The sequence below is a fragment of the Sphingomonas tagetis genome (assembly GCF_024211275.1).
In the GTDB taxonomy this organism is placed as follows: domain Bacteria; phylum Pseudomonadota; class Alphaproteobacteria; order Sphingomonadales; family Sphingomonadaceae; genus Sphingomonas; species Sphingomonas tagetis.
In genome coordinates this window covers 1-55,289 of the sequence record NZ_JAMLDX010000017.1, presented here as the reverse complement: position 1 = coordinate 55,289, position 55,289 = coordinate 1, and the positions used below count along the sequence as shown (strand labels likewise).

Annotated in this window: 57 protein-coding genes (1 of these 57 running past the window's edge); 22 read left to right on the top strand and 35 right to left on the bottom strand. The window is 67.8% G+C overall.

What is annotated here, in order from left to right:
* A protein-coding gene (locus M9978_RS18150) for a phytoene/squalene synthase family protein (RefSeq protein WP_254295707.1) crosses the window boundary here: on the top strand, positions 1-503 show its 3' portion. Its footprint begins 445 nt before the window's first position; only the last 503 of its 948 coding nucleotides appear in the window; its start codon lies off the left edge, out of view; its stop codon occupies positions 501-503.
* Here M9978_RS18150 and M9978_RS18145 read toward each other — a convergent pair.
* The 6 genes from M9978_RS18145 to rpmI all read right to left on the bottom strand — a co-directional run bounded on the left by M9978_RS18145 (position 500) and on the right by rpmI (position 6,322).
* Positions 500-1,246, bottom strand: coding sequence for an SDR family NAD(P)-dependent oxidoreductase (locus M9978_RS18145; protein ID WP_254295706.1), 747 nt, complete (start codon positions 1,244-1,246; stop codon positions 500-502). The two genes, M9978_RS18150 and M9978_RS18145, sit on opposite strands and share 4 nt — an antisense overlap.
* 132 nt (positions 1,247-1,378) lie before the next feature.
* Complete coding sequence (pheT, locus tag M9978_RS18140; RefSeq protein WP_254295704.1) at positions 1,379-3,895, bottom strand: phenylalanine--tRNA ligase subunit beta; 2,517 nt, start codon at positions 3,893-3,895, stop codon at positions 1,379-1,381.
* Positions 3,892-4,980 (bottom strand): phenylalanine--tRNA ligase subunit alpha, encoded by a 1,089-nt coding sequence (gene pheS / locus M9978_RS18135; RefSeq protein WP_254295703.1) that lies wholly within the window; start codon positions 4,978-4,980, stop codon positions 3,892-3,894. The genes pheT and pheS overlap by 4 nt, the downstream gene beginning before the upstream one ends.
* A 58-nt stretch (positions 4,981-5,038) precedes the next feature.
* Positions 5,039-5,662, bottom strand: a complete 624-nt coding sequence (locus tag M9978_RS18130; RefSeq protein ID WP_254295700.1) for a LysE family translocator — start codon at positions 5,660-5,662, stop codon at positions 5,039-5,041.
* Between the two features lie 80 nt (positions 5,663-5,742).
* The gene (gene rplT / locus M9978_RS18125; protein ID WP_254295697.1) at positions 5,743-6,108 is read right to left on the bottom strand and encodes a 50S ribosomal protein L20; all 366 of its coding nucleotides are present in this window, start codon (positions 6,106-6,108) and stop codon (positions 5,743-5,745) included.
* A gap of 10 nt (positions 6,109-6,118) precedes the next feature.
* Positions 6,119-6,322: a 50S ribosomal protein L35 gene (gene rpmI, locus M9978_RS18120; protein WP_069322208.1), complete on the bottom strand. Its 204-nt coding sequence runs from the start codon at positions 6,320-6,322 to the stop codon at positions 6,119-6,121.
* Between the two features lie 270 nt (positions 6,323-6,592).
* Here rpmI and M9978_RS18115 point away from each other — a divergent pair, with 270 nt between their 5' ends.
* Positions 6,593-8,752, top strand: a complete 2,160-nt coding sequence (locus M9978_RS18115) for an AsmA family protein (RefSeq protein WP_254295694.1) — start codon at positions 6,593-6,595, stop codon at positions 8,750-8,752.
* 4 nt (positions 8,753-8,756) lie between these two features.
* On the opposite strand, the gene hisN is transcribed toward M9978_RS18115, so the two are convergent.
* The 5 genes from hisN to rpiB all read right to left on the bottom strand — a co-directional run bounded on the left by hisN (position 8,757) and on the right by rpiB (position 12,664).
* Positions 8,757-9,539: a histidinol-phosphatase gene (hisN, locus tag M9978_RS18110; protein WP_254295691.1), complete on the bottom strand. Its 783-nt coding sequence runs from the start codon at positions 9,537-9,539 to the stop codon at positions 8,757-8,759.
* A gap of 172 nt (positions 9,540-9,711) precedes the next feature.
* A complete protein-coding gene (locus M9978_RS18105; protein ID WP_367305131.1) occupies positions 9,712-10,446 on the bottom strand; it encodes an RNA methyltransferase in 735 nt (244 codons plus the stop codon).
* Complete coding sequence (gene nrdR, locus M9978_RS18100) at positions 10,443-10,904, bottom strand: transcriptional regulator NrdR (RefSeq protein WP_254295689.1); 462 nt, start codon at positions 10,902-10,904, stop codon at positions 10,443-10,445. Before nrdR ends, M9978_RS18105 begins: the two co-directional genes overlap by 4 nt.
* A gap of 3 nt (positions 10,905-10,907) precedes the next feature.
* A complete protein-coding gene (glyA, locus tag M9978_RS18095; protein WP_254295687.1) occupies positions 10,908-12,215 on the bottom strand; it encodes a serine hydroxymethyltransferase in 1,308 nt (435 codons plus the stop codon).
* A gap of 11 nt (positions 12,216-12,226) precedes the next feature.
* The gene (rpiB, locus tag M9978_RS18090) at positions 12,227-12,664 is read right to left on the bottom strand and encodes a ribose 5-phosphate isomerase B (RefSeq protein WP_254295685.1); all 438 of its coding nucleotides are present in this window, start codon (positions 12,662-12,664) and stop codon (positions 12,227-12,229) included.
* 104 nt (positions 12,665-12,768) lie between these two features.
* On the opposite strand from rpiB, the gene M9978_RS18085 reads away from it, so the two are divergent.
* The 3 genes from M9978_RS18085 (at position 12,769) to M9978_RS18075 (ending at position 15,194) form a co-directional block, all read left to right on the top strand.
* Complete coding sequence (locus tag M9978_RS18085) at positions 12,769-13,227, top strand: hypothetical protein (RefSeq protein WP_254295682.1); 459 nt, start codon at positions 12,769-12,771, stop codon at positions 13,225-13,227.
* A gap of 99 nt (positions 13,228-13,326) precedes the next feature.
* Positions 13,327-14,559, top strand: a complete 1,233-nt coding sequence (locus M9978_RS18080) for a BtaA family protein (protein WP_254295679.1) — start codon at positions 13,327-13,329, stop codon at positions 14,557-14,559.
* A gap of 14 nt (positions 14,560-14,573) precedes the next feature.
* Positions 14,574-15,194, top strand: a complete 621-nt coding sequence (locus tag M9978_RS18075) for a class I SAM-dependent methyltransferase (RefSeq protein WP_254295677.1) — start codon at positions 14,574-14,576, stop codon at positions 15,192-15,194.
* Here M9978_RS18075 and M9978_RS18070 read toward each other — a convergent pair whose 3' ends face one another.
* A complete protein-coding gene (locus M9978_RS18070) occupies positions 15,195-15,962 on the bottom strand; it encodes an SDR family oxidoreductase (RefSeq protein WP_254295675.1) in 768 nt (255 codons plus the stop codon).
* Between the two features lie 4 nt (positions 15,963-15,966).
* On the bottom strand, positions 15,967-16,257 hold the full coding sequence (locus M9978_RS18065) for a 4a-hydroxytetrahydrobiopterin dehydratase (RefSeq protein ID WP_254295672.1): 291 nt from the start codon (positions 16,255-16,257) through the stop codon (positions 15,967-15,969).
* A gap of 39 nt (positions 16,258-16,296) precedes the next feature.
* On the opposite strand from M9978_RS18065, the gene M9978_RS18060 reads away from it, so the two are divergent.
* The 3 genes from M9978_RS18060 to M9978_RS18050 are packed head-to-tail and all read left to right on the top strand — an operon-like array spanning position 16,297 to position 17,920.
* On the top strand, positions 16,297-16,701 hold the full coding sequence (locus tag M9978_RS18060; RefSeq protein ID WP_254295671.1) for a metallopeptidase family protein: 405 nt from the start codon (positions 16,297-16,299) through the stop codon (positions 16,699-16,701).
* Complete coding sequence (ccmA, locus tag M9978_RS18055) at positions 16,698-17,279, top strand: heme ABC exporter ATP-binding protein CcmA (RefSeq protein WP_254295669.1); 582 nt, start codon at positions 16,698-16,700, stop codon at positions 17,277-17,279. Before M9978_RS18060 ends, ccmA begins: the two co-directional genes overlap by 4 nt.
* Positions 17,276-17,920: a heme exporter protein CcmB gene (locus tag M9978_RS18050; protein ID WP_254295666.1), complete on the top strand. Its 645-nt coding sequence runs from the start codon at positions 17,276-17,278 to the stop codon at positions 17,918-17,920. Before ccmA ends, M9978_RS18050 begins: the two co-directional genes overlap by 4 nt.
* Before the next feature lie 296 nt (positions 17,921-18,216).
* Here M9978_RS18050 and M9978_RS18045 read toward each other — a convergent pair whose 3' ends face one another.
* The 10 genes from M9978_RS18045 to coxB all read right to left on the bottom strand — a co-directional run bounded on the left by M9978_RS18045 (position 18,217) and on the right by coxB (position 27,109).
* The gene (locus tag M9978_RS18045) at positions 18,217-19,086 is read right to left on the bottom strand and encodes a class I SAM-dependent methyltransferase (RefSeq protein ID WP_254295664.1); all 870 of its coding nucleotides are present in this window, start codon (positions 19,084-19,086) and stop codon (positions 18,217-18,219) included.
* A gap of 9 nt (positions 19,087-19,095) precedes the next feature.
* On the bottom strand, positions 19,096-20,493 hold the full coding sequence (gene thrC / locus M9978_RS18040) for a threonine synthase (RefSeq protein WP_254295662.1): 1,398 nt from the start codon (positions 20,491-20,493) through the stop codon (positions 19,096-19,098).
* A 49-nt stretch (positions 20,494-20,542) separates the two neighbouring features.
* Positions 20,543-21,184 (bottom strand): SURF1 family protein, encoded by a 642-nt coding sequence (locus tag M9978_RS18035; protein ID WP_254295659.1) that lies wholly within the window; start codon positions 21,182-21,184, stop codon positions 20,543-20,545.
* Positions 21,181-21,555: a DUF983 domain-containing protein gene (locus M9978_RS18030; RefSeq protein WP_254295656.1), complete on the bottom strand. Its 375-nt coding sequence runs from the start codon at positions 21,553-21,555 to the stop codon at positions 21,181-21,183. The genes M9978_RS18035 and M9978_RS18030 overlap by 4 nt, the downstream gene beginning before the upstream one ends.
* Before the next feature lie 7 nt (positions 21,556-21,562).
* Positions 21,563-22,468, bottom strand: a complete 906-nt coding sequence (locus M9978_RS18025) for a cytochrome c oxidase subunit 3 (protein WP_254295654.1) — start codon at positions 22,466-22,468, stop codon at positions 21,563-21,565.
* A 95-nt stretch (positions 22,469-22,563) separates the two neighbouring features.
* A complete protein-coding gene (locus M9978_RS18020; RefSeq protein ID WP_254295652.1) occupies positions 22,564-23,103 on the bottom strand; it encodes a cytochrome c oxidase assembly protein in 540 nt (179 codons plus the stop codon).
* 28 nt (positions 23,104-23,131) lie between these two features.
* Positions 23,132-23,278 carry a cytochrome c oxidase system small membrane protein gene (locus tag M9978_RS23585; RefSeq protein WP_496113654.1) on the bottom strand — a complete coding sequence of 49 codons (147 nt, stop codon included), beginning with the start codon at positions 23,276-23,278 and terminating at the stop codon, positions 23,132-23,134.
* Complete coding sequence (locus M9978_RS18015; RefSeq protein WP_254295648.1) at positions 23,275-24,183, bottom strand: heme o synthase; 909 nt, start codon at positions 24,181-24,183, stop codon at positions 23,275-23,277. The genes M9978_RS23585 and M9978_RS18015 overlap by 4 nt, the downstream gene beginning before the upstream one ends.
* A 108-nt stretch (positions 24,184-24,291) precedes the next feature.
* Entirely contained in the window at positions 24,292-25,968 is a 1,677-nt protein-coding gene (gene ctaD, locus M9978_RS18010; protein ID WP_254295646.1) for a cytochrome c oxidase subunit I, read from the bottom strand.
* A 1-nt stretch (position 25,969) separates the two neighbouring features.
* Positions 25,970-27,109 (bottom strand): cytochrome c oxidase subunit II, encoded by a 1,140-nt coding sequence (gene coxB, locus M9978_RS18005; protein ID WP_254295770.1) that lies wholly within the window; start codon positions 27,107-27,109, stop codon positions 25,970-25,972.
* Positions 27,110-27,436: 327 nt separating this feature from the next.
* On the opposite strand from coxB, the gene pyrE reads away from it, so the two are divergent.
* The 7 genes from pyrE to M9978_RS17970 are packed head-to-tail and all read left to right on the top strand — an operon-like array spanning position 27,437 to position 33,808.
* On the top strand, positions 27,437-28,021 hold the full coding sequence (gene pyrE / locus M9978_RS18000) for an orotate phosphoribosyltransferase (protein WP_254295643.1): 585 nt from the start codon (positions 27,437-27,439) through the stop codon (positions 28,019-28,021).
* Positions 28,018-28,746: a pyridoxine 5'-phosphate synthase gene (locus M9978_RS17995; RefSeq protein ID WP_254295641.1), complete on the top strand. Its 729-nt coding sequence runs from the start codon at positions 28,018-28,020 to the stop codon at positions 28,744-28,746. Before pyrE ends, M9978_RS17995 begins: the two co-directional genes overlap by 4 nt.
* Positions 28,743-29,153 (top strand): holo-ACP synthase, encoded by a 411-nt coding sequence (gene acpS / locus M9978_RS17990; protein WP_254295639.1) that lies wholly within the window; start codon positions 28,743-28,745, stop codon positions 29,151-29,153. Before M9978_RS17995 ends, acpS begins: the two co-directional genes overlap by 4 nt.
* A 24-nt stretch (positions 29,154-29,177) precedes the next feature.
* Complete coding sequence (lepB, locus tag M9978_RS17985) at positions 29,178-30,032, top strand: signal peptidase I (RefSeq protein WP_254295637.1); 855 nt, start codon at positions 29,178-29,180, stop codon at positions 30,030-30,032.
* 1 nt (position 30,033) lies between these two features.
* On the top strand, positions 30,034-31,158 hold the full coding sequence (locus M9978_RS17980) for an AI-2E family transporter (RefSeq protein WP_254295635.1): 1,125 nt from the start codon (positions 30,034-30,036) through the stop codon (positions 31,156-31,158).
* Positions 31,155-31,778 (top strand): maleylacetoacetate isomerase, encoded by a 624-nt coding sequence (gene maiA, locus M9978_RS17975; RefSeq protein ID WP_254295633.1) that lies wholly within the window; start codon positions 31,155-31,157, stop codon positions 31,776-31,778. Before M9978_RS17980 ends, maiA begins: the two co-directional genes overlap by 4 nt.
* Positions 31,775-33,808 (top strand): TonB-dependent receptor, encoded by a 2,034-nt coding sequence (locus M9978_RS17970; protein ID WP_254295631.1) that lies wholly within the window; start codon positions 31,775-31,777, stop codon positions 33,806-33,808. The genes maiA and M9978_RS17970 overlap by 4 nt, the downstream gene beginning before the upstream one ends.
* On the opposite strand, the gene M9978_RS17965 is transcribed toward M9978_RS17970, so the two are convergent.
* On the bottom strand, positions 33,793-34,896 hold the full coding sequence (locus M9978_RS17965) for a glycosyltransferase (RefSeq protein WP_302054095.1): 1,104 nt from the start codon (positions 34,894-34,896) through the stop codon (positions 33,793-33,795). The genes M9978_RS17970 and M9978_RS17965 overlap by 16 nt on opposite strands.
* A gap of 177 nt (positions 34,897-35,073) precedes the next feature.
* On the opposite strand from M9978_RS17965, the gene M9978_RS17960 reads away from it, so the two are divergent.
* Both M9978_RS17960 and M9978_RS17955 read left to right on the top strand, forming a co-directional pair.
* Positions 35,074-36,003 carry a hypothetical protein gene (locus M9978_RS17960; protein WP_254295627.1) on the top strand — a complete coding sequence of 310 codons (930 nt, stop codon included), beginning with the start codon at positions 35,074-35,076 and terminating at the stop codon, positions 36,001-36,003.
* A gap of 42 nt (positions 36,004-36,045) precedes the next feature.
* Positions 36,046-37,236, top strand: coding sequence for a glycosyltransferase (locus M9978_RS17955; protein WP_254295625.1), 1,191 nt, complete (start codon positions 36,046-36,048; stop codon positions 37,234-37,236).
* Here the strand turns inward: M9978_RS17955 and M9978_RS17950 are convergent.
* The 3 genes from M9978_RS17950 to pepN all read right to left on the bottom strand — a co-directional run bounded on the left by M9978_RS17950 (position 37,182) and on the right by pepN (position 43,106).
* Positions 37,182-38,642 (bottom strand): hypothetical protein, encoded by a 1,461-nt coding sequence (locus tag M9978_RS17950; protein ID WP_254295623.1) that lies wholly within the window; start codon positions 38,640-38,642, stop codon positions 37,182-37,184. The two genes, M9978_RS17955 and M9978_RS17950, sit on opposite strands and share 55 nt — an antisense overlap.
* Positions 38,643-38,780: 138 nt before the next feature.
* Entirely contained in the window at positions 38,781-40,454 is a 1,674-nt protein-coding gene (locus M9978_RS17945; protein WP_254295621.1) for a DUF8614 domain-containing protein, read from the bottom strand.
* A gap of 63 nt (positions 40,455-40,517) precedes the next feature.
* Positions 40,518-43,106: an aminopeptidase N gene (gene pepN / locus M9978_RS17940; protein ID WP_254295619.1), complete on the bottom strand. Its 2,589-nt coding sequence runs from the start codon at positions 43,104-43,106 to the stop codon at positions 40,518-40,520.
* Between the two features lie 113 nt (positions 43,107-43,219).
* On the opposite strand from pepN, the gene M9978_RS17935 reads away from it, so the two are divergent.
* The gene (locus tag M9978_RS17935; protein WP_254295617.1) at positions 43,220-44,896 is read left to right on the top strand and encodes a M28 family metallopeptidase; all 1,677 of its coding nucleotides are present in this window, start codon (positions 43,220-43,222) and stop codon (positions 44,894-44,896) included.
* Positions 44,896-45,720, top strand: a complete 825-nt coding sequence (locus M9978_RS17930; protein WP_254295615.1) for a Rossmann-fold NAD(P)-binding domain-containing protein — start codon at positions 44,896-44,898, stop codon at positions 45,718-45,720. The genes M9978_RS17935 and M9978_RS17930 overlap by 1 nt, the downstream gene beginning before the upstream one ends.
* Here M9978_RS17930 and M9978_RS17925 read toward each other — a convergent pair.
* From M9978_RS17925 to M9978_RS17915, 3 genes are all read right to left on the bottom strand, one after another.
* Positions 45,630-46,544, bottom strand: a complete 915-nt coding sequence (locus M9978_RS17925) for a DMT family transporter (protein WP_254295613.1) — start codon at positions 46,542-46,544, stop codon at positions 45,630-45,632. The two genes, M9978_RS17930 and M9978_RS17925, sit on opposite strands and share 91 nt — an antisense overlap.
* Positions 46,541-47,542: a threonine aldolase family protein gene (locus tag M9978_RS17920; protein WP_254295611.1), complete on the bottom strand. Its 1,002-nt coding sequence runs from the start codon at positions 47,540-47,542 to the stop codon at positions 46,541-46,543. The genes M9978_RS17925 and M9978_RS17920 overlap by 4 nt, the downstream gene beginning before the upstream one ends.
* A 227-nt stretch (positions 47,543-47,769) precedes the next feature.
* Positions 47,770-48,621 carry an SDR family oxidoreductase gene (locus M9978_RS17915; RefSeq protein WP_254295609.1) on the bottom strand — a complete coding sequence of 284 codons (852 nt, stop codon included), beginning with the start codon at positions 48,619-48,621 and terminating at the stop codon, positions 47,770-47,772.
* 94 nt (positions 48,622-48,715) lie between these two features.
* Between M9978_RS17915 and M9978_RS17910 the strand changes: the two genes are divergently transcribed.
* Both M9978_RS17910 and M9978_RS17905 read left to right on the top strand, forming a co-directional pair.
* The gene (locus tag M9978_RS17910) at positions 48,716-49,246 is read left to right on the top strand and encodes a hypothetical protein (RefSeq protein WP_254295608.1); all 531 of its coding nucleotides are present in this window, start codon (positions 48,716-48,718) and stop codon (positions 49,244-49,246) included.
* Between the two features lie 13 nt (positions 49,247-49,259).
* Entirely contained in the window at positions 49,260-49,742 is a 483-nt protein-coding gene (locus M9978_RS17905; RefSeq protein ID WP_254295607.1) for a DUF421 domain-containing protein, read from the top strand.
* Between the two features lie 17 nt (positions 49,743-49,759).
* On the opposite strand, the gene M9978_RS23200 is transcribed toward M9978_RS17905, so the two are convergent.
* The 5 genes from M9978_RS23200 to M9978_RS17885 form a co-directional block, all read right to left on the bottom strand.
* Positions 49,760-49,885: a hypothetical protein gene (locus M9978_RS23200; protein WP_302054089.1), complete on the bottom strand. Its 126-nt coding sequence runs from the start codon at positions 49,883-49,885 to the stop codon at positions 49,760-49,762.
* A gap of 272 nt (positions 49,886-50,157) precedes the next feature.
* Positions 50,158-51,186 (bottom strand): GGDEF domain-containing protein, encoded by a 1,029-nt coding sequence (locus tag M9978_RS17900; protein ID WP_254295606.1) that lies wholly within the window; start codon positions 51,184-51,186, stop codon positions 50,158-50,160.
* A gap of 160 nt (positions 51,187-51,346) precedes the next feature.
* Entirely contained in the window at positions 51,347-51,889 is a 543-nt protein-coding gene (locus tag M9978_RS17895) for a peroxiredoxin (RefSeq protein WP_254295605.1), read from the bottom strand.
* Between the two features lie 36 nt (positions 51,890-51,925).
* A complete protein-coding gene (locus M9978_RS17890; protein ID WP_254295604.1) occupies positions 51,926-53,026 on the bottom strand; it encodes a phospholipase A in 1,101 nt (366 codons plus the stop codon).
* Between the two features lie 139 nt (positions 53,027-53,165).
* Positions 53,166-54,758 carry a cisplatin damage response ATP-dependent DNA ligase gene (locus tag M9978_RS17885; RefSeq protein WP_254295603.1) on the bottom strand — a complete coding sequence of 531 codons (1,593 nt, stop codon included), beginning with the start codon at positions 54,756-54,758 and terminating at the stop codon, positions 53,166-53,168.
* 47 nt (positions 54,759-54,805) lie between these two features.
* On the opposite strand from M9978_RS17885, the gene M9978_RS17880 reads away from it, so the two are divergent.
* Positions 54,806-55,177, top strand: coding sequence for a metallophosphoesterase (locus M9978_RS17880; protein WP_254295602.1), 372 nt, complete (start codon positions 54,806-54,808; stop codon positions 55,175-55,177).
* The last annotated feature ends 112 nt before the right edge of the window (positions 55,178-55,289 follow it).

The following is a 55,289-nucleotide window of genomic DNA, read 5'->3' as shown; positions in this document are numbered from 1 at the left end:
CGGTGGTGATGGGGGTGTCGCCCGATGACGAGGCGACGCTGGATCGGGCGTGCGATCTGGGGCTGGCGTTCCAGCTGGCGAACATCGCGCGCGATATCGAGGCTGATGACCGGATCGGGCGCTGTTACCTGCCGGTCGAATGGCTGGTCGAGATGGACATTCCGCCCGGCCAGCACATGAAGCCGCCCTTCCGCCCGCGGCTGGTGGTGATCGCCAGATGGCTGGGCGAGATGGCCGAGGATTATGGCGCGAGCGCGCGGCGGGGCACGCCGGCGCTGGGCTTTCGCTCGGCCTGGGCGGTGCTGGCGGCGGCGGGCATCTATGGCGATATCGCGCGCGAAGTGGTGACGCGCGGCGCGCATGCCTGGGACCATCGCGCGAGGACGAGCGGGTGGCAGAAGGCGGGGTGGATCGCCGCGGCGGCGGGACAGGCGGCGCTGCGGCGCGCACTGTATCCGCCCAAACCGCGGCCCGAGGGGCTGTGGACGCGGCCGCGGGACTAGCCCGCGCGGTGGACCGCGAAGCCGGCGAAGCTCTGGTTGACCGGCATCATCTCCATCGTGTTGATGTTGAGGTGCGGCGGGAGCGACGCGACCCACAGGATCATGCCGGCGATGTCCTCGGCGGTCATCGGATCGGCGCCGCCATAGAGCTTGTCCGACGCGTCCTGGCTGCCGGTGCGGACGAGGGTGAATTCGGTCTCGGCCATGCCCGGCTCGATCGAGGTCACGCGCACGCCGGTGCCGGCGAGGTCTGAGCGCAGCGACAGGCTGAACTGATGCACGAACGCCTTGGTGCCGCCATACACATTGCCGCCGAGATAGGGGTAGGTCGCGGCGACCGACGAGAGGTTGATGACCGCGCCCTTGCGCTCGATCAGCAGCGGCAAGAGCTTGTGCGTGATCGAGACGAGCGCGGTGACATTGGTGTCGATCATCACCTTCCAGTTGCCGAGATCGGCGGTCTGGGCGGTGTGCGTGCCGAGCGCGAGGCCGGCATTGTTGACGAGCAGGTCGATGCCGCGAAACGCCTCGGGCAGATTGTCGAGCGCGGCGTCGCGCGCGGCTTCGTCGCGGATGTCGAAGACCGCCGGGTGGAATTTGTCGTCGCCGAGCTCCTTGGCCAGCGCTTCGAGCCGGTCGGCGCGGCGGCCGGTGCCGATGACGCGCCAGCCGGCGGCGGTGAACAGGCGCGACGCGGCCTCGCCGAAGCCCGAGGTCGCGCCGGTGATGAGGGCGGTGCGCATTCTTACTCACTCCTTCGTCACCCCGGCCTTGTGCCGGGGTCCGCGGTGCCGCGAGGGCGGGGATTGAACCTTGCGGGCATTGCTTGCCGCCCGGCGGACCCCGGCACAAGGCCGGGGTGACGGGTTTGGGGGTTAGCCCCTCAAGGTCGCGCCGAGCTTGCTTGCCGCCGCCACGATCTTGTCGGCGATCGCTTTCAGCTCTGCGTCGGTGAAGCTCTTGTCGCCGGGTTGCAGCGTGACTTCGATGGCGAGGCTCTTGTGTCCTTCCTCGACGCCAGCGCCGGTGAACAGGTCGAACAGGCGGGCATCGGTGATCGCCGCCTTGTCCGCGCCCCTGATTGCGCGGACGAGGTCGCCCGCGGCGAGCGCGTCGGGGACGAGGAAGGCGAAGTCGCGGGTGACGGCCTGCAATGCCGGGGGCGTGTAGGCGGGGCGCATGAAGCCCCCCCCTCTTTCATTGGCGCCGCCGCGCTTGGCGGGGATCGCGTCGAGGAAGATCTCGACCGCGGCGGCGGGACCGTCGAGGTCGAACGCCTTGAGCAAAGCCGGGTGGAGCATGCCGAAGCTCGCCAGCACGGTCTTGGGGCCGAGGCGCAGCGTGGCGGACTGGCCGGGGTGCCAGGCATCGCCGGCTTCGCCCATGACCTGCAGATTGCCGGCCGGGGCGCCGGCGGCTTCGAGCAACGCGAGCGCTTCGGCCTTGGCGTCATAGGCGGTGAAGGGTTGCGCCTTGCCGCTCGCCCAGCCGCGCGGCGTCCTGTCGCCGGTGAGCAGGGCGGTGAGCGTCAGGCGCTCGCCATCGGCGAGGTAGCGGCGGCCGAGTTCGAACAGGCGGACGCTGGTGGCGCCGCGCTTCAAGTTGCGTCCGGCGGCCATCAGCAGGCCGGGGAGCAGCGAGGGGCGCATGACCTTGAGGTCCTCGCTGATCGGATTGGCGAGGCTCCACGCGCCGCCGCCGACCGCTGCCGCTTCCTGCTCGGCGATGAAGCTCCACGTCACCGCTTCGTTGAGGCCGCGCGCGGCGGCGGTGCGGCGCAGGCGGCGTTCGAGCTTCTGCTCGGGCGTGGCAGTGGGTTTGGCGACGCCGGGCGCGCGCGGCAGCGGGGTCGAGGGGACGTTGTCGATGCCGGCGATGCGGATCACTTCCTCGACGATATCGGCGGGGCCGTCGATGTCGGGCCGCCAGCTGGGCACGCCGACAATCCAGGGCGCGTCCGGCGTGCCGTCATGCAGCCAGAACTGCTCGCCGGCGTCGTCGATCAGCCAGAAACCGAGCGAGTCGAGAATCTCGTGCTGTTGCTTGTCGGGCAGCGCGAGGCCGCCGAGCGTTTCCGCCAGCGACGGATCATAGGCGACCGGCTGCGGCAGCGCGATGTCGCGGGCCTCGGCCTCGATGATGCCGCTGGCGGTGCCGCCGCAGATGTCGTGCATCAGCCGCGTCGCCATGTAGAGGCCATCATACATGATGCACGGATCGACGCCGCGCTCGAAGCGCTGGCGCGCGTCGCTGGTGAGGTTGAGTTTCTGGCCGGTGCGCGCGATCGTGTCCGGCGCGAAATAGGCGCATTCGATCACCACGTCCGTGGTCGTCTCCGAAACGCCAGAATGCTCGCCGCCCATGATGCCGCCGATATCGTGGACCGCGACGTCGTCGGCGATCACGGTCATCGTCTCGTCGAGCGTGTAAGTCTTGCCGTTGAGTGCCAGCACGTTCTCGCCCGGCTTCGCCTTGCGCGCCACCAGCGAGCCGCTGAGCTTGGCTTCGTCATAGACGTGCAGCGGGCGCCCGACATCGACGGTGAAATAGTTGGTGACATCGACGAGCGCCGAGATCGGCTTCTGACCGATCGCACGCAGCCGGCGCTGAAGCCATTCGGGTGACTCGCGATTAGTGCAGCCGGTCAGGCGCTGGGCGTAGAAGCGTGGGCAGCCTTCGGCATCCTCGATCCGCACCTTGGGCGGCGCGGCATCGAGCTTGATGTGCGGGATCGGATCGCCCGCCTTTTCGCGCACATTGTACCACGGCCAGTACGCGTCCGGATGGAAGCTGATCGTGTATTCGACCAGCGTGCCCAGCCCGGCGGCCGCCAGATCGCGCGCAATGCCACGCACGCCCATGCAATCCGGGCGGTTGGGCGTGATCGAGACGTCGAACACCGGATCGTTGAGCCCGGCATAGTCGGCATAGGGTGTGCCCTGCACCGGCAGCGGGCTGTGATCGGGCAGCGAGATGATGCCGTCATGCTCGTCGCCCAGCCCCAGCTCGCGCGTCGAGCACATCATGCCGAAGCTCTCGACGCCGCGAATCGCCGATTCCCTGATCGTGATGCCGCTGCCTGGGACATAGGTGCCCGGCGGCGCGAACACGCCGTACATATACGCTTCTGCGTTCGGCGCGCCGCACACGACCTGCACCGGCTGGCCGCCATTATAGTCGGGGCCGGCATCGACCATCAGCACTTGCAGCTTATCGGCCTGCGGGTGGCGCTCGGCGCTGACCACACGCGCGATGCGGAATGGGGCGAGCGCGGCGCCGGCGTCGGTCACGCCCTCGACCTCGATGCCGATGCGGTTGAGCGTGGCGGCGATCGTCTCGACCGAGGCGTCGGTGTCGAGATGGTCCTTGAGCCAGGAGAGGGTGAACTTCATGCGCCGACTCCTCCGCTCAGCGTGGGCACATCGAGCGCCGAGAAGCCGTAATGTTTGAGCCAGCGCAGGTCGCCGTCGAAAAAGGCGCGCAGATCGTCCATTCCGTATTTGAGCATGGCGAGGCGATCGACGCCGGTGCCGAAGGCGAAGCCCTGCCATTCATTGGGATCGAGTCCGCACGCCTCGATCACCTTGCGGTGGACCATGCCGGAGCCGAGCACCTCCATCCAGCCGCCTGTCGCGGTGTCGCCGCCGCCGCCGATGACGCGCTTGCCCTTGATGAGCGTGTAGCCGACATCGACCTCGACCGAGGGTTCGGTGAACGGGAAATAGCTCGGGCGCAGGCGCAGGACGATGTCGTCGCGCTCGAAATAGGCCTTGAGGAAGGTCTCCAGCGTCCATTTGAGGTGGCCGAGCGTCAGCCCCTTGTCGATCACCAGCCCCTCGATCTGGTGGAACATCGGGGTGTGCGTGGCGTCGCTGTCGCTGCGATAGACGCGGCCGGGCGCGATGATGCGGATCGGCGGGGGCGTCGAGGTCATGGTGCGGATCTGCACGGGCGAGGTGTGCGTGCGCAGCACCATCGGCTGTTCGTGCTCGCCGGCGAGGTAGAAGGTGTCGTGCATCGCGCGCGCCGGATGCGTCTCCGGAATGTTGAGCGCGGTGAAATTATGCCAGTCGTCCTCGATCTCCGGCCCGGTGGCGACCGCGAAGCCTAAGTCGGCGAAGATTTCTGCGAGCTCGTCCATCACCTGACTGATCGGGTGGACGCTGCCCGCGGGAACGGCATCGGCGGGCAATGTGAGGTCGATCGTCTCGCTGGCGAGCTTCGCCTCGAGCGCCGACCCTTCGAGGCTTGCCTTACGCGCGGCGATGGCGTCGGTGACGGCTTCGCGCAGGCCGTGGATGCGCGGACCGGTTTCCTGACGCGCCTCGGGGCTCATCTGCCCGAGCGTCTTGAGCAGCCCGGTGACCGCGCCCTGCTTGCCGAGCGCCTGCACGCGCACCGCGTCGAGCGCGTCGAGGCCGGACGAGGCATCGATCGCGGCGAGCAGGTCGGCCTTGAGTTGGTCGAGATCGGTCATTTGCGTTCCGTTCGTTGTCGCAATGGCCCGAACCGCAGTCCGGGGCGAAGGTCAAGGCTTAGACGCGGCTCCCCAGCAACGCCGCGCCGAAGCCGACGAACATCGCGCCGGTCACGCGGTTGAAGATGCGCTGGCGGTTGGCCGGGGCGAGCCAGGCGGCGAGCGAGCGGCCGCCGAGCGCATAGGCCATGAACCAGAAGGTCTCGATCGCGGTGAAGCTGACGATCAGGACCGCGAGCTGCGGCGCGAAGGGCGCGCTGGTGTCGATGAACTGCGGGAACAGCGCGGCAGCGAAGACGATCAGCTTGGGGTTGGCGAAACCGGTGCCGAGCGCGGCGGCGAACATCGCGGGAAGCGATGGCGTGTGCGGGGGTCTGCCGGCGTCCTCGCCGCCGCCCACCGGCGCGCGCCACGCCTTGACGCCGAGCCAGACGAGATAGCCGACGCCGGCATAGCGCAGCACGTCGAACAGCAGCGGCGACGCCTTGAGCAGCGCGCCGAGGCCTGCGGCCGATGCGATCAGGCAGACGAGGTTTGCGGTCATCAGCCCGGCCATCGACGCGGTCGAACGGCGTGCGCCGTGATGGATGCTCTGCACCATGACGTGGAGCATGTTCGGTCCCGGCGTCGCGGAGATCAGGAACACGGCGGTGACGTAGAGCCACCAGGTCTGGAGCGTCATCGGGTCGTCCTTCCCGGGTCCAAGAAAAAGGGCGCCGGTGTTGCCACCGGCGCCCCATATTTCGGTCGCTACAGGTCGCTTCAGGCGGCCTGGGGCAGCGCCGCCTTCGCCTGTGCGATGATGGCGGTAAACGCTTCGCCCTCGTGCATCGCAATATCGGCCAGGACCTTCCGGTCCAGCTCGATGCCCGCCAACTTGAGGCCGTGCATGAACTGCGAGTAGCTCAGGCCCTCGGCGCGGACGCCGGCGTTGATGCGCTGGATCCAGAGCGCGCGGAAGCTGCGCTTCTTTACCTTGCGGTCGCGATAGGCGTACTGGCCGGCCTTTTCGACCGCCTGACGCGCGACGCGGATCGTGTTCTTGCGACGACCGCGATAGCCCTTGGCCTGCTCAAGAATATTCTTGTGCTTGGCGCGGGTGGTTACACCCCGTTTGACTCGTGCCATGGTCTATTCCTTACTTGAGGCCGTAGGGCGCCCAGAGGCGCACATGGCCGGCATCAGCTTCGGACAGGACCGACGTGCCGCGGTTGGTGCGAATATACTTCGCGTTATGGCTGGACAGCCGGTGACGCTTGCCGGCAACGCCGTGCTTCACCAGGCCGGTCGCGGTGAATTTGAATCGCTTCTTCACACCGCTCTTGGTCTTCATCTTGGGCATTTTCGTCTCCTTTTACGCGCGACGATTACAGACGGCCCCGGCAGCCCTTGATAGCCGGGCAGTCCCTGAAATCGCGGAAAGGCGGGCCATTAGTTTGTTTGGGACGGTTTTGCAACCGTCCGCCGCACCAGCCCGCTCCCCCACCCGGCCACCCACTTCAGGGTATCTTCGATGGGTGGCCGGGTGGGGGAGCGGGCTGGTGCGGCCCCCGGCTCGGTAACGAGCCGCACAAACAAGGAACCTGTTACGGTTACGAGTCTTTTCAACATCATGGCCGACCGGGATGCCCCGATCGTCGCGGCGGATGCGACGCCTGTCGATTCGCCAGAGACCACGCCGCCAGCCGCAGAAAAGCGCCGCTGGCCGCGCTGGCTTGTCATCACCTTGCGGGCGATCGGTGGCATCCTGCTGGCGATCTTCCTTGCCTGGGCGATCCTGTACATCACCAAGGGACGGTTTCTGAAGGGGACGTTCGAGCGGATCGTCAGCAAGACGAGCGGGCGCGAAGTGAGGGTCGCGGGCGATTTCCAGTTCTATTTCAACCCATTCAACCTCAAATATGTCTCGGAGGGGCTGACCGTCTCCAACCCCGCCTGGGTCGGGCCGGCGGCGTCACGCGGCAATTTCTTCGAGGCGAAGCGGATCGAGGCGAATGTCGCGACGCTGACCTTCATCTTCGGCAAAAGGCGCGTGAACATCCTCGACCTGCAGGGCGCCAATGTCGACCTGCGCTGGGATGCGGCGCGCGAGCGTAACAGCTGGACGTTCAGCGAGACGAAGGGCGAGCCGCTCGACCTGCCGCTGATCCGCCGCGCGGTCGTGGCGGGGACGCGGGTGCGCTATCGCGATCCGGCGATGCTGATCTTCGCCGACATCGGCATCGATACGGTCGAGGCGCGAGGCACGGAACTGACGACCGCGATCCGCTTTTCCGGACGCGGCGAGGCACGGCGGACGCCGTTCCGGATCGCGGGCGCGCTGTTCACGCCGAACGCGACCGTGCGCGGCGGCGAGAACCGGCTGGCGCTGCGCATCGACGCGGTGCGGACGCGGGCGGACATCACCGGCACCCTGCCCGGCGCGACCGAGATCGAGGGCGCCGACCTGCATGCCGATGTGCGCGGGAGCAACCTTGCCGATGCCTTTTCGATCGTCGGCATCGCGGTGCCCGACACGCGCGCCTATCGGCTGCGTTCGGCGTTGACCAAACAGGGCAATGAGTGGCGCTTCACCAGGCTGCGCGGGCGGTTCGGCGACAGCGATCTGGCCGGGCGGATGACGGTGCGGCTGGGTGAACCGCGGCTGTTCCTTGACGCCAGCCTGACGACGCGGACGCTCGACATTGTCGATGCCGGACCGTTCGTCGGCTATTCGCCGCGCGAGTCGGAGACGGGCGACATCGTGGTGACGGCGCAGGGGCGGCCGCGCATCCTGCCCGACGCGCCGCTGCGGGTAGAGGCGCTGAAGAATTTCGACGCACGCGTCGACTGGAAGGTCGCACGGGTGCGCGCGGACAAATTGCCGTTGAGCGATATCACGCTGGGGCTGCGGCTCGACGACCGGCTGCTGACGCTTTCGCCGCTCAACTTCGCGATGGCGCGCGGGACGGTGTCGTCGGACATCACGATCAACGCGCGCAACCCGGCGGTGTTCACCGATTACGACATCCGCCTGTCGCCGACGCCGATGGGGACGTTGCTCAGGGGCTTTGGCGTGGAGGAATCGGGGACCAGCGGCACGGTCAAGGCGCGGGTCAAGATGAGCGGGCTCGGCGACAGCGTGCGCAAGTCGCTGGCGAATTCGAACGGACGGATCGCGGTGATCATCCCGCGTGGGTCGATGTGGACACGCAACACCGAACTGTCCGAGCTCGATATCGGCGTGTTCATCCAGAAGATGTTCGAGAAGAAGCTGAAGGAGCCGGTGCAGATCAATTGCGGGCTGGTCGCCTTCACCGTGCGCGGCGGTGTGGCGGCGGCGGACCCGATCCTGATCGATACGCGCAAGAATGTGATGCTCGGGCGCGGCGGGTTCAGCTTCCGCAACGAGACGCTCGATCTGGCGTTCCGCGCGGATTCGAAGAAGTTCAGCCTGTTCTCGGGCCAGTCGCCGGTGGGGATTGGCGGCTATTTCGCGGAGCCGAACATCGATGTGATCTCGCCCGAACTGGTGACGCGGGCCGGCGTCGGACTGGGGCTGGGCGCGGTGGTCAATCCGCTGGCGGCGGTTCTGGCGTTCGTCGATGTCGGTGACGCCAAGGCGGCCGATTGCGGCCCGGTATTGGCAGGGGCGAGCGCGCGGGCGCAGCGGGACGTGAAGGGCCGGCCACGCGACGATGTCGGGCGCGGGACCACGGCGAAGTCGGAGGACGGCAAACGCTCCAAGGGCGAGCGTCAGGAGCAGCGCAAGAAGTTTCTGGGGATTTTCTAGCGGTTCAATGTCCGCGGCACGCCAGCGTTTCGACGATCTCCTCGATCCGCGCGGGGTCGCCGGCGGCGATGACTTCGCCGTTGCTCGCGGCGTGGAGCGGGTCGCCCTGCCAGTCGCACATGCGGCCGCCGGCGCCCTCGACGACGGGGACGAGCGCGGCGAAATCGTGGAGCTTGAGGCCGGCTTCGATGACGAGATCGAGATGGCCCGAGGCGACGAGGCCGTAATTATAACAGTCGCCGCCGAGGATCGTGCTCATCACCTGGCCGTCGACATGCTCGAAGGCGTGGAGCTGGTCGTCCTCGAACAAGGCCGGCGAGGTGGTGGCGAGCAGCGCCTGCGAGAGTTCGCGGCAGGTGCGCGCCTGAATGGGCTGGCCGTTGAAGGTGGTGGTGCGGCCGGTGACGCCGACCCAGCGCTCCTTGATGATCGGCTGGTCGATGATGCCGAGCACCGGCCAGCCATTGTCGAGCAGCGCGATCAGCGTGCCGAAGATCGGGCGGCCGGCGATGAAGCTGCGCGTGCCGTCGATCGGGTCGAGCACCCAGGTCCGGCCGCTGGTGCCTTCTCGCGTTGCCTCCTCTTCGCCGACGATCGCGTCCATCGGACGCTCGGCGATGATCAGGCGGCGCATCACCGCCTCGGCTTCCTTGTCGGCGAGCGTGACGGGCGAGGCGTCGGCCTTGGCTTCGAGACCATGCTCGGCGCGGAAATAAGGGCGGATCGCCGCGCCCGCCGCATCGGCGAGGCGGTTGGCGAGGTCGATGTCGGCTTGGGTGACGGGCATGGGGCGTGGTTAGTTCGTCCGGTCACGCTCGCCTAGTGTTCTTCGTCATCCCGGCCTCGTGCCGGGATCCACGGTGCGGCCAAGACTGCGGATGGAGGTTCTGGCGGCATCGCTTGCGGCACGGTGGACCCGGCACAAGGCCGGGGTGACGGGCGTTTTTTGGGAGAAGGGCTCAGCCTTTGGGCTGTTTCTTGCCCTGGATCGCGGACAGCACGCCGCGCACGGTGCGGACTTCCTGCGCCGTCCAGCCGGGCTTGGTCAGCAGGTTGCGCAAGGTCAGCCGCGTCACCGCGACGCGTTCGGGCGGATAATAATAGCCGCTGTCGGCGAGCAGCAGCTCGAAATGGCCGATCATGCCCTCCAGCTCTTCCTGCGGCGCCGGGGGCAGCAGCTCGGTGCGTGGTGGCTGGGCGAGGTCTTTCGCCTTCGACCATTCATAGGCGACGAGGATCACCGCCTGCGCCAGGTTGAGCGAGCCGAATTGCGGGTTGATCGGCACCGTCAGGATGGTGCGGGCGAGGTTGACGTCCTCGGTCGCGAGGCCGGAGCGTTCGGCGCCGAACAGGATCGCGCTGCGGCCGGGCGCGGCGTGGATCTCCGCGGCGGCCTGCGCCGGATCGACCACCGGCTTGGTCACGCCGCGCTTGCGCACGGTGGTGGCATAGACATGCTCGCAATCGGCCACCGCGTCGGCGACCGACTCATAGACTTTTGCCTGTTCGAGGACGATGTCGGCGCCGCTCGCCGCGGGTCCGGCGCTGGGGTTGGGCCAGCCGTCGCGCGGGGTGACCAGGCGCATTTCGGTCAGCCCGAAATTGAGCATCGCGCGCGCCGCCTTGCCGATATTCTCGCCGAGCTGCGGCCGCACCAGAACGACCACAGGATTCTCTGGGACGGGCCGCGTCACTTCTTCCCGGCCTCGCTGACGTTGCTCGCGAATTCCTCGAAATCGCGGGCCTCGCGGAAATCGCGATAGACGCTGGCGAAGCGGATATAGGCGACCGAATCGAGTCCCTTGAGCGCGTCCATCACCATCTCGCCGATGCGCTGCGAGGGGATTTCGGGATCGCCTTGAGTCTCGAGCTGGCGCTGGATGCCCGAGACCAGCCGCTCGATCTGCGTGCCGTCGATCGGGCGCTTGCGGCAGGCGATCGAGACCGAGCGGATCAGTTTCTCGCGCTCGAATGGCTCGCGCTTGTCCTCGGATTTCAGAACGGTCAGCTCGCGCAGCTGGATGCGCTCGAAGGTGGTGAAGCGCGCCGCGCACGCCTCGCACTGCCGCCGCCGGCGGATCGCCGCCCCGTCTTCGGTGGGGCGGCTGTCCTTTACCTGTGAGTCTTCGTTACCGCAGAACGGACACCGCAAGCCTCATCCCTCCGGGTAGATCGGGAAGCGTTCGCACAGCGCGCGGACGCGGGTGCGGACATTGGCCTCGACCTGCGCGTCGCCGGCCTCGCCATTCTTGCGCAGGCCGTCGAGCACGTCGGCGACCATGTTGCCGATCTCGCGGAATTCGGCCGGGCCGAAGCCGCGCGTCGTGCCGGCCGGCGAGCCGACGCGAATGCCGCTGGTCTTGACCGGGGGCAGCGGGTCGTTGGGGATGCCGTTCTTGTTGCAGGTGATCGCCGCGCGCTCGAGCGCCTCGTCGGCGTCCTTGCCGGTGACGCCGAGCGGGGTCAGGTCGATCAGCGCAAGGTGCGTGTCGGTGCCGCCCGAGACCACCGCCGCGCCGCGCTCCTTGAGCGTCGCGGCGAGGATCTTTGCGTTCTCGACGATCGCCGCGGCATAGGATTTGAACTCGGGCTGAAGCGCCTCGCCGAATGCGACCGCCTTGGCGGCGATGACGTGCATCAGCGGGCCACCCTGAAGGCCGGGGAACACCGCGCTGTTGATCTTCTTGGCGATGGCCTCGTCATTGGTGAAGATGGCGCCGCCGCGCGGGCCGCGCAGCGTCTTGTGCGTCGTGGTGGTGACGACATGCGCGTGGCCGAACGGGGTCGGGTGGACGCCGCCCGCGACGAGGCCGGCGAAATGCGCCATGTCGACCATGAAGATCGCGCCGACTTCATCGGCGATCGCGCGGAACTTCGCGAAATCGATGATCCGCGGATAGGCCGAGCCGCCGGCGATGATCAGCTTGGGCTGATGCTCGCGCGCCTTGGCCGCGACCTCGTCGAAGTCGATCAGATGCGTGTCGGGGTTCACGCCGTACTGGACCGCGTTGAACCACTTGCCGCTCATCGCCGCCTTGGCGCCGTGCGTCAGATGGCCGCCCGAATCGAGGCTGAGGCCCATGATCGTGTCGCCGGGCTTGGTCAGCGCGAGCATCACCGCGCCGTTGGCCTGCGCGCCCGAATGCGGCTGGACGTTGGCGAAATCGCAGCCGAACAATTGCTTGGCGCGGTCGATCGCGAGCTGCTCGACCTCGTCCGACGGGTGGCAGCCCTGATAGTAGCGCTTGCCGGGATAGCCCTCGGCGTATTTGTTGGTGAAGACGCTGCCCTGCGCTTCCAGCACCGCCTTGGAGACGATGTTTTCCGAGGCGATCAGCTCGATCTGGTGCTGCTCGCGGTCGAGCTCGTGCGCGACGCCGGCGAACACCGCGGGGTCGGCGTCGGCGAGGCTGCGGGTGAAGAAGCCATCCGGCTGGACGGCGGAAATGGGATTGGTGCTCATCTCGATGCCCTTCAGAGAGTCGGCGTGGTCAGCTTGTCCACGCGGCGCTGGTGACGGTCGCCGCCGAAGCCGGTGGCGAGAAATTCGGTGACGCAGGCCTTGGCCATTTCGACGCCGATCAAGCGCGCGCCCATGGCGATGACGTTGGCGTCGTTATGTTCGCGCGCGAGGCGGGCGGAGAGCGGCTCCGACACCAATGCGCAGCGCGCGGCGGGATTGCGGTTGACCGCGATCGAGATGCCAATGCCCGAACCACACAGCGCGATGCCGCGCTCGGCTTCGCCAGCGGCGATGGCGGCGGCGAGCTTGTAGCCGTAATCGGGATAGTCGACGCTGGCGGGGCTGTCCGGGCCGAGATCGGCGACCGCATGCCCCTCGCCGCGCAGCCAGTCGGCGAGCGCCGCCTTGAGCTCGAGGGCGGCGTGATCCGAAGCGATGGCAATACGCATGGGAAGAGCGGTGCGATCCTCTGGCTGGTGGATGCCGGCTCTCTAGGCGTTTGCGGCGGCGAAGGCTACACCGGATCGGGATAGTATGCGTTTTGGAGGCAGTGATGCGGCTTTGGGTGATCGGTGCGGCGGCGTTGGTGTCGGCCTGTGGCGGAATGAGCAACGAGCAGGAGGCCGCGATCGTCGAAAATGCCGTCGCGTCCGCCGAAGCTGCGGCGGAGAACGCCACCGCCTTTGGCGAGGCCGCGGAGAAGGCGAAGTCGGCGCCGAATCGCGACGCCTGGGTCGGCAAGTGGATCGGGGTCGAGGGGCTGGTGCTGACGATCGAGAAGGACCCGGGCGGATCGCTCGGCCGCTATCGCCTGACCAACAAGTGGAGCCTCGATGACGAGGCCAGCGGGACGTTCGACGGAGTCGCGACGGCGAAGGGCATCGCGTTCAACCGGCCCGACGGTGCGAAGGAGCTGGTGGCGAGCGACGGCAATGCGACGGGGCTCAAATATCTGGCGGGCAAGAAGGACTGCCTGACAGTCGCGCCGGGCGAGGGCTATTGCCGGGACTGACTTCGTCACGGGACTGACACGCCACCTACACGTCACTGACATGCACGCCGACTAGGCGCTCGGGATCGTTCATCCCTGAGAGCCTGGCGGGGAGCATTTATGGCTGGTCTGGTTTCGCCGAAGAACGGCGCCGTGCGGGGCGCTGTGCATCGTCACGAGCATCTGACGAAGGAAGGGCTGCTTGAGCGCGCCTTCACCTTCGCCTTTCGCGGGCTGGTCTATGCCCAGATCTGGGAGGATCCCGAGATCGACATGGAAGCGCTGGCGATCACGCCCGATTGCCATGTTGTGACGATTGCGAGCGGCGGGTGCAACGCGCTGTCCTATCTGGCCGCGGACCCGGCGAAGGTGACTGCGGTCGATCTCAACACCGCGCATATCGCGTTGGGCAAGCTCAAGATCGCGGCGGCGCGGCACCTGCCCGATTATGCCGCATTCCGCCGCTTTTTCGGCGAGGCCGACCGGCGCGAGAATGTCGCGGCGTATCGCGAACATATCGCGCCGCAGCTCGACGAGACCAGCCGGCGTTACTGGGAAGGCCGCGACCATGCCGGGCGGCGGCGGATCAAGGGGTTCGCCGGGGGCTTCTACCGGCGCGGATTGCTGGGCGGTTTCATCGGCGCGGCGCATCTGCTGGCGAAGCTGCACGGGATCGATCCGCGCGAACTGCTGGCGGCGAAGACGGTCGAGGAGCAGCGCGCGATTTTCGAGACGCGGCTGGCGCCGATGTTCGAGCGCAGGTTCGTGCGCTGGCTGATCGACCAGCCGGCCTCGCTGTTCGGGCTGGGGATTCCGCCGGCGCAATATGAGGCGCTGGCCGCAGACGACGATGCGGGGATCTCGGCGGTGCTGCGGCGGCGGCTGGAGAAGCTGGCGTGCGATTTCGACCTGTCGGACAATTATTTCGCATGGCAGGCGTTCGGGCGCGGCTATGGCGCGGGGGCGGATGCGCCAGTGCCGCCCTATCTGCGCGCGGCGAATTATGACGCGGTGCGCGAGCGCGCCGGGCGGCTGGAGATCCGGCACCAGAATATGGCGGACTATCTCGAGTCGATGCCGGACGGGTCGCTCGACCGCTATCTGCTGCTCGACGCGCAGGACTGGATGACCGACGCGCAGCTGACGCGGCTGTGGGGCGAGATCACGCGGACCGCGAAGCCGGGCGCGCGGGTGCTGTTCCGCACCGCCGCCGCGCCGACGCTGCTGCCGGGGCGGGTGCCGGATGCGATCCTCGACCGCTGGGACTATGCGGCGGGTGAGTCGCTCGATTTCACCGCGCGCGATCGCTCGGCCATTTATGGCGGCGTTCATCTCTACCGCCTGAAGCCGTGAATCACGCTGCGCGGATGGATGGCGTCTATGCGGCGCAGCGGCACATCTATGACCTCACCCGCAAATATTATCTGCTGGGGCGCGACCGGCTGATCGCGGGACTGGCGCCGCCGCCGCGCGGGACGGTGCTGGAAGTGGGGTGCGGCACCGCGCGCAACCTGATCGCGGCGGCGCGGCGCTGGCCGGACGCGCGCTTCCATGGCCTCGATATCTCCGAGGCGATGCTGGCGACGGCGCGGGCCAAGGTGGCGCGGGCGGGGCTGGCGGAGCGGATCGTGCTGGCGCAGGGCGATGCGGCGGGGTTCGATGCGCAGGCATTGTTTGGCGTCTCGGGCTTCGACCGCGTGTTCCTCAGCTACACGCTGTCGATGATCCCCGACTGGACCGGCGCGATCGAGCGCGCGTCGGCGGCGCTGGCGCCGGACGGGGCGCTGCATCTGGTCGATTTCGGGCAGCAGGAGGGGCTGCCGCGCTGGTGGCGTGCGACGCTGTTCGCGTGGCTCGACCGGTTCCATGTGACGCCGCGCGGCGACCTGTCCGACGCGCTGGGACAGGCGGCGCGGCAGCACGGCTTCGCGCTCGAGTTCGAGCCGTTGCTGCGCGGCTATGCCTGGCGGGCGGCGTTGCGCGCCTGATTATTTGCGCGCGAGCTTGCGCATCGAGCCGCGCAGGAAGCGCGATCCGAACCACATACGGCGCGCGGTCTTGCCGACCAGATAATGCAGCCCGTCGCCATGCACCGCGTCCCACACGGTTTGCGCGGCGATCTCGACCGGCGTGAATTCCAGTCCGGCCCTGCGGACGCGCTCGCGCATCGTCTGGTTGCTGCCCGTGCCGGTATTGTCGAGGATCGCGGTGTCGATGAAGCTCGGCAGTAGCGCGCGGACGCGAATGCCCTGGCCGTGCCACTCGCCGTCGAGCGCCTCGGTCAGCCCGCGCACGGCGAATTTGGTCGCCGAATAGATGCCGACGCCGCCGGTGCCGTAGATGCCCGCGGCAGACGCCGTGTTGACGAGGCAGCCGCGGCTTTCCTTGAGGTAGCGGTAGCCGGCATGCGCGCCCCACACGACGCCCATCAGATTGACGTCGACGCAGCGCTGCAGGTCGTCGACGCTCGTCGCCGCGAAATCGCCACCGACGCCGATCCCGGCATTGTTGAAAATGGCGTCGATCCGCCCGCCGCTCGCCTTGGCGAAGTCGGCGAGCGCGGTGTCCCAGGCGGCGCGGTCGCGCACGTCGAGCCGATGCGTGGTGACCGGCGCGTCGCCGAGCAGCGCCGCGGTCTCGGCCATCCCGGCCTCGTTGACGTCGGCCAGCCCGACGCGCCAGCCGCGCGCCGCGAACAGGACCGCGGTCGCGCGGCCGATGCCCGATCCGCCGCCGGTGATGAAGATCGCCTGCATCGCCTCAGTCCACCAGCGCGTCGATGGCCTGCGCCATCTCGATATCGCGCTCCGAAAGCCCGCCCGCGTCATGCGTGGTGAGCAATATGTCGACGCGGTTCCACACATTCGACCATTCGGGATGATGATCTGCCTTTTCGGCGAGCAGCGCGACCTGAGTCATGAAGGCGAAGGCCTGGCTGAAATCGTCGAAGGTGAAGCTGCGGCTGATCGAGTCGCGGCCGTCGTCATGATCCCATTCGGGCAGCCCTTCGAGCGCATCCTCGCGTTCCGCCGGGCTCAGCTGTTCGACCATTCTTCCCCTCCTGTGCTGGACAAGGCATAGCGCGGGAGGATGGCGGACAAAACCGAGACTTTCGCGCCCGGCGCGGCGCAGCTGGAAACGCTGGCGCGCGCGGCGCTGGCGCGGATACCCGAGCCGTTCGCGGCGCATCTCGCCGACGTCGTGCTGGTGATCGAGGAGTTCGCCGACGACGCCATACTGGCCGAGATGGGGATAGAGGATCCGTTCGAGCTGACCGGCCTCTATTCGGGGCGGCCGGTGGGCGAGAAATCGAGCTTCGACGTCATGGCGATGCCCGACACGATCCATCTCTACCGGCGGCCGCTGCTCGACGAATGGTGCGATACCGGCGTGAGCCTGGAGGCGCTGATCACGCATGTCGTGGTGCATGAGGTGGGGCATCATTTGGGGCTGTCGGATGACGACATGCATGCGCTGGAGGACGCGGCCGGGTGAACGCGCGGCTTGTCCTTGATGGCGTGACGTGCGTGCGCGGCGGGCGGACGCTGTTCGAGGGGCTGAGCTTTGTGCTGGACGAAGGTGGCGCGGCGCTGGTGACCGGGCCGAACGGTGCGGGCAAGTCGAGCCTGATCCGGGTCGCGGCAGGATTGCTGCAACCGGTGGCAGGTGTTGTGACGGTCGAAGGTGAGCGCGCGCTGCTGACCGAGGCGGCAGCCCTCGATCCGGAGCTACCGGTGGCGAAGGCGCTGGGTTTCTGGTCCGGACTCGACGGCCGACGCGATGCGGCGGAGGCGGCGCTCGACGCGGTGGGGTTGTCGCACCTCGCGCCGGTGCCGGTGCGGCTGCTGTCGACCGGACAGCGGCGGCGCGTCGGCATTGCGCGCGTGGTGGCGAGCGGGGCGCCGGTGTGGCTGCTCGACGAGCCCGCCAATGGCCTCGACCATGCCGCGACCGCCATGCTGGGTCATTTGATTTCCGAGCATCGGCTGAATGGCGGGATCGTAGTGGTCGCTACGCATCTGCCGATCCATATTCCCGGCGCGCATGGCGTGGTGATCGGGGAAGCCGCATGAGCGGCTTTGCCTCGCTGGTGTGGCGCGAGCTGCGGCGGGCGTGGGCCGCTGGTGGCCTGACGCTGCCGGTCGCCTTCTTCCTGCTGGTGGCAATCCTGTTTCCCTTCGCGATCGGGCCGGAGCCGAAATTGCTGGCGCGGATCGGCGGCGGGGTGATCTGGGCGGCGGCGTTGCTGGCGGCATTGCTGCCGGTCGAGCGGCTGGTGGGGCCGGATCTGGAGAATGGCGTGCTCGACCAGCTGGCGGTGCGCGGGTTTGGCGACGCGAGCGTGGCGGCGGCGAAGATCGTCGGCCACTGGCTGGGCTTCGCGCCGAGCCTGTTGCTGGCGGTGACGGTGGCGAGCGGGTTGCTCGGCCTGTCGCTGGAACAGGCGCTGGCGGCGGGGCTGAGCCTGCTCATAGGCACGCCGGGGCTGGCGGCGTTGGGCGTCGCGACAGCGGCGCTGACCGCCGGGCTGCGCGGTGCGGGCGCGGTGGCGGGGCTGGTGATGCTTCCCTTCGCCGTGCCACTGCTGATCTTCGGCGCGGGGGCGATGGGGGGCGATGCTTCGGCGCTCAAGCTGCTGGGGGCGGTGAGCCTGCTGCTGGTGGCGGGGTGCCCGTTCGTGGCGGGCGCGGCGATGCGGATGGGGCGGGGTTAGCGATGATCTCCCGGCTGCGGGACTGGTATCAGAGATGGCGCGCGCTAGCGCGCCAAGGCCTGAGCAGTCACGGATTTAGAGGATTGGCAGCATATCGGGACGCGAAAGCTATCGGCTTTCTTGTTTCCGTTGTGCCGCTCATTCCGTTGATCGCTTCCGACATGTTCGGATTTTCGCGCGGCTGGTTGTGGCTTGGCTGGAGCATAATCGCCGCCGGCTGGTTTGCGGCGATTTGGACCGTAATCTTGGCTGTCGTTCTCAGGGATGCTGCACGACAGTGGAAGAAACGGCGGTAGTCATCGACTCCACCGCGCAAAGATCGCGGTGGGCAGCAGCAGCCCTCGTGCTTCCTCGCGCACCGCGAGTTCGCCGCATTCGATCTTGCCGCCAAGATCCGCGAAATGCTGGTTGAGCAACTCGCCGATCGCGAGCGCGGACATGCGAATTGCGTAGACCGTCAAAAACAGAAAGCGCGAGTCGGCGTCGAGCAGCTGGCGGCAATCGGCGATCAGGCCGGGCAGGTCCTGTTCGAGCTGCCATACTTCGCCGGTCGGGCCGCGGCCATATTTGGGGGGATCGAGCAGGATGCCGTCATAGCGGCGGCCGCGGCGGACTTCGCGGGCGACGAACTTCCCGGCGTCGTCGACGATCCAGCGGATCGGCTTGTCGGTCATGTTGGACAGCGCGGCGTTGCCCTTGGCCGCCTCGACCGATTTTTTCGAGGCATCGACATGCACCATCTGCGCGCCCGATGCGGCCATCGCCAGCGTGCCGACGCCGGTATAGCCGAACAGGTTCATGACGGTGGGCGATTCGACGCCTGCGGTTTGTTCGCGCATCCAGCTCCACACCGGCGCCATGTCGGGGAAGAAGCCAAGATGGCGGAAGGGCGTGGTCTGCGCGGTGAAGCGCGCCTCGTTCCAAGCGAGCGGCCAGCCTTCGCGCGGGACGGGCTTGGTGAAGACCCAGCGGCCGCCACCCTCGTCGTCGGGGGCCGGGGTGAATTCGCCATGCGCGTCCCAGTCGTCGGAGGCGGGCGCCCACATCGCCTGAAGCTCGGGGCGGATGAAGCGATAATCGCCATAGCGTTCAAGCTTGCGGCCGTTGCCGCTGTCGACCAGGCCGTAATCGGCCCAGGGTTCGCCGGTGAGGGTGATCAGATCCATGGGGCCGCCTTAGCGCGGCTTGGCGCGCTCGGCGATATAGGCCGTGACCGCGTCGAACGTCGCAGGAAGGATGTCGTAACGCTCCTCGCGGTCGAACAGGTCGCCGATGCGGCCGGGCAAGGTCGGGCGCAGGCCGGTGGCGCGCTCGACCGCGTCGCCGAACTTGGCGGGGTGCGCGGTGGCGAGCGTGACGATCGGGATATCGGCGGCGATTGGCGCGCGGCGCGCGGCGGCGAGGCCGATCGCAGTGTGCGGGTCGAGGATCTCGTCGGCGCGGCTCGCGGCCCAGGCCATCGCCTGCGACATTTCGTCGGGCTCGACGCGGTCGCTGGCGAACAAGGCGGCGGCGCCCTGTTGCTGCGCGTTGGTGAGGCGCATCGCCTTGCTCGATTCAAAGCCGCGCATCTGCTCGGCGAGCGCGGCGCCGTCGCGATTGGCGAGGTCGAACAGCAGCCGCTCGAAATTCGAGCTGACCTGGATGTCCATGCTCGGCGCCGCAGTGGGCGTGACGGTGCCGGTCGAATAGTCGCCCGACGAGAGCGCGCGGTGAAGGATGTCGTTGACGTTGGTGGCGACGACAAGCTTAGCCACCGGCAGCCCCATCTTCGCCGCGACATAGCCCGCGAACACGTCGCCGAAATTGCCGGTGGGCACGCTGAACGCGACTTGCCGGGCGGGCGCGCCGAGGCGGACGGCGGCATAGAAATAATAGACGACCTGCGCCATCAGCCGCGCCCAGTTGATCGAATTGACCGCGGTCACCTGAAAGCGCGAGGCGAAGCCGGCGTCGTTGAACATCGCCTTCACCATCGCCTGCGCGTCGTCGAAGCTGCCTTCGATCGCGATGTTGTGGACGTTGGGGGCGAGCACGGTGGTCATCTGACGGCGCTGGACGTCGCTCACCCGCTTGTTGGGGTGCAGCATGAAGATGTCGATGCCCTCGCGCCCCGCGACCGCGTCGATCGCCGCCGAGCCGGTGTCGCCGCTGGTCGCGCCGACGATGGTGAGGTGCTGGTCGGTGCCCTTGAGGAAGCGTTCGAAGAACAGACCGAGCAGCTGGAGCGCGACGTCCTTGAAGGCGAGCGTGGGGCCGTGAAACAGCTCGAGCAGGAAGTGGCGGTGGTCGAGCTGGACGAGCGGGGTGACCGCGTCGTGGCTGAAGCGGCCATAGGCCTGGGTGCAGAGCTCGCGCAGTTCGGCTTCGTCGAGGCTGCCGGCGGTGAACGGCGCCATCACGCGCACGGCGGTCTCGACATAGGACAGGCCGGCGAGGCCCGCGATCTCGGCGTCGGACAGGCTCGGCCATTCGACCGGGACATAGAGGCCGCCGTCCTTCGCCAGCCCGGCGAGCGTGACGTCACGGAAATCGAGTTCGGGCGCGGTGCCGCGCGTGCTCTGGTAGCGCATGGGCTTGGCGGTTAGCCGCGCGCTCGCGGTGGGGCAAGATAGCGTGGCTTTAGGAGGGGTCGGCTGGCGGCGGCGTGGCCCGCTTCTCGCGCCAGCGCAGCGCGAGGAAATAGATCACGGCGGCGGCGGCGGCGAACAGGAACCATTGCACGGCATAGGCAAGGTGGTTGTTGGGGACGCTCGACGGGTCCGGGCGGGCACTGGCAGCGAGTCCGGGGGCAGGATCGTCGGCGACCAGCATCAGCGCACGCGGGCCGCGCTTGCCGAACAGGCCGGCGAGCAACGGCGTCGAATCGGGAGCATGGGTGATGCTGCCGGTGACCTCGCCGCCCTTCCACACCGGGGTCGATCCCGGCGCTGTGCTGACGCCCATGTCGAACTTGACGGTCAGCGCCTCTACCCCGGTGCGGCAGTCGGCGATGTGACGCCAGCCCTTGGCGCCGTTTTCGGCGCGGCCGGCTTGCTCGCTCCAGCCGGTGACGGTGAGGCACATGGCGGTGGCGCGGCGGAAGAGATGCTCGTCGCCGACCGGCGGGCGCGGGAAGGCCATCACCGGAAGCGCGCTGTTGCCGCCATAGCTGGCGATCGCCGCCTCTTTCTCGGCGCGGCGGTCGAGCTGCCAGATGCCGAGACCGATCATCGCGGCGACGGCGAGGCCGACGATGAGGGTGGGGATGACGGGGAGCTTCATGGCTTTGGCTCCTTCAAACGGCCTTCGCGCGCGGCGTTGCGGTATTCGAGCGCCAGCAGCGCGCCCTTGGCCCAGCGCAGCGAGAAGACAACGAGGAGGATGGTCAGCGGGATCCACAGCAGCAGGTGCAGCCAAACTGGCGGGCTGAACGCCAGCTCGACCCAGATCGACAGCACGGTGATGATCGTGCCGACGATCAGCGTGAGGAACGCCGCGGGGCCGTCACCGACGTTGAACGCGGCGTAGTCAAGCCCGCAGCCTCGGCAGCGCTCGGCGAACTTGATCCAGCCGGCAAACAGAGAGGGCGCGCCGCAACGCGGACACGCCCCCTTGAAAGCCGAATCGATGATGTGAGGCTCAGCCTCGCTCATCGGGCCATCAGCCGTGGACCGGCGCGCCTGCGCTGCCCCAGACATAGACCACGACGAACAGGAACAGCCACACCACGTCGACGAAATGCCAGTACCAGGCGGCTGCCTCGAAGCCGAAATGCTGGCGCGGGGTGAAGTCGCCCTTATAGGCGCGCAGCAGGTTGACCATCAGGAAGATGGTGCCGACCAGCACATGGAAGCCGTGGAAGCCGGTCGCCATGTAGAAGGCCGAGGAATAGTTCGACTTGCCGAACACGAACGGCGCATGGGCGTACTCGTAGGCCTGGATGCTCGAGAAGAGCAGGCCGAGGATGATCGTCAGCCACAGGCCCTTCTTGACCACGTCGTTCTCGCCGACGCCGAGCGCGCCCCACAGCCCCTTGAGCTGGCCGCCGCGCTGGTTGTGGATCAGGCCATGATGCGCCCAGGTGACGGTGGTGCCCGAGAGCAGCAGGATGAAGGTGTTGAGCAGCGGGAGCTCGAACGCGTTCAGCACTTCCATGCCCTTGGGCGGGAAGGTCGCGACCATGCCCTGCACGATCTCGACGACGCTGGCATGCTCGCCGCTGACCTGCAGTGCGACCGGGAACAGCGCGAAGTCGAACCACGCCCAGAACCAGCCGACGAAGAACATCACTTCGGAAGCGATGAACAGGATCATGCCGTAGCGCAGGTGAAGCTGGACGACCGGCGTGTGATCGCCGGCATGCGCTTCCTTGATCACCTGAACCCACCACGAGGCCATGCAGAACAGCGTGGCGGCGAGGCCCGAGAGCAGCACCCACGTCCCCTGCGGATGCTCCTTCATGTACATCAGGCCACCGGCCGCGAGCCACAGCGCAGCCAGCGAGGTGACCAGAGGCCACGGGCTGGGCGGGAGAATATGGTAATCGTGGTTCTTGGCGCCTGCCATCGTCCGTCCCTGTTCGTTTAGGCGTGATTCAACGCCGCCTTAAGCGGTGAGGTGGGCGTGTGCAATGGTGAGATGCGGGGTGCGACGCCCCCGGCTCAGCTGGTCTTCTTCTTCGCCGGATCGACCGGATAGAAGGTGTAGGACAGCGTGATCTTCTCGACGTCCCTGGTGTCGGGGTCGGTCATGATCCTGGGATCGACGAAATAGATCACCGGCATGCGGATGGTCTCGCCGGGCTTGAGCGTCTGCTCGGTGAAGCAGAAGCACTGGATCTTGCTGAAATACTTGCCCGCCGCCTCGGGCGTGACATTGTAGGTCGCGGTGCCAGTGATCGGCACGGTGCCGGTGTTGGTCGCGGTGTAGAAGGCCATGTCGCGCGCACCGATCGAGATGGTGTCCGACGCGACCTCAGGCTTGAACTGCCAGGTCAGCTTCGGGCTGACATTGGCGTCGAACGCGACGGTGACCTTGCCGTCGATCGCACCGGGCGCGGCGTCGGCGCGCATCGTGGTGCCGCCAAAGCCGGTGACCTGGCAGAACAGGCGGTAAAGCGGCACGCTGGCGAAGGCGACGCCGGTCATGGTGCACACGCCGAGCACGGCGAGCAGTGCAGTGCGGGTCTTGCGGTCGATCATGTCGCGCGCGCCGTTGTGTTACGCGCGCTCATGTCGCGCGCAGGGGCATACCGGACTGGATCTTCACGATGCTGATCGCGAAGACCAGAATCACGAAGGCGAGCAGCAGCAGCGCCATGATGCGCGCGCGCGACTTTTGCCGGGCGCGGACGAGGTCTTGTTCTTCAGGGGTCATGCGGTTGCGATCCAGCGGTCGGCGGCCACCGCGCCGAACAGGATGAACAGATAGAGTATCGAGAAGGCGAACAGCCGTTTCTCAGGCTTCATCGCGTCGTCATTGCCCGCCATGCGCGTCGCCACCTGCAGCACCAGCGCGGCGAAGACCAATGTCAGGACGCTCGCGGTGACGCCATAGAGCGCGCCGGTCAGGCCGAGCGGCCAGGGCGCGATTGCGGCGATCGCCATCGGTATCGTGTAGAGGCCAATCTGGATGCGCGTGTTCTTCTCGCCCGCGACCACGGGCAGCATCGGCACCCCGGCATTGGCGTAATCGGTCTTCACGAACAGCGCGAGCGCCCAGAAATGCGGCGGCGTCCACAGAAAGATCAGCATGAACAGCAGGAACGGCAGCATTGCGACGTCGCCGGTCGCCGCGGCCCAGCCGATCAGCGGCGGAAAGGCGCCGGCCGCGCCGCCGATGACGATGTTCTGCGGGGTGCGGCGCTTGAGCCAGACGGTGTAGATGAGGACGTAGAACAGGATCGAGACGAGCAGGATCGCGGCCGCGGCGTAATTGACCGCGAGCCCCATCAGGATCACCGACAGCGCGCCGACGCCGACGCCGAAATGCAGCGCGGACTGCTTGTCCATGCGCCCGGCGGGGAGCGGCCGGCTGGCGGTGCGCTTCATCTTGGCGTCGAGGTCCGCCTCATACCATTGGTTGAGCGTCGCCGCCGCGCCCGCGCCCAGGGCGATGCACAGGATCGCGGTGAAGCCCAGCACCGGGTGGATCGGCACCGGCGCGGCGAGCAGGCCGCACAGCCCGGTGAACACGACGAGCGTCATCACGCGCGGCTTGGTCAGCGCGAGGAAGTCGCGCCAGTCGGCGGGCAGGATCAGGCTGTGGTTGGCGACGGACATTGCGCCGCGCCTATAGGCCGGGTTGACGCGCGGGGGAAGGGCGGCGCGGCGAAACGAAAACGCCCCGGAGTTTCCCCCGGGGCGTCTCGGTTTCAGCGTTGAGCCGGCTCAGTGGCGATCGTCGTCGTCGATCACCGGGAGCGTCTCGAACTGGTGGAAGGGCGGCGGGCTGGACAGGGTCCATTCGAGCGTCGTCGCGCCCTCGCCCCACGGATTGCCCTCGGCCTTCTTGCCCGCGAACAGCGACCAGAACAGGTTGACGAAGAAGATCGCCATACCGGCCAGCATGATCGCATAGCCCCAGCTCGAAATCTCGTTCCAGTACGCAAAGGCGTCCGGATAGTCGGGGTAGCGGCGCGGCATGCCCTGCAGGCCGAGGAAGTGCTGCGGGAAGAACAGCACGTTCACGCCGATGAAGAACACCCAGAAGTGCAGCTGGCCGAGCAGCTCGTTGTACATCCGGCCCGACATCTTCGGGAACCAGTAGTAGAAGCCGGCGAACAGCCCGAACACCGCGCCCAGCGAGAGCACATAGTGGAAGTGCGCGACGACGTAGTAGGTGTCGTGCATGTAATCGTCGACGCCGCCGTTCGCGAGCACGACGCCGGTGACGCCGCCCACGGTGAACAGGAAGATGAAGCCGATCGCCCACAGCATCGGGGTCTTGAAGCTCATCGAGCCGCCCCACATCGTCGCGATCCACGAGAAGATCTTGATGCCGGTCGGCACCGCGATGATCATCGTCGCGGCGGTGAAGTACATCTTCACGTTCACGCTCATGCCGGTGGTGAACATGTGATGCGCCCACACGACGAAGCCGACCACGCCGATCGCGACCATGGCATAGGCCATGCCGAGATAGCCGAACACCGGCTTGCGGCTGAAGGTCGAGACGATCTGGCTGACGATGCCGAAGCCCGGCAGGATCATGATGTACACTTCGGGGTGGCCGAAGAACCAGAACAGATGCTGGTAGAGCACCGGATCGCCGCCGCCGGCCGGATCATAGAAGGTCGTGCCGAAATTGCGGTCGGTGAGCAGCATGGTGATGGCGGCAGCCAGCACCGGCAGCGCCAGCAGCAGCAGGAAGGCGGTGATCAGCACCGACCACACGAACAGCGGCATCTTGTGCAGGGTCATGCCCGGCGCGCGCATGTTGAAGATGGTGGTGATGAAGTTGATCGCGCCGAGGATCGACGATGCGCCCGCAAGGTGCAGCGAGAGAATCGCCATGTCCACGCTCGGCCCGGTCTCGCCATAGGTCGAGAGCGGGGCATAGACGGTCCAGCCCACGCCCGCGCCGCCGCCGACGAAGGGCGAGGCGAGTAGCAAGGTGAAGGCGGGCACGAGCAGCCAGAAGGACAGGTTGTTCATGCGCGGGAACGCCATGTCCGGCGCGCCGATCATGATCGGCACGAACCAGTTGCCGAAGCCGCCGATCATCGCCGGCATGACCATGAAGAAGACCATGATCAGGCCGTGCGCGGTGATCAGCACGTTCCAGAAATGCTGGGCCTCGTCGAAGGTCTGCGGGCCGCCATGCACCCATTCTGAGATATAGCCGAGATGCTGGATGCCGGGCTCCGCCAGCTCGAGCCGCATGATGCCCGAAATGCCGCCGCCGATGATTCCCGCGAGGATCGCGAAGATCAGGTACAGCGTGCCGATGTCCTTGTGGTTGGTCGACAGGAACCAGCGCGCAAAGAAGCCGGGCTTGTGATCGGCATCATGGTGATGGTGGTCATGCGCCGTGAAGGCGTGTGCGTCGCGTGCAGCGTCGGTCATCTCAATTGTCCGTGTTGCCGGTGGCGGCTTGATTGGTGGTCGCGGGCTCGACGATCGCGTTGACGAGGCCGTCCTCGTCTTCCGCCGTGGCATTGTCGGCGGCGTCGCTGCCCGGCTGCGCCGGCGCGGCGGCCGACGGCTTGTTGGGTTCGGGCATCTTGCCGCCCTTGGCCGCGATCCACTGGGCGAAGACGGCGGGTTCGACCGCTTCGACCACGATCGGCATATAGGCGTGACGCGCGCCGCACAGTTCGGAGCACTGGCCGAAATAGACGCCCGGCTTGTCGACGGTGAAGCTGGTCTCGTTGAGGCGGCCCGGCACGGCGTCGATCTTGATCCAGAAGGCCGGGATCGCCCAGCTGTGGATCACGTCGTTGGCGGTGGCGATCAGGCGCACGGGCACGCCGACCGGCACGACGATGCGGTTGTCGGCGGCGAGCAGGCGCGGACCGTCGACATCGGTGCGGAAGCGCGCGCTGGCTGCGACCTGATCCTTTTCCTTGAGCATGTTGGCGGTGATCGCGATGCCGCCATGATCGGGATATTCGTACGACCAGTACCACTGGTTGCCGATCGCCTTGATCGTCACGGCGTTATCGGGCGCCGGCTTGAACTGCTTGGCCAGCAGCGAGATCGACGGCCAGGCGATGAAGGCGAGGATCAGCACCGGAACCACGGTCCAGATGATCTCGATCGCCGTGTTGTGGGCGGTCTTGGACGGGGTCGGGTTGGCCTTGCGGCGGAAACGCACGATCGTCCAGGCCAGGAGGACCAGCACGAAAATCGACACCGCGAAGATGATCGGCAGCAGGATCCAGTTGTGGAAATGCGCCGCGCTCTGGCCGAGCTTGGTCACCTGCGGCTGGATGCCGATGCGCTGGTCGACGGGGAGGCCGACGCCCGGGGTCGGGCCGTTCTTGTGCGTGCCGTCCGCATTGAGCAGCGGGTCGGCGGGCGTCGCTGCGGCGGGCGCGGCGGCCGGGGCAGTGCCCGGAGTCGCGGCGGCTGCCGGCGATTCGACCGCGACCGGCGCGGGTGCCTTGGGCGCTTCGGCTGCCGGTGCCACCGGCGCCTGGGCCTGAGCCATGCCCCCGGCGAGCGCGAGGCCAGCGGCCAGGACGATCGCCTTCAATCCATGCATGCGCATCTTGTCGTTCAACCCCATGTTTCCAACTTCACCCCATTCATGTTGCCATGACGTGCGGGGGGCGCCGGGTCTCCGGTCGCGCGGGCGCAATTTGCCCGTTGGACGCCGCCTATAGCAGCAAGATCGCGTGTCTCAAGCTTGTCCGGGTTCTTTTTGGTATAGGTGCCGCACCAGCCCGCTCCCCCACCCGGCCACCCATAGGATACTGGCGTTGGGTGGCCGGGTGGGGGAACGGGCTGGTGCGGCTTTCATAAGCGCCGGTTGCGGGGCGACTCGCGCGGGCCTAGATGCGGTGGGACAAACAGGGAGCCACATTGCGCGATGACCGACGACGAGGTTCTGGACGAATTCCGCGCGGCGGAAGCGCTGCTCGAAGGCCATTTCATTCTCTCGTCCGGGCTGCGCAGCCCGCGCTATCTGCAATGCGCGCGGGTGCTGATGAATCCGGCGCGCGCCGGACGGCTGGCGGCGGCGGTGGCGGCGAAAATCCCCGCCGAACTGCGCGCACGGATCAGCGCGGTGGTCTCGCCGGCGATGGGCGGGGTGATCGCCGGGCAGGAAGTGGCGCGCGCGCTCGACGTCGACGCGATGTTCGTCGAGCGGCCTGCGGGCATTTTCGAGCTGCGGCGCGGCTTCCGGCTTGAGCCGGGACAGCAGGTGCTGATGATGGAGGACGTCGTCACCACCGGCCTCTCGTCGCGCGAGGCGATGAAGGCGATTGCCGAGGCGGGCGGCGAGGTGATCGCGGCGGCGAGCCTGGTCGATCGTTCGAACGGGACCGCCGATCTCGGCGTGCCGTTCTTCCCGCTGATCCGGCTCGACGTGCCGAGCTATGAGGCCGATTCGCTGCCGCCCGAGCTGGCGGCGATTCCCGCGATCAAGCCGGGGAGCCGGGTGGCAGCGTGACGAATGAACTCCGCCTTGGCGTGAACATCGATCACGTCGCGACCGTGCGCAACGCGCGCGGCAGCGGCTATCCCGATCCGGTGCGGGCGGCGCTGCTGGCGGCTGAGCATGGCGCGGACGGGATCACCGCGCATCTGCGCGAGGACCGGCGGCACATCACCGACGCGGATATCGCGCGGCTGTCCGGCGAGTTGCCGGTGCCCCTCAACCTCGAAATGGCGGCGACCGAGGAGATGCTCGGCATCGCGCTACGCCACCGCCCGCATGCGGCGTGCATCGTGCCGGAGAAGCGCGAGGAGCGCACGACCGAGGGCGGGCTCGATGCGGCCGGGCAGCACAATCTGCTGGCGCCGATGTGTGCCGAGCTGCGCGGCGCGAACATCCGCGTGTCGCTGTTCATCGAGCCCGATCCGGCGCAGATCGAGGCGGCGCTGCGGCTGGGCGCGCCAGTGGTCGAGCTGCACACCGGGCGCTATTGCGAGCTGGACGGCGAGGCGCAGGTGGCCGAGCTGCGCCGCATCGCCGACGCCGCGGCGCTGGCGGCGAAGAATGGGATCGAGGTGCATGCCGGGCACGGCCTGACCTTCGACAATGTCGTGCCGATCGCGGCGATCCCGCAGATTCGCGAGCTCAATATCGGGCATTTCCTGATCGGCGAGGCGATCTTCGACGGGCTGGGGCCGGTGGTGAAGCGGATGCGCGCGCTGATGGATGAGGCGCGGTGATCATCGGGATCGGCTCGGACCTCTGCAATATCGAGCGGATCCAGAATTCGCTCGATCGGTTCGGGGCGCGGTTCGAGCGCCGTGTGTTCACCGATTTAGAGCTGGCCAAGGCCAAAAGGCGGCCACTCAACTATGCTGCGACGCTGGCCAAGCGCTTTGCCGCCAAGGAAGCTTTTTCCAAGGCGGTCGGGACCGGATTCAAGGCTGGCGTGTTCATGCGCGACATCGGCGTGGTCAACGCGCCGTCGGGTGCGCCGACGCTGGCGCTGACTGGCGGGGCCAAGGCGCGGCTTGACGGCATGGTGCCCGCGGGTCACGTCGTCAGGATGCATCTGACGCTGACCGACGATCATCCCTGGGCGCAGGCGCTGGTGGTGATCGAGGCGCTGCCGGAAGCGGCGGCATGAGCGAGACGAGTTGAGCGAGGTGGCGTGGCCGAGGAACTGGCGTTGACGAGTGACGAGGGCGCCCCGACGCGCGGCACCGACTGGTGGGGCGAGGCCCGCGGCATCTTCTGGCTGGTGCTCGCCGTGCTCGGCTTCCACAGCCTGGTCGCCAAGCCCTTCTACATCCCGTCCGAATCGATGATGCCGTCGCTGCTGGTCGGCGACCGGCTGGTGGTGACGAAATATCCCTATGGCTATTCCTATGTCACCCCGACCTTCCATGTGCTGCCGTTCATGCACGGGCGGCTGTTCGGCAGCCTGCCCGAGCGCGGCGACATCGTGATCGTCACCCCGACCGACGCGCGCACCGATTATATCAAGCGCGTGATCGGCCTGCCCGGCGAGACGGTCGAGATGCATGGCGGCATCCTCTACATCAACGGGCAGCAGGTGAAGCGCGAGCGGCTGGGCGCGCGCGCGCTCAAGGTCGACGGCAATCTGCAATGCGATCCGGCGCACTATCCCGGCGCGCTTGCCCGCGACGCGGCGGGGGCGGCGGTGTGCAATGTCGAGATCGTGCGCGAGACGCTGCCCAACGGGAAGAGCTACGACACGATCGATATCGGCCCGATGACCAGCGACAATTTCACGCCGGTGCGGATTCCCGCAGGGCATGTCTGGCTGATGGGCGACAATCGCGACAACAGCGCCGACAGCCGCATGAGCATCGCCGAGCAGGGGTTGGGCGGGCCGGTGCCGATCGAGAATCTCGGCGGGCGCGCGGAGTTCATCACCTTCAGCCTCGACGGCTCGGCGAGCTGGAACCCGTTGAGCTGGTTCGGCTCGTTCCGTTCGGGCCGCGCGGGCAACTCGCTGCATCCCGACAACACCGGAGAATAAGATGGCGAAGGAACGCGTGTCGGTCGTGCAGGAGCCGGGCCCCAACGAGATGCGCGACCCGATGATGCGCGCCGAGCTGCGCCGTGCGTCGGTGTGGTTCGGGCTGGCGATCGCGGTGGCGCTGGTGGTGCTGCTGATCCAGCCGCTGCTGCTGATCTTCGCGGGACTCGTGGTCGCGTCGATGCTCGACGGCGGGGCGCGGCTGATCCGGCGTTACCTGCCGATGCCGCGCGGCCTCGCGCTGCTGATCGTCGTTTGCCTGGTGATCGCGTTCATCGGCGGGGTGATCTATCTCACCGGCGTCGAGATCGCGGCGCAGGCCGAGCAGTTGCGCGTAACGCTTGAGACGCAGGCGAACCGGCTGTCGGCCTGGCTCACCCAGCTCGGCGTGATGCCGCAGGCCGCCGATCTCAAGGGGCTGGCGCAGCAGGCGCTGGGCAGCGTCGGGCGGGTGACCTCGTTCATCGGCGGCGCGCTCGGTGCGCTGGGCAGCTTCTTCCTGGTGCTGGTGATCGGGCTGTTCGTGGCGATGGAGCCGCGCATCTATGAGCGCGGGCTGCAATGGATGGTCCCGATGGAATCGCGCGGCCAGTTCGCGATCACGCTGACGCGGATGGGACGGACGATGCGAATCCTGCTCGCCGGGCGATTGGCGGGCATGGTGTTCGAGGGCATATTGACCTGGATCCTGCTGTCGATCGCGGGCGTGCCGATGGCGCTGCTGCTCGGCATTCTCACCGGCATCCTCGCCTTCATCCCCAATATCGGCGCGTTCATCTCGGGCGTACTGATGGTCGCGGTCGGCTTCAGCGCCGGGCCGACCGAGGGCTTCTGGGCGATCATGATCTATTTCGGGGTGCAGACCTTCGATGGCTATGTGCTGCTGCCGCTGGTGGCGAAGCACACGGTCGACATGCCGCCGGCGCTGACCGTGTCGTCGCAGATTCTGGCGAGCACCTTGTTCGGCTTTCTGGGCCTCGCGCTGGCCGATCCGATCGTGGCGATGATCAAGGTCGCGCTCGAGCGCAAGTCGGAGCAGGCGGTCGAGGCGGGGATGGGGCCGGACCCGCAGGACGATCCGCAGCCGGTGCGGCCCGCGCGGCCCGCGCGAGCGAAGCCCGCATGATCCTCTACGACTATTTCCGCTCGTCGGCGGCGTATCGCGTGCGCATCGCGCTCAACCTCAAGGGCGTGGCGTATGAACGCGTCGAGGTGCATCTGCTCGAAGGCGCGCAGCGTTCGGAGGCGCATCTCGCGCGCAACCCGCAGGGACTGGTCCCGGCGCTCGATATCGGTGGCGGTACCGTCCTGACGCAGAGTCTGGCGATCATCGAATGGCTCGATTCGGCCTGGCCCGAGCCGCGGCTGATCCCCGCCGATCCGCTGGCCCGAGCAGCGGCGATGGCGCAGGCGCTGGCGATCGCCGCCGACATCCATCCGCTCAACAATCTGCGGGTGCTCAAGCGGCTCAAGCAGTTGGGCGTCGAGGAATCCGAACGCGACGACTGGTACCGGCACTGGATCGCCGAAGGGTTCGCGGCGCTCGAGGCGATGGCGGGCGACGGTCGCTTCCTCGGCGGCGACACGCCCGGGATCGCCGACGTGCTGCTGGTGCCGCAAATGTACAATGCGCGCCGGTTCGAATTGCCGCTCGACGCCTATCCAAAGCTGGTCGCCGCGGATGCCGCGGCGTGCGCGCTGGAGGTGTTCGCGGCGGCAAGTCCCGAGCGGAGCAAGCCCGAATGAGGGCCGTTGCGGCCCTGCTGATCCTTACCGTCCCCGCCGCCGCCCAGGAGATCGTGGTGACCGGGCAGGGGCTCGACGCGCCGCCGGGCGAGGCGGCCTACGCCGTGACCGAGATCGGCCGCGAGCGGCTGACGGGCACCGCCAGCGGACGGTTCGAGGACGTGCTGCGCGACGCGGCGGGGGCGGCGCAGTTTCGCCGCGCCGATTCGCGATCGGCGCATCCCACGGCGCAGGGGATCACTTTGCGCGGGCTGGGCGGCAACGCGTCGAGCCGCGCGCTGCTGCTGCTCGACGGCGTGCCGCAGGCCGACCCGTTCGGCGGCTGGGTGGCGTTCCCGGCCTATCTGCCCGAGCGCCTTGCCGGCGTGCGCGTGACGCGCGGCGGGGGCAGCGGCTATCACGGCGCGGGTGCGCTGGCCGGGACGGTCGAGCTGACCAGCGCCGGGCCGGAATTGCTCGGGCCGCTGGCGCTGACCGGGTTCTACGGCAGCCGCGGCTCGATCGATCTGGTCGGGACGAGCGGGCTGCGGCTCGGCGCAGGCGCGCTGACGGTGGCCGGGCAGTATGCGCGCGGCGACGGCTTCGTGCCGATCGTCGCGGAGGATCGTGGACCGGCGGATCGCGCCGCGCCTTATGAGCAGGCGTCGCTCGCGGTGCGCGCGGTGGTGCCGGTGGCCGCGGGCGTCGAGCTGCAGTCGAGTGTGACGGGGTTCACCGATGCGCGCGAGCGCGGGACGGCGTTCACCGACGTGCGCAGCCGTGGCGCCGACGCCAGCGTGCGGCTGGTCGGGCGCGGGCGCTGGGACTGGTCGGCGCTGGCCTATCTGCAACATCGCGATTTTTCGAGCGGGTTCGCCAGCGTGAACGCGGTGCGCACGGCGGCGAGCGCGACGCTCGACCAGCATGTCCCGGCGACCGGCGCGGGTGCGCGGCTGGAGGTGGCGCCGCCGCTGGGCGAGGGCATGACGCTGCGGCTCGGCGGCGATCTGCGCCACACCGCCGGGCGCACGCGCGAGCTGTTCAGCTATGTCGCGGGCAGCCCGACGCGGCGGCGTATCGCGGGCGGCGAGACGCGGACCGGCGGCCTGTTCGCCGATCTGAGCGTGGCGCGCGGGCCGCTGACGCTGAGCGCGGGCGGACGCGTCGATCGCTGGGGCATCGATGAAGGGTCGCTGTTCGAAGTCCCGCTGGCGGGCGGGGCGCCGCTCACCAATGCGCGCTTCGCCGACCGCAGCGGCTGGGAAACGAGCGGCCGTGCCGGGCTGGCGGTCAAGCTGGCGCCGGCGCTGTCGCTGCGCGCGGCGGCGTATAGCGGCTGGCGGCTGCCGACGCTCAACGAACTCTATCGGCCGTTTCGCGCCGGCGCGGATGCGACCGCCGCCAACCCGCTGCTCGATCCCGAACGGCTGCGCGGCGTCGAGGCGGGCATCGACCTTGCGCCCGGCGCGGGCCTGAGCCTGCGCGGCACCGTCTATTGGAATCGTATCGGCGGAGCGATCGGCAACGTCACGCTGGGCACCGGGCCGGGCACCTTTCCCGGCGTCGGCTTCGTCGCGGCGGGCGGCGCGTATCGCCAGCGCCTCAATCTCGATGCGGTGGTGGCGCGGGGCGCCGAGCTCGACCTGCGCTGGCGCGCGGGGGCGTGGGTGGCGAGCGCATCCTGGGCGTTCACCGATGCGCGAGTCGAGGCATCGGGCGCGGCGGCGGCGCTCGACGGGCTGCGGCCTGCGCAGACCCCGCGGCATCAGGGCTCGGCGACGCTGGGCTGGGGGCAGGACGGCCTGATGCTGTCGCTGACCGGGCGCTATGCCGGGCCGCAGTTCGAGGACGATCAGAATGCACGGCGGCTGGCCGAGGCGTTCACGCTCGACGCGCGCGCCGCGGTGCCGGTGACGACGTCGCTGGCCGTCGAGCTGCGTGGCGAGAATCTGGGCGATGCGCGAGTCGAGACGGCGATCAGCGGCGGCGATATCGTGGAGCGCGCCGCGCCGCGCACCCTGTGGCTTGGCGTGCGCTACCGGATGCGCTGAGCGGCCAGGCGGTCGAACAGGTCGAGATAAGCCGCCACCGGCTCCAGTCCGGCCGCGACGCGCGGTTGGGGACGCTTGCGGCCGGGGGCGAGCCAGTGGTTGAGCGCGCCGACCAGCCGCGCGCGGTCGCCGGGCGGGACGATCGTGCCGCGCGTGGGCGAATCGAGCAGCTCGTGGATCGCGACGCTCGATTCGGTGGCGACGGCGGGGGTGCCGAGCTCGACCGCCTCGCGCAGCACGCCGGGCACGCCCTCGAATTCGGAGGTCAGCGCGACCACCGCAGCGCGCGCGATCGCGGGCAGCGGGTCGGGCGCATGGCCGGGCAGCAGCACGCGGCCGGTGAGGCCCGATCGCTCGATCAGCCGCTCGAGCGCCGGACGTTCTTCGCCTTCGCCGAGCAGCAGCAGCTTGACGTCGGGGTCGTGCAGCCGCGGGATCGCCTCGATCAGCCGGTCCCAGCGCTTTTGCGGGACCAGCCGCCCGACGCCGAGCACGAAGCGGCCCTCGGGCATCGGCGGCGGCGGCGCGCCCGGGATCGGCAGCGCGGGCGGGTTGGGAATCACATGGACCCGGCCGGGGGGCAGCCCCATCGCGCCCATCGCCTCGCCGGCCATCGCCGGGGTCATCGCCACCACCGTGTCGAGGAAGCGCGGGTGCAGCCGCAGCCAGATGCGGTAGGCGAGACCGAGGCCGCGCGGCAGATCGGGCCGGACCAGCGTGTTCGAGACCTTGCCGACGATCGGCGGTCCTGCCTTGCCGAGCTGCCACCACAGCCAGACGGCGGCGGCGGTATAGTGATTGCCGGGACAGAAGACGATGTCGGGCGCCAGTTCGCGCACGATCCCGGGCAGCCGGTGAAAGGCGCGATAGCGGGCGTCGTGCAGCTCACGCAGCTCGACGCCGGGCGGCAGCTCGTGCGCCAGCGCGCCGCTCGCATCACCGACCACCAGCGTCACGCGGCGTCCGGCTTGTGCCCAGCCCGCCGCCATCCGCAACATCGCGCGTTCGACGCCACCACCGTTAAGCGTTTGAGCAAAACTCAGAATATGGGCGGCGTGAGGCAAATCGTTCCGGTATCGTTGCGACATGGGGTTGCAGCTTGCCATGCTAAAGCCCAAATCGCCCCGCGAAGAAACCGCATTCTGTTGCGATGCGGCGGGGCGTTGAAGTGAATGCCGCCTGCCGCGCGTTGTCTGCGGTCGGGGATGTTCCCGGAAGAGGGCGTCGTATTGGCCTATGTCGAACTACCGGGAGCGCAGGCTTCGATGAACACGTCAGTCGCCGATCCGGTCGCGCCGCTCCCCGGTGCCGGCGAGCTCGCCGGGCTCGAGCCGATCGAGACGATCAAGCGCCGCTGGCCGGCGTTGCTCGGCGCCGTGCTGTCGCTGCTGATGATCGTCGGCCTCGGCGTCGAACTGTTCGACAAGGGGCTGACCGGGCTGACCCAGACCGCGCCGGGCAGTTGGATCTTCTACCTGTTCTTCGCGGCGATGTATTTCCTGCCGCCGACCATGGACTATGTCATTTTCCGGCGGCTGTGGCGGATTCCGCCGACCGGCATGGTCGCGCTGCACCGCAAGCGGATCGCGAACGACGTCGTGCTTGGCTATTCGGGTGAGGCCTATTTCTATGCCTGGGCGCGCCAGCGCACCAAGATGGTGGCGGCGCCGTTCGGCGCGGTGAAGGACGTGACGATCCTGTCGGCAATGGCCGGCAATGCCGTCACGCTGCTGACGCTCGCCATCGCATTGCCGACCGCGGCCGAGCTGCTGACCCCGGCGCAGTTCAAGGCCGGGCTGATCTCGGCGGGCGTGATGGTGGTGATGTCGCTGCCGTTCCTCGTCTTCTCGCGCCGGGTCTTCTCGCTGATACGCAGCGACTTGTGGTGGATCTTCGGCGCGCATTGCGTGCGTCTGGTCGGCGGGTCGCTGTTCGTCGCGCTCGCCTGGCATTTCGCGCTGCCGGGCGTGTCGCTCGGCATGTGGATGATGCTCGCCGCCGCGCGCCTGCTGGTCTCGCGCCTGCCGTTCGTGCCGGCCAAGGACGTGCTGTTCGCCAATGTCGCGATCCTGCTGATCGGCCAGGGACTGGCGGTGTCCGACCTGATGGCGTTCATCGCCGCACTCACGCTGCTGGCGCATGTCGTGCTGATCGCGGGCTTCGCGCTGGCGAGCCTGGTCAGGAAGGACCTGTGACGCGCTTTGCGCCGTCCGGGTCACGCGAGTAGAAGCACGCGCATGCGGATCGTCGACGTCAACGAATATTATTCGCCGACCGGCGGCGGCGTGCGGACCTATCTCGACCGCAAGATGCGGATCATGGCCGAACTGGGTCACGAGCTGATCGTGATCGCGCCGTTCGATGAGGACCGGATCGAGGACCGCCCCGATGGGGGGCGAATCTATTGGGTCAAGTCGCCGCCGCTGATCCTCGACCGCAATTACTGGCTGTTCCGCGACATGACGCCGGTGGTCCAGCTGCTCGACGATCTCGCGCCCGATGTGGTCGAGATCAGCTCGCCCTGGCGCCCGCCCTGGGTGATCGGGCGCTGGCAGAGCGACGCGCTCAAGGTGTTCTTCGCGCACAACGACAATATCGGCGCCTATGGCTATCGCTTGTTCGACGGGCTGGCGAGCGTGCCGCGGATCGAGGCGATGTTCGCTTGGTATTCGCGCTACTTCAACCGCTTCCTGACCATGTTCGACGCGTTCGTGACCAACGGCCCGGCGCTGGCGAAACGCTATGCCCGGCGCGGCACGCGAGTCGATGCGGCGATGCCGCTGGGGATCGACCGCGGCCATTTCTCGCCCGATTTGCGCGACGAGAAATTGCGCGCGTCGATGCTGGCGCAACTCGACCTGCCGCCCGACGGGCATTTGCTGATCGGACTCGGCCGGCACAATTGGGAGAAGCGCTGGCCGACCGTGATCGAGGCGGTGGAGCGCGCCGGCGCCGACCTGCCGGTCGGGCTGATGCTGCTCGGCGACGGCATGCAGCGCAAGCAGCTCGAGCGGCAGATCGCGGGCAACCAGCATATCCGGCTGTTCCGCCCGGTCTATGACCGCGAGCGCTTCTGCCGCATCCTCGCCAGCGCCGACGCCTTCATCCACGGGTCGGACCAGGAGCCGTTCGGGCTGGTCGCGTCGGAAGCGCTGGCGTCGGGGCTGCCGCTGATCGTGCCCGATGACGGCGGCTGCGCCGAGGTCGCCGATCCGCTGTTCGCCGAGACCTATCGCGGCGGCGATCCGCGCGATTGCGCCGATGCGATCCGGCGGCTGTTCGCGCGCGACCAGCCGATCCTGCGCGCGGCGGCGCGGCATGCGGCGGGGCAGGTGCTGTCCGACCGCGACCATGCGGTCGCGCTGATCGAGCTCTATTCGCGGCTGATCGCCGAACGCGACGCCGGGCGGATGCGCCAGAGCGCATAGCGGTCCTTGCCCACCGGCAGCGTCGTTTCGAGGCGATAGCCGCGCGCCAGCCCGGCGGTCATTCGCGCCCGGGCCTCGGGCAGCTCGCCGCGATAGGGCTTGCGCATCACTACCCATTCGGGACGGCGCGCGAGGATGCGGTCGAGCTCGGCGAGCTGATCGACGCCGACCGCGCCGCGCTCGCGGTCGCGGTTGAGGTGGCTGGGGAAGATCCAGCGCGTGACGGCGCAGCGGCCAGTCATCGGATAGAGCATCGTCGTGCCCGAATAGACATGGAGGCAGCCGGGGCCGCGCCCGATCGCGCGCGCGACGGCGGCGATCTCGGCGGGCGTGCCGCGCTCGTAGCGCTTGACGATCAGCGTGGCCGTCCCGCCGGCGAAGGCGAGCAGCATCAGGCCGATCGCGAAGCGGCGATATTGGCCGAGGAAGCCGGCGGCGCACGCCGCGAGCGGGGGAATCAACGGCAAGGCGTAGTGATTGAACCAGGAGCCGAACACGATCACGCCCGCCAATGCGACGGCAGCCCAGATGAACAGGAACTCGGCCATCGCACGCTGTGCGCGCGCGCCGCTCAGCTGGCGGCGCGACAGCCACGCCATCGCGACCAGCGGCGAGGTGATCAGCGTCAGCACCACGAAATTGCTGAGCTGGTGCAACCAGGGATCGGTCTGGCGGCCGAGAATCGACCAGAAATTGGCGTAGAGCCAGGCCTCGCTCTGCCCCATCGCGGCATAGGCCGCCCAGGCGGCCGCGGTGGGTGCGAGCGCGATTCCCGCCAGCGGCACCGCGATCAGCGCGATGCGCAGCAGCGGCGTGCCCAGCCGCCATTCGCGCCACAACAGCCACAGCCCGAAGAACAATCCTTCGAACACCGCCGAATATTTGATCTGCAGCGTGAAGCCGACCAGCGCCATCGCCGCCATGCCTTCGGCAAAGCGCCGCGCGGGGGAAGGTTCGGCGCCGGCGCGCGGGGCGATGATCGACGCGGTGGCGATCATCAGCAGATTGTAGAAGATCGGCGCCTGCCCGCCCTGACCGTCGATCAGATTGGGCCACAACACGACAGCGAGCCCCGCCGCGAGCGCGCCGCGCCGCCAGCCGGCCCGCTCGGCGAGCCGCATCGCCAGCAGCGCCGTGCCGAACAGGCACGCGAAGGCGAGCGCCTGATAGGCCCAGATCCCCGCCGGATAGCCCAGCGCGGCGGCGGGCGCATAAAGCAGGAACAGGCCGATCGGCTTGCGGTCCCAGACATCGATAAACGGCACCGCGCCCTCGGCCATCATGCGTGCGGCGGTGAAATAGAACTCCTCGTCGACATGGAGGATCGGATTGCCGAAGCTGATCGCCCGCGCGGCGAGCGCGACGAGGAGCAGGATCAGCCAGCGGGGAATTGAAGCGAGCGTCACTTTATCCCGTCACCCCGGCCTTTGCGCCGGGGGCCACCGGGCGGCAAGCGATGCCCTCGACCCCGGCGTACAGGACAGGCGGCACCGTGGACCCCGGCACAAGGCCGGGGTGACGCGTAAACGGGCGGGCAATATTTCTCACACCTTGTCGGGGTACACCGGGCGGATGTCGACCGGGATCGCGCCCATCGACGCGATCACGCTTTTGGCGTTGTCGTCGAGCACGGCCCATTTCGCCATGAACGCCTTGACCCCGGCATAGTCGCCATTGTGCTGGAGCACGATCATCTCGCGCAGCAAGTCGCGCAGCGCGACTTCGAACTTGGCGTCGTCGATGCGGTAGCGGCCGGCCTTGGCATCCCAGGCGAACGCGCCCCTGGCTTTCATATAGCCATATTGCATCGCTGCGCCCTGGCCGTGCGCCTCCTCGATCCCGAAGCGCATCGCGCGGAAGGTGCCGGCGAGATAGGTGGCGAAGAGCTGCGACTTCTCGGCGGCGGGCAGTTCGCCCTTCTGCATCATGAACAGGATGTTCCATGCGCCCATGACGTCGGCCTTGGCCTCTTCGAGCCCCGAGGCCTGATCCTTGAGCACCTCGCTCACCGTGGTCTTCTTGCCGCCAAGGGTGATCGTCCCCGGCCCGAGGCTGTGCGACAGCTCGTGGAACAGCGTTTCGAGCTGCATGTACTTCTTGGCGACCAGCTTCGCCTGATCGGGCACCAGCACCAGCGGCGCCATCGGGCTGAGGATGCGGTCGTACTTTGCGCCGAGCACATTGGAGAGGATCACCTTCTTCGCGCCCTTGGCTTCGCGCACGCGCTCGTCATTGGGCAGGTTGAAGGCGATCGTCTGCACGCCGGGGACATTGTCGCCGCCGCCGCGGATCTGCTCGGCGACCGCGATCGGCGATTCGAAGCCGCGCTGGAAGTTCTTGAGCTTCTCGTCGATCGGCAAGTTGGCTTCCATGTCGCGCAGATAGCGCTTGTACTTGTCGAGCGCGGCGGACTCTTCGGGGTCCTTGAGCGTCACGAAGCTCTCGAAGGCGGTCTTCTGGCCGTGGAGCCGGTCGGTATAGACTTCATAGGGGCCGATCGCGACTTCGATCGGGGTGTCCTTCAAGTCCATCCATGCCAGCTCCGACTCGAAATAATCGTCGGTCAGGAACGCCTTGGCGCGCAGGCTCAGGAACTTCCTGAGGCTGGGGTTGGCGGTGATCGCCGCGGCCTGTTCGAGCAGTTTGGCGGCCTGCGTCAGCTCGGTCTTGTAGGCGACCGAATAGGGGATCGCCTTGAGCTTCGCGCCGTCGCGCACGACGACGGTATAGGGGCTGGTGAGCGCGGTCTTCTCGCCGGGATTCTTCGCGAGATAGTCGTCGAACGCCTCGCGCGTCAGGTCGGCCGGGTAGAAGCCCGCGCCCTCCGGCATCGTGCCCTCGCCCCAGAAGGCGCGCTTGTCGGCAAGCTCGTCCCACGGGCCGAAATAGCGGTCGTACATTTCGAGCTTGAGCGCATCGCCGTCCTTCGCGATCGCCGCGCGCGTCGCCTGCCAGTTGGCGTCGCGCTGCTTGCGGTAGATCGCCGACATCACGTCCGACGCCTGGATCAGCAGATTGACGACCTGCCGCTCCTCGGCTGTCAGGAAGCTCACATCGGGCTTCATGTCGATCACCGCGAGCTTGGTCTTCTGCGCGGCGAGGTCGTAGCCCTCGGCGGCAGCGGCGGTGTCGTTGCCCGCGCTCGGCGCCTGATTGCAGGCGGCGCCGGCAAGAATCATGGGGGCGAGAAGCAGGGCGGCCAGGACGGATTTGCGCATATCACTCTCCAGATCGATTGCGCCGAAACCTAAAGCCAGTGGTTACGGCTGTCACCAAGTGCTTCAGCCTTCCAGGCTCTTGCTCACCTGCTCGGTCATGTCCTTGCTGAGGCCCGGCGTGGCGAGGATGCGTTCGAGCTCGGCGCGCATCTTCGCGGCGCGCGCGGCATCGAAGCGCTTCCAGCGGCCGAGCGGCGGGACGAGCTTGGCAGCGGTCTGCGGATTGAGCTTGTCGAGCGCGATCAGCTGGTCGGCGACGAAGCGGTAGCCGCGCCCGTCGCCCGAATGGAAGGCGCGCTGGTTGACCGCGAACGCGCCGACCAGCGCGCGCGCGCGGTTGGGGTTGGCGAGCGTGAAGTCGCGGTGCAGCGCGAGCGCCTCGACCGCCTCCGCCGTGTCCTCGCGCGTCGCCAGCGCCTGAGTCTGGAACCATTTGTCGAGCACGAGCGCGTTGTCGGCATAGCGGTTGTAGAAGATGTCGAGTGCGGCGATGCGCTTGTCGGACGCGCTGTTGACGAGCGAGGTCAGTCCGCCCTGCCGGTCGGTCATGTTGTCGGCGCCCTCGAACTGCGCGAAGGCGAGGTCGGCGCCGTCGGGCGCGCCGCTGGCGTTGATATAGCCGAGCGACACCGTCCGCAGCCGCCGCGCGCCCTTGCCCGCGGGCGAATATTCGAAGCGGTTGACCTTGGCCGCGTCATAGGCGGCGCGCCATTGCTGTTCGAGCGCCTTGCCGAGATCGCGGCGCAGCGCCTCGCGCTTCTGGAAGATCGCCTCGGGATCGACCACCGGGAGCTGGTCGCCGATGAAGCTGTCCGAGGGCAGCAGCACCGCCTCCGCGACGAACGCCTTGTCCAGCGCGGGGTCGGCGAGCGTGTTGGCGACAGCCTCGATCACCGGACCGTGATCGGCGCGGCCTTGCGTGACCGCGGCGACGAGCGTGTCGAGCATCAGCTGCTGCATCGCCTCGTAGCGTGCGAAGGGATCGTCGTCATGCGCCGAGAGGAAGGCAAGGTCGGCGGCGCTGCGGTTGGTATCGACGATCACCGGCGCGGAGAAGCCGCGGTTGATCGACAGCACCGGGCGTTCGGTGACGCCCTCGAAACTCAGTTGCGCGTCGCCGTCGGACAGCAGGACGAGCTGCTCCTCGCCGACCGGCGTTGCGGTCTGCGACCCGAACAGCTTGATCCGCAGCGGCAGCACCATCGGCGCCTTGTCGGGCTGGCCGGGGGTTGGCGGGACCGACTGGCGCAGCTTGAGATGCGCGCGCCCGTCGCCGGCCTCATGCTCGAGCGTGGCGGTGACGCGCGGGGTGCCGGCCTGCGAATACCAGCGGCGGAATTGCGTCAGATCGGTGCCGCCGGCTTCCTCCATGCACGCGACGAAATCCTCGCAGGTCGCGGCGGTGCCGTCGAAGCGCTGGAAATAGAGGTCGGTCGCGGCGCGGAACTTCTGCGGGCCGAGGATCGTCGCCATCATGCGGATGACCTCAGCGCCCTTGTTGTAGATCGTCGCGGTGTAGAAGTTCGAAATCTCGACATATTCGTCGGGGCGGACGGGGTGGGCGAGCGGGCCTGAATCTTCGGGGAATTGCGCGGCGCGAAGCCCGCGGACATCCTCGATTCGCTTGACCGCTTCGCTGCCCTGATCGGCAGAAAAGCCCTGGTCGCGATAGACGGTGAAGCCTTCCTTGAGGCTCAGCTGGAACCAGTCGCGGCAGGTGACGCGGTTGCCCGACCAGTTGTGGAAATATTCATGTGCGACCACCGCTGCGACCGCGTCGTAATCATAATCGGTGGCGGTGTCCGGGTCGGCGAGGATGTAGCGGCTGTTGAAGATGTTCAGCCCTTTGTTCTCCATCGCACCGAAGTTGAAATCGTCGACCGCGACGATGTTGAAGACGTCGAGATCATATTCGCGGCCATAGACCTTCTCGTCCCACGCCATGCTGAGCTTGAGCGCGTGGAGCGCGTGATCGGTCTTGGGCAGGTCGGCGGTGCGCACCCAGATGCCGAGTTTCACCGCGCGGCCGGACAGGGTGGTGAAGGTCGCGGTGTTGGCGGCGAGATCGCCGGCGACGAGCGCGAAGAGATAGCAAGGCTTGGGGAACGGGTCGTGCCACTCGGCCCAGTGCTTGCCGTCCGCGGCGTCGCCTTGCGCGACCGGATCGCCATTGGCGAGCAGCACCGGGAAGCGCGCCTTGTCGGCGGTCATCTTCACCCGGTATTTGCTGAGCACATCGGGCCGGTCGGGGAAGAAGGTGATGCGGCGGAAGCCCTCCGCCTCGCATTGCGTGCAGAGGTTTCCGCCCGAGGCATAGAGACCCATCAGCTGGGTGTTGCGCTCGGGTGCGATCTCGACCTCGGTCTCGATGATATGGTCGTCGCCCGGGAGCGCGACGACCAGCGCGGGGCCGTCCATCTCGTAAACGGCATCGGTGCCGTCGGCCTTGACCGACAGCGGGGTCAGGCCGTCGCCATCGAGGCGGAGCGGACGGTCGTGATTGCCGTTGCGCGTGACGGAGAGCGTCGCGCGGACGCGGGTCGCTGCAGGGTCGAGCTCGAAATCGAGCGTGATCTCCGGCACCAGCCAGTCGGGCTCGCGATAGTCTTCGCGGCGGGTGACATGCGGCGTGGCGGCAAGAGCGTCGATCATAGCTTGGCCTATGTCAGGTGCCCGGCGGGGGCACCACGGAAATTTCATTGCGGTGTATCGTTGGAGTGCTACGCCTCAACGCATCCTGAATCCAAACACCGGAAGCCCTGCGAATGTTTCGTCCCGTTCTGACGCTTGCCCTGCTCAGCCTGTCGACCGCGCTGCCGGCGCAAGAGGCGGCCAAGCCTGTCCCCGCGCTGACCGCGGAGGACAACGCGCTCATCAATGCGCCGTTGCCCGCCGATCAGGCGGCGATGAAGGCGCATGTCATGTTCCTTTCCGCCGATGCGATGCGCGGGCGCGAGGCGGGCAGCGCCGAATATGAGATCGCCGCACAATATGTCGCGGCGCAATTCTATGCCGCGGGGCTGAAGCCGGCGGGGATCGACGGATCGTATCTGCAGCCGGTGCCGCTGTTGAGTTCGCGCCCGGCCGACAAGGGCACGCTCGCGCTGACGCGCGGCGGCGCGGCGCCGGTCAATCTGGTGTTCGGCGAGGATTATCTGCCCGCGCCCGATCCCGAAAGGCCAGTGACGGCGATCGACGCGCCGGTGGTGTTCGCTGGCTATGGCATCGTCGCGCCGCAATATAAGCGCGACGACTATAAGGGGGTGGACGTCAAGGGGAAGATCGTCGCGATCTTCAGCGGCGCACCGGGCGGCTTCGACGGCGAGGAGCGCGCGCATTTCGGCAATAACGGCAACAAGGCGGCGATCGCGGCGAAGAAGGGCGCGGCGGCGGTGATCATGCTCGAGTCGCCGGTCTCGGCCAAGGTGCGGCCGTTCGCGCGGCTGGCCGACAGCTGGGACGAATGGCGCATGACCTGGGCCGATGCGCAGGGCCGCGGGCATCTGCCGTCCGCGGGTACGCCGGTCGTGGCGACAGTCAGCCTCAAGGGCGCGGGCCGGCTGTTCGCGGGCGACAAGGGCTGGGCCGGCGCGCTTAAGGCCGCCGAGGCGGGCAAGCCGGTGATCGCGCCCTTCGCGAGCGGCGCGCTGCTCGCGGTGGCGCTCAAGACCGAGCGCAAGACCGTGACCAGCTCGAACGTCGCCGGGATGATCCCGGGCAGCGACCCCAAGCTCAAGGACGAGGTGGTGGTGCTCACCGCGCATCTCGACCATGTCGGCGTGGGCAAGGCCGACGCGAAGGGCGACACGATCTATAACGGCGCGATGGACAATGCGATGGGCATCGCCTCGCTGATCGAGGAGGCCAAGCGCTTCCAGGCGTCGGGCAAGCCGCCGCGGCGTTCGGTGATGTTCCTGGCGGTGACGGCGGAAGAGAAGGGGCTGATCGGCGCCGATTATTTCGCGCACAATCCCACGGTGCCGAAGGCGAACCTCGTCGCCAACGTCAATCTCGACATGCCGGTGATCACCTACAAGTTCGAGGACATGATCGCGTTCGGCGCGGCGCGCTCGACCTTGGGCGAGACGGTGGCGCGGGCGACCGCGGCGGTCGGCGTGGGCGTCGGCAAGGACCCGATGCCCGAACAGGGCTTCTTCGTGCGCTCCGACCATTACCGCTTCGTGCAGCAGGGCATCCCCTCGGTGTTCCTCTGGCCGGGGCTGGCGGGTGCCGGCGGCGAGGCGTTTAATCGCTTCCTTGCCGAGCGCTATCACCGTCCGTCGGACGAGATCACCAATCCCGAGATCAAATGGGATCAGGGCGTGCGCTTCATCGACGCCAATTATGCGATCGCGCGCGAGATTGCCGACGCCGATGCGCGGCCGGCGTGGAAGAAGGGCGACTTTTTCGGCCTGCTCTATGGGGGCTATGGCGCGAAATAATGCGGCTGTTCGTCTTCGGCCTCGGCTATGCTGCCTCGCACCTCGCGGCGCGGCTGGACGGCGCGCGCATCGTGGGGACCGGGCAAGCGGGCGACATCGCGTTCGATGACGCCGAGCGGGTGCGGTTCGAGCTTGGCCATGCGACGCATATCCTGTCCTCGGTGCCGCCGGACGCGGGCGATCCGGTGCTGGCGGCCTATGGCGATGCGATCGCCCGGTCGGGGGCGTGGCTGGGCTATCTCTCCTCAACCGGCGTCTATGGCGACACCGGCGGGGCGTGGGTCGATGAAAGCGCGCCGGTCGGGTCCGGGCGGCGCGGCGCGCGGGCGGGGGCCGATGCCGACTGGCTGGCGCTGGGCGCGCGCGTGTTCCGGCTGCCGGGGATTTACGGCCCGGGACGCTCGCCGCTCGACCGGATTCGCGCGGGCGAGGCGCGGCGGATCGACGTGCCGGGGCAGGTTTTCAGCCGCGTGCATGTCGAGGATATCGCGCGCGGCGTGATCGCCGGGTTCGACGCACCCGCGGGGGCGTACAACCTCGCCGACGACGAACCGGCGCCGCAGAGCGAGGTGGTGGCGTTCGGATGCCGGTTGCTGGGGCTGCCGGTGCCGCCGCTGGTGCCGCTGGCGGAGGCCAATTTGTCGGCGGCGGCGTTGGCCTTTTATTCGGAGAACCGGCGCGTCGCGAACGGCAAGGCCAGGCGCGTCCTCGGCTGGCGGCCGCTGTATCGCGACTACCGGTTGGGCCTGCGCGCGCTCAATGCGATGACCAGCCCGATTCCGGTAAGCAGCGCGCCCGCCGCGGCGAGCAGCGACCAGCGATAGCCTTCGAACAGCGTCGAGATCAGCATCGCGATGACCGGGATGATCACCCCCGAATAGGCTGCCTTGGCCGGGCCGATGATGCGGATCACCCCGAAATAAAGCGGAAAGGCCAGCGTCGAGCCGATCAGGCCGAGATAGAGGATGCCGAGGACATAAGTGGGGCGGGGGTCGAACGCCGGCGGCCCCACGGTAGCGAAGGCGAACAGGCCGTCGATGATCGCGCCGAGCAGCATCGCCCAGCCGATCATCGTCGCCATCGGATAGGTCCCCGCCGTTTTCGTCGCCTGCATGATGTTGGCGAAGGATGCCGCCAGCACGCCGCATGCGGCCAGCCCGATGCCGGTCAGCACCTCGCCGCTGGCGCTCGGGTCGCGGCGCAGCTCATGGACAAACAGCAAGGTGACGCCGGCGACCGCGATGGCGGAACCGGCCAGCAATTGCCCGCCCATGCGCTGGTGCAGGAAAATGCGGGCGAGCAGCGCATTTGGGATCAGCAGCAGCGCGAACATCACCGCGACCAGGCCGGAGGTGATATGTGCCTCGGCGCGGTAGACGAAGTTGAAGTTGATCACGAACTGGAGCAGCCCGAGCAAGGCGGCAAAACCCAGTCCGGCGGCGTCGAGCCGTAGCGGTTCGCGCTTGAAGGCCGCCCAGCCGAGCATCGCGACACCGGCGACGAGAAAGCGGTAGGTGACCGACCAGGCCGGCGGCACCGTCCCCAGCTGATCGGCGATCACGATCCAGGTCGAGGACCAGATCAAGGTCACGACCGCGAAGGGAAGCAGGACGGTGAGCCGGGTCGAATTGGGCCGAGTTTCGCTCACAGCCCGGCGATCGCGTCGGCGAGCGGACGGATCGCAGCTTCGTCCTGATCCCAGGAAACCATCAGCCGCGCCTCGCCCGGACCCCAGTCGTAGAAGTCGAAGCCTTGCGCGCGGAGTCTGGCGGCCTCGTCGGCGGTAACGCGCAGGAACACGCCATTGGACTGGACCGGATGGACCAGCCGATTTCCTGCCGCCTGCGCCAGCAGCGCGGCGCCGGCATTGGCGGCGCGGGCGTTGCGCAGCCACAGATCGCCGTCGAGCATCGCGAGCAGCTGTGCGGCGAGGAAGCGGCCCTTGGACTGGAGATGACCGGCGCGCTTGCGGCGGATGCGCGTGGCGGCGGCGAGGTCGGGGTCGAAGAACACCAGCGCCTCGGCGCCCATCCCGCCATTCTTGATGAAGCCGAACGACAATGCGGTGACGCCCGCGCGCCAGGTCAGCTCGGCGGGTGCGCAATCGAGATGCGCGACCGCGTTGGCGAAGCGCGCGCCGTCCATGTGCAGGCGCAGGCCGCGGGTCCGTGCGAGATCGCCGATCGCGGCGACTTCGGCAGGCGTATAGACCAGGCCATATTCGGTGGCGTTGGTGATCGAGATCGCGTGCGGCTGGACCCAATGGACGCCGGACTTGATCGGATCGATGACCGCGCGGATCGCTTGCGGCGTCAGCTTCGCGCCTGGCCCTTCGGCGAGCAGCAGCTTGGCGCCGTGCGTGAAGAATTCGGGCGCGCCAGCCTCGTCGGCCTGGATATGCGCCTCGCGGTGGCAGACCACGCCGCCATAAGGCAGGCACAGCGCGGTGAGCGCGAGGCAATTGGCGGCAGTGCCGGTGGGCACCCACAGGACCGCGACGTCGGTTTCGAACAGGTCGGAAAAGCGCGCGTCGAGCTGAGCGCTCCACTGGTCGCCATCATAGGCCGCGTCCTGGACGTTCGCCCGGCCCAGCGCCGCGATCACCTCGGGACAAGCGGGGGCGGCGTTGTCGGAGAAGAAGCGCATGCCCGCCCCATGCGCCCGGTGCCAGGGGGAATCAACCGCTTCGCCCTTTTCGCAAGCCGCTTAGGGTCAAAACTCAACCGCGCAGCGGCGGGCCGAATTTGGCGCGAGGACTTCGTTGCTCGTCGATCACGATGCGCCGCATCGCTCCCTCCTCACGCCTCGCCTCACACCAAATTCGGCTCCGTCTCGACCTCGTTCTAATTGAGGTTTGACCCTGCCATTGACGCCTAACCGTTGACGATGGTGCCGCCGTTCGGGTGCAGCACCTGCCCCGACATATAGCTCGAATCCTCGCAGGCGAGGAACAGGAAGCTCGGCGCGACTTCATTGGGCTGTCCGGGCCGGCCCATCGGCGTGTTCTCGCCGAAGGTCTCAAGCTTTTCGGGCGACGCGCCGCCGCACGGGTTGAGCGGGGTCCAGATCGGGCCGGGCGCGACGGCGTTCACGCGAATGCCCTTTTCGACCAGATTCTCCGACAGCGAGCGGGTGAAGGCGGTGATCGCACCCTTGGTGCTGGAATAGTCGAGCAGATCCTTCGAGCCCTGATACATGGTGACCGAAGTGCAGTTGATGATCGCCGAGCCTTTGCCGAGATGCGGGAGCGCGGCCTGCACCAGATAGAACATCCCGAAGATGTTGGTCTGGAAGGTGCGCTGAAGCTGCTCCTCGGTGATGTCGCGGATATCCTTGTCGGGATGCTGCTCGCCGGCATTGTTCACGAGGATGTCGAGCCGGCCGAGTTCGGCGATCACGCGCTCGACCGCGCGGGCGCACATCTTTTTCGAGCCAATGTCCGCCTTGATCGTGATCGCGCGTCGCCCCTCGGCCTCAACGATCGCCTTGGTGTCGGCGGCGTCCTTGTCCTCGAGCAGATACAGGATCGCGACATCGGCGCCCTCGCGCGCATAGAGCGCGGCGACGGCGCGGCCGATGCCGCTGTCGGCGCCGGTGATCAGCGCGACCTTGCCAGTCAGGCGCCCCGAGCCGGGATAGCGCGGCTGCCATTGCGGCGCCGGATCGAGCTTGTGCTCGTCGCCGGGCAGCGCGTCCTCATGGATCATTTCGGCGGTTTCGGTCATGGCGCGGCGCTCCAGCTGGGTGCCGGGAAAAACCGCAGGCGCGACAAGGGGTTCCGGATACTTAACTTTCGCGGATCGTTGCACCTTCGAACCGATGACCCAGAACGCCGCCTCCACTGACTACCCCGACGGCATCGACCCGCGCCATGCCGAAGGCCGGGGTGCGAACTGGAACTGGCTGTCGCTGGCCGTGCTGGGCGCGGTGATGCTCGCGGCGCTGCTGGGTGCGTTCGGCGGGGGCAAGACGCGGCCGCTGACCGTGGCGGCGGCGGAGGCGCAGCTGGACGTTGCGACGCCGCGGGTGATCCGCAACGGCGAGTTTTTCGAGACGCGTGTGCGGATCGAGGCGCGCCGGCCGATCGCCAAGGCGGTGCTGGTGGTGCCCGAATCGCTGTGGCGCGACATGACCATCAACTCGATGATCCCGGCGCCGTCGGAAGAGAAGGCCGAAAAGGGCGAATTCCGCTTCGACTATGGTGCGATGAAAACCGGCGACGTGCTCGACATCAAGATCGACGGCCAGATCAACCCGCCGCTGTTCGCCGGGACCCAGGGCGGCGTCGCGCTGTATGACGGCGAGCGGCGGATCGCCGCGATCGCGTTCGACATCAAGGTGCTGCCATGAGGGGTCTGGCCTGATGGACATCGTCTTTCGCGCCACCATCATGTTCGCGATCCTGTTCGGGCTGTTGCGGCTGCTCGGCAAGCGCGAGCTAAGCCAGATGACGCCGTTCGAGCTCGTGATGCTGGTGGTGCTGGGCGATCTGATCCAGCAGGGCGTGACGCACAATGATTTCAGCCTGACCGGGGCGACGCTGGCGATCGCCACCTTCGGCTTCTGGGCGGTGGTGCTGGGCTGGGTGGTCTATCGCTGGCCGCGCGCGCAGAAATGGATCGAAGGCGAGCCGCGCGTGCTGATCCGTCAGGGCGAATGGATCGAGGCGAACATGCGGCGCGACCGGTTGACGCGGCGCGAGATCGAATCCGAGATGCGGCTGGCGGGAATCGGAACCGTCGGTGAGGTCGCCTGGGCGATTCTGGAGCCCGAGGGCCGGATCAGCTTCATCCGCATCGATTCCGACAAGGATGAGGGCAGGGCCGACGATATCAGGGCGTCCTGAGCCCGCCCTTGCAGGGTTCAGGCGATGAGGCCCGAACCCTGCATGGCAGTGGCGGTGATCAGCAGCGCGGTCAGGCCGAACGATGCGACGGCGATGCGGAGCTGCTGGCCGATGAGCCGCCGCCCGGTTGCCGGCCCGGTCATGCGACCGAACCGAAGCTGCCCGAATTGACGATCAGGACGGCGGTGAAGGCGGCGGCGCCGACGAGCGAGACGGCGTAGCGGGCGAAGTTTTCGAAACGAAGTGCCATTGTCTTATTCCCATTTGACGTTGTGCCGGAACATCCGACCGATGTTCCCAACGTCAGCAGGGACCGTGCCAACTGCGATAAGCTATTGATTTTGCGCGAATTGGAATTTTATTGCCGGCGATGGTGGGAAATTCCGCCGCAGAAAGTAGCAAAAATTACCAATTACTAGCCGGCAAGCACGCGGTTCCTGCCGTCATCCTTGGCACGGTACAGCAGCACGTCGGCGCGGTGGAAATTGGTGCCGAATTTCTGCTCCGGATCGACGTGTGTGAGACCGGCGGAGAAGGTGATCTCACCGAGCGGCGCATCGGACTCACGCAGCCGGTAACGTTTCGCGGCAACGCTGGCGCGGGCATGGTCGAGCGTGGCGCACGCCGCCGCAATGTCGACCCCGGTGAACAGGATCGCGAACTCCTCGCCGCCATAGCGCGCGACGAGCTGGCCGGGGCAGCTCTGCGTGAGCGCCTCGGCGATGGTCTTGAGCACCCGGTCGCCGACGACATGGCCGAAGCGGTCGTTGACATGCTTGAAGTGATCGATGTCGCACACTGCGATGCACAGCTGGCCGCCGGCGGCGACCTGCGCGGCGAAGGCTTCCTCGAACGCGCGGCGGTTGGGCAGATCGGTCAGCGGATCGCGGCGGGCATTGTCGCGCGCTTCCTCGAGTTTGCTGCGCAGCTCGCTCGCCTCGCGCGTAGCGGATTCGAGCCGCGCCTCGGCGCTGTGCACGCGCTCGACCATCGTCGCGGTGATGCGCGACACTTCCTCGATCAGCGGGCCGTCGAGCGCTTCGCTCGACCGGCGGATCGCATCGGCGCTGGCGGCAAGGTCGCGGCCAAAGCCTTCGGTCTCGGCGCGGATCGCCTGGACCATGTCGGCAAAGCCTTCGACCTGAAGCTGAGTCCGCGCGACGAGGCCTTCGGCCTTTTCGCGCACGCTGCGCGCACTCACCGGCGCCTCGTGCCCCAGCGATTCGATGTCGCGCTTGGTCAGCCTCACGCCGCCGTCGGTCAGCGCCGCCACCGCCTTCGCCAGCGGACCGTGCGGATCGTGCAGCAGCGCCCAGGCAAAGGCGAAGTTAGCCGGATCGGGCTCCAGCCGCTGGTCAAACAGAAATGCGCCGATGCGTTCGTACAGCTGCCGGGCGGGATCGTCCCCATTCCCGGCGGCTCGAACCGCCCTCGCCACGCCCATAGAACCCCGTCCCCACGCTCATCCGGGCATCATAACTCGCCCGATACGCTTTCGATGGGCTGGAGTAGCGTTCGAACTGCTAAAATCCAGTGAAACGGGTGCGCAACGGGTCCAATTGCCTACCCATTTCGACAGCGTTCCGATCCAAACGTCTGGCGTGTCAGCGCTTTTTATTTTTATACTCGCGCACCGCGGCCAGCGTATTTTTGACGTGATTGGCCGGACTCATCTCCGCATGCGCGTAAAGGACCTTGCCGTCGGGCGCGATGACATAGCTGGTGCGGCTGGTCTTGCCGGTGCTGGCGCCGTTGCGGATCAGATCGACATCATACCCCTTGATCACGTCTGGCGTCGCCTGCGCGACTGCGAACTTGCTCGCGCAATCCTTGGTCGAAAAGTCCTTGAGCTTGTCGATCGGGTCGGCCGCCATGCCGATCACCGTGGCACCGGCCTTTTTGAAGTCGGGCGTGGCGGCGGCGAAGGCCTGTGCCTCGGCGCTGCAGCCGGGGGTGAACGACATCGGGTAGAAATAGAGGACGAGCGGGCCCTTTTTGAGCTGCTTCTTGAGGTTGAGCGTGAACTCCTTGCCGGCGAGCGCGCCCCTGGTGGTGAAATCGGGTGCGGCGGTGCCCGGCGCGAGCTGGGCGGCGGCGGGCAGGGCGGCGGTGAGCGTGAGGCTGGCGAGGACGAGCGTGAGGCGCATGGGGGACTCTCCTGAGGTTGCCCCGGTTATGCGCCTTCACCGCGTGAGCGCAATCCCGATCCGGGCATGGCTGTCGCGGCGGCGATAGTCGTCGAGCGCCTCGCCATAGCCGGTAAAGGCCTGGCCGAAGAGATAGAAGCCGATCCCGCCGCCGATGCTGCCGAGCGGGTAGGAGGCGAACAGTTCGGCAGCGCCGCGCCCGGTCTCCGGATTGCCGCGCGCGGTGATGCTGAGCTTCAGACTGTCGGGCTTGACGTGCGTGAGGCCGAGCGCGGCATTGCCCCAATAGCGGTCGAGATCGGGCGCGATCCCCTGCTTGTCGACATAGAGCCACGCCTGCGGGGTCACCTCGGCGCGCCAGCCATCGCCCAGATCGAACGCCTTGGTTAAGCGCGCGAAGATGCGGTTGGCGTCGATCGACGTCGCCGGGCCTTCGCCGTTCGAATCATGCCGCCAGCCGATGCCGAGCGTCGCGGTCGAGTCGATCGGCACATCGGCGAAGACTTCGGGCGAGTAGGTGGTGTGGGTGAACGGGCCGGAGGGCAGGTCGAGCCGCCAGAACATCGTCTGGGTGTAGGCGAATTTGAGGCGGCTGAGCGCGCCGTCGCCGCCGAACGGCTGGAAGGCGAAGCTGACCTGGAGCTTGGCGCCGGCATCAGCCAGGCCGAACGCGCCGTAGATCGGCTCGTGCGGGGCGAAGCGGTCGAGAAAGCCGGCGGTGCTGCCGCGCGAGGCGAGCGTTTCGGTCTCGGCGCTGGCGGCGGCGGGCGGCGGCGGCGGATCACCGGCATAGGCGCTGCCGACGGTGGAGGCGGATTTGGCCGGCTTGCCTGGTGCGGGCGGCGGCCCCGGACGCATGGCATAGGCGGTCGGTACGTAGCGCACCTTGACGAAGCCGCCCGGCGGTACGGCCGCCGCCGGGGCGGGCAGGCGTTCGAGGACCAGGCGCGTGCCGTCGGCGGCGGTGACCTCGATCTGGCGCGGCCCTTCGGCGGGGAACGGCGCGGCGCCTTCGTTGATCAGGATCACCTCGACGCCGCGCAGCGCCTCGCGTTCGTTGGCGGGCTGGGCGGGGATGGCGCGCACCTGTGCGGCGGCGGGCGCGGCGATCAGCAAGAGAGGGAAGATGGCCCGCATTGCGCGCTTCGATGCCAGCGTCGTGCGACAAATGCGAGTCGCTATCTGTGTTCGGCGCCGGCCCGCTCCCCCACCCGGCCACCCATCAAGATACACTGAAGTGGGTGGCCGGGTGGGGGAGCGGGCCGGCACCGCCCTATCAGGTCGCGAGCCTTTTCAGCGCCTCGATCGTGTCGGCCTCGTTGGCCGGCTTGTCGGTGCGGATGCGGGAAATGCGCGGGAAGCGCATTGCGAGGCCGGATTTGTGGCGTTTCGATTCGTGGATCGAGTCGAACGCCACTTCGAGCACGAGCGTCTTCTCCACCTCGCGCACCGGGCCGAAGCGGGCGAGCGTGTGATTACGCACGAAGCGGTCGAGCCATTTGAGCTCCTCGTCGGTGAAGCCGAAATAGGCCTTGCCGACGGGCAGCAGTTCGCCGCCTTCGGTCCAGGCGCCGAAGGTATAGTCCGAATAGAAGGACGATCGCTTGCCGCTGCCGCGCTGGGCGTACATCAGCACGCAATCGGCGGTGAGCGGGTCGCGCTTCCATTTGTACCACAGCCCGACGCGGCGGCCGGTGACGTAAGGCGAATCGCGGCGCTTGAGCATCACGCCCTCGATCGCGGCGTCGCGCGCGCCGGCGCGGATTTCCTCGAGCGCGGCAAAGTCCGCGGCGTCGATCAGCGATGAGACGTCGAAACGCTCCGGGTCGAGCCGCGTGGCGAAGGTTTCGAGGCGGGCGCGGCGCTGGGTCCAGGGCTGCTCGCGCAGATCCTCGGACCCGTCGAACAAGATGTCATAGAGGCGGACGAAGGCGGGATAGTCGGCGAGCATCTTGCCCGAGACCAGCTTGCGACCGAGCCGCTGCTGGAGCGCGTTGAAGCTTGCCGCCCCTCCTGATTCAATAGCGCCGCCCTGCGCCTCGCCCTTCACCAGCAATTCGCCGTCGAGCACGCCGGAGGTGGCGAAGGCGGCGGCGACCTCGGGGAAGCTGTGCGTGATGTCGTCGCCGGCGCGGCTGTAGAGCCGGGTCTGCCCTGCGACATGCACCATCTGCACGCGGATGCCGTCCCATTTCCACTCGGCGGCATAGTCGGCGAGGTCGACCTGCGTCTCTTCCAGCGGATGTGCGAGCATGAATGGGCGGAACACCGGCACGTCGGCGGCGCTCGGCTGCGGGCCGCGGCCCTCGGCCCAGGCGAACAGCGGCGCATAGGGGGCTTTGAGGCCGTGCCACACTTCCTCGACCGCATCGACCGGGATGCCGAACGCTTCTGCGAGCGCGGTCTTGGCGAGGCGGGCGGAGACGCCGACGCGCAGCGCGCCGGTGGCGAGCTTGAGCAAAGCATAGCGCTCATCGGCTTCGAGCCGGTCGAGCATGGCGGCCAGCACGGCCGGGGCTTCGGAACGCGAGAGCGTCATCAGCCGGTCGATGGCGGAGGCGACGGTGAGCGGTTCGGCTTGCGGCGGCGGGGTCAGCGCCTCGGGCCAGATCAGCGCGACCGTCTCCGCCGTGTCGCCGACGAAGTCGCGGCTGAGGCGAAACAGCACCGGATCGACCCGCTCGTCGACCATCGCACGGATGATCGCGGGCTTGACCCCGGGCAGGTCGAGCTCGCCGGTCAGCGCCGCCATCGCCCAGCCGCGGTCGGGATCGGGCGCGGATCTAAGATAGTCGCCAATGAGGCGCAGCTTGGCATTGCGCGAGCGGGTGTAGATCAGCCGGTCGAGAAGGTCGGCAAAGGCGCGCATGATTGCGGAACATGGCGGGGACGCAACGGTTCCGCTAGGCCGCGCCGATGTGGAAACGCCTTTTCGCCATCCTGCTGCTGCTCGCGCTCGGCGTGCTGCTGGTCGGTTATCGCAATGCCACCGCCGATCCGGTGGTGCGTCGCGCGCGCGTCGCGATGGCAAGCTGGCCCGCGGGCGCGCCGCCGTTGCGGATCGCCTTGCTGAGCGACATTCACGTCGCCGGACCGGATATGCCGCCGGCGCGGCTCGAACGGATTGTTGCGCAGGTCAACGCGCTTAAGCCCGACCTGGTATTGATCGCGGGCGATCTGGTGAGTGACAAGCGGGTGGCGAGCCATCGCTATCCGGTTGACGAGGCAGTGGCACCGTTGCGTAATCTGACGCCCCGGCTGGGCGTGGTCGCGGTGCTAGGTGTTTGATCCCACGGTTTGATGGTGCGACCCTTTCGTTGGAATGGAAGGAAGCATTATGGGCCAGGTTCGTCACGGGAGCGCCACGACCACGCACGCCGTCCGAGCAGCAATACAGCGA

Bases quoted from the DNA above. Each gene is read 5' to 3' on its own strand.
- M9978_RS18145 (WP_254295706.1), bottom strand. From the start codon at position 1,246: ATGCGCACCGCCCTCATCACCGGCGCGACCTCGGGCTTCGGCGAGGCC.
- pheT (WP_254295704.1), bottom strand. From the start codon at position 3,895: ATGAAGTTCACCCTCTCCTGGCTCAAGGACCATCTCGACACCGACGCC.
- pheS (WP_254295703.1), bottom strand. From the start codon at position 4,980: ATGACCGATCTCGACCAACTCAAGGCCGACCTGCTCGCCGCGATCGAT.
- M9978_RS18130 (WP_254295700.1), bottom strand. From the start codon at position 5,662: ATGACGCTCCAGACCTGGTGGCTCTACGTCACCGCCGTGTTCCTGATC.
- rplT (WP_254295697.1), bottom strand. From the start codon at position 6,108: ATGGCACGAGTCAAACGGGGTGTAACCACCCGCGCCAAGCACAAGAAT.
- rpmI (WP_069322208.1), bottom strand. From the start codon at position 6,322: ATGCCCAAGATGAAGACCAAGAGCGGTGTGAAGAAGCGATTCAAATTC.
- M9978_RS18115 (WP_254295694.1), top strand. From the start codon at position 6,593: ATGGCCGACCGGGATGCCCCGATCGTCGCGGCGGATGCGACGCCTGTC.
- hisN (WP_254295691.1), bottom strand. From the start codon at position 9,539: ATGCCCGTCACCCAAGCCGACATCGACCTCGCCAACCGCCTCGCCGAT.
- glyA (WP_254295687.1), bottom strand. From the start codon at position 12,215: ATGAGCACCAATCCCATTTCCGCCGTCCAGCCGGATGGCTTCTTCACC.
- rpiB (WP_254295685.1), bottom strand. From the start codon at position 12,664: ATGCGTATTGCCATCGCTTCGGATCACGCCGCCCTCGAGCTCAAGGCG.
- M9978_RS18085 (WP_254295682.1), top strand. From the start codon at position 12,769: ATGCGGCTTTGGGTGATCGGTGCGGCGGCGTTGGTGTCGGCCTGTGGC.
- M9978_RS18080 (WP_254295679.1), top strand. From the start codon at position 13,327: ATGGCTGGTCTGGTTTCGCCGAAGAACGGCGCCGTGCGGGGCGCTGTG.
- M9978_RS18075 (WP_254295677.1), top strand. From the start codon at position 14,574: ATGGATGGCGTCTATGCGGCGCAGCGGCACATCTATGACCTCACCCGC.
- M9978_RS18070 (WP_254295675.1), bottom strand. From the start codon at position 15,962: ATGCAGGCGATCTTCATCACCGGCGGCGGATCGGGCATCGGCCGCGCG.
- M9978_RS18065 (WP_254295672.1), bottom strand. From the start codon at position 16,257: ATGGTCGAACAGCTGAGCCCGGCGGAACGCGAGGATGCGCTCGAAGGG.
- M9978_RS18060 (WP_254295671.1), top strand. From the start codon at position 16,297: ATGGCGGACAAAACCGAGACTTTCGCGCCCGGCGCGGCGCAGCTGGAA.
- M9978_RS18050 (WP_254295666.1), top strand. From the start codon at position 17,276: ATGAGCGGCTTTGCCTCGCTGGTGTGGCGCGAGCTGCGGCGGGCGTGG.
- M9978_RS18045 (WP_254295664.1), bottom strand. From the start codon at position 19,086: ATGGATCTGATCACCCTCACCGGCGAACCCTGGGCCGATTACGGCCTG.
- thrC (WP_254295662.1), bottom strand. From the start codon at position 20,493: ATGCGCTACCAGAGCACGCGCGGCACCGCGCCCGAACTCGATTTCCGT.
- M9978_RS18035 (WP_254295659.1), bottom strand. From the start codon at position 21,184: ATGAAGCTCCCCGTCATCCCCACCCTCATCGTCGGCCTCGCCGTCGCC.
- M9978_RS18030 (WP_254295656.1), bottom strand. From the start codon at position 21,555: ATGAGCGAGGCTGAGCCTCACATCATCGATTCGGCTTTCAAGGGGGCG.
- M9978_RS18025 (WP_254295654.1), bottom strand. From the start codon at position 22,468: ATGGCAGGCGCCAAGAACCACGATTACCATATTCTCCCGCCCAGCCCG.
- M9978_RS18020 (WP_254295652.1), bottom strand. From the start codon at position 23,103: ATGATCGACCGCAAGACCCGCACTGCACTGCTCGCCGTGCTCGGCGTG.
- M9978_RS23585 (WP_496113654.1), bottom strand. From the start codon at position 23,278: ATGACCCCTGAAGAACAAGACCTCGTCCGCGCCCGGCAAAAGTCGCGC.
- M9978_RS18015 (WP_254295648.1), bottom strand. From the start codon at position 24,183: ATGTCCGTCGCCAACCACAGCCTGATCCTGCCCGCCGACTGGCGCGAC.
- ctaD (WP_254295646.1), bottom strand. From the start codon at position 25,968: ATGACCGACGCTGCACGCGACGCACACGCCTTCACGGCGCATGACCAC.
- coxB (WP_254295770.1), bottom strand. From the start codon at position 27,109: ATGCATGGATTGAAGGCGATCGTCCTGGCCGCTGGCCTCGCGCTCGCC.
- pyrE (WP_254295643.1), top strand. From the start codon at position 27,437: ATGACCGACGACGAGGTTCTGGACGAATTCCGCGCGGCGGAAGCGCTG.
- M9978_RS17980 (WP_254295635.1), top strand. From the start codon at position 30,034: ATGGCGAAGGAACGCGTGTCGGTCGTGCAGGAGCCGGGCCCCAACGAG.
- maiA (WP_254295633.1), top strand. From the start codon at position 31,155: ATGATCCTCTACGACTATTTCCGCTCGTCGGCGGCGTATCGCGTGCGC.
- M9978_RS17970 (WP_254295631.1), top strand. From the start codon at position 31,775: ATGAGGGCCGTTGCGGCCCTGCTGATCCTTACCGTCCCCGCCGCCGCC.
- M9978_RS17965 (WP_302054095.1), bottom strand. From the start codon at position 34,896: ATGTCGCAACGATACCGGAACGATTTGCCTCACGCCGCCCATATTCTG.
- M9978_RS17960 (WP_254295627.1), top strand. From the start codon at position 35,074: ATGAACACGTCAGTCGCCGATCCGGTCGCGCCGCTCCCCGGTGCCGGC.
- M9978_RS17955 (WP_254295625.1), top strand. From the start codon at position 36,046: ATGCGGATCGTCGACGTCAACGAATATTATTCGCCGACCGGCGGCGGC.
- M9978_RS17945 (WP_254295621.1), bottom strand. From the start codon at position 40,454: ATGCGCAAATCCGTCCTGGCCGCCCTGCTTCTCGCCCCCATGATTCTT.
- pepN (WP_254295619.1), bottom strand. From the start codon at position 43,106: ATGATCGACGCTCTTGCCGCCACGCCGCATGTCACCCGCCGCGAAGAC.
- M9978_RS17935 (WP_254295617.1), top strand. From the start codon at position 43,220: ATGTTTCGTCCCGTTCTGACGCTTGCCCTGCTCAGCCTGTCGACCGCG.
- M9978_RS17930 (WP_254295615.1), top strand. From the start codon at position 44,896: ATGCGGCTGTTCGTCTTCGGCCTCGGCTATGCTGCCTCGCACCTCGCG.
- M9978_RS17920 (WP_254295611.1), bottom strand. From the start codon at position 47,542: ATGCGCTTCTTCTCCGACAACGCCGCCCCCGCTTGTCCCGAGGTGATC.
- M9978_RS17915 (WP_254295609.1), bottom strand. From the start codon at position 48,621: ATGACCGAAACCGCCGAAATGATCCATGAGGACGCGCTGCCCGGCGAC.
- M9978_RS17910 (WP_254295608.1), top strand. From the start codon at position 48,716: ATGACCCAGAACGCCGCCTCCACTGACTACCCCGACGGCATCGACCCG.
- M9978_RS17905 (WP_254295607.1), top strand. From the start codon at position 49,260: ATGGACATCGTCTTTCGCGCCACCATCATGTTCGCGATCCTGTTCGGG.
- M9978_RS23200 (WP_302054089.1), bottom strand. From the start codon at position 49,885: ATGACCGGGCCGGCAACCGGGCGGCGGCTCATCGGCCAGCAGCTCCGC.
- M9978_RS17900 (WP_254295606.1), bottom strand. From the start codon at position 51,186: ATGGGCGTGGCGAGGGCGGTTCGAGCCGCCGGGAATGGGGACGATCCC.
- M9978_RS17895 (WP_254295605.1), bottom strand. From the start codon at position 51,889: ATGCGCCTCACGCTCGTCCTCGCCAGCCTCACGCTCACCGCCGCCCTG.
- M9978_RS17890 (WP_254295604.1), bottom strand. From the start codon at position 53,026: ATGCGGGCCATCTTCCCTCTCTTGCTGATCGCCGCGCCCGCCGCCGCA.
- M9978_RS17885 (WP_254295603.1), bottom strand. From the start codon at position 54,758: ATGCGCGCCTTTGCCGACCTTCTCGACCGGCTGATCTACACCCGCTCG.
- M9978_RS17880 (WP_254295602.1), top strand. From the start codon at position 54,806: ATGTGGAAACGCCTTTTCGCCATCCTGCTGCTGCTCGCGCTCGGCGTG.